The following is a 57,671-nucleotide window of genomic DNA, read 5'->3' as shown; positions in this document are numbered from 1 at the left end:
CGGGTTTGGTGATCAGCTGGGCGTCGTTGCCGAGGACCGAGAAGGTGAAGAGGTTCCTGGCCCGGTCGATGCAGTACGCGGGCGCCCGGGTGACCGGGTACGGCTTCAGCCGCCAGACGTACAGGGCGACACCGGCCGGCGTGCAGCCGCCCTGGCGGCGGTTGGATGCGGCCCGGCGGACGTCGGTGGTGTGCGCCTGTCCGTCGAAGGGCCCGCCGAGCAGGTCCAGCTCGGCGCCGCGCCGCACGTCGACCAGCCGGCCCCGGCCCAGCCTCTGATGGTCGGCCGCCTCCTCGTCGGGGCGCAGCAGCCGTACCGGCTGGGTGCCGCCGAGCAGCCGGGAGAGCTCGACCGCCCGGGCGGGCCAGTCGGCGACCGAGGCGGACAGCTCTTCCAGCAGGGCGAGCGTGCCCTTGCGCCGGCGGTAGGCGACGGTGTTCGCGACGTCGTTCCGCGGCGCCAGCCGGGCGGCGAGCCGGTCACGGGCCGCGGCCCGCTCCGGGGAGGCCCCGCCGTGCAGGCCGGTGGCGAGCACCTCCTCGTAGCCGGGCAGGATCCGGTAGCCGACCAGGTCGCCGAGGTAGGCGACGGCCCAGTCGGCGGCGGTCTCCACGAACCAGTCCTGGTAGCCCTGTTCGATGCCGCTGCGCACGACGTCGACCTGCTCGGCGACGACGGCCAGCAGGGCGCGCAGCGGCTCGCCCGCGTCGGCGTCCGTCAGCCGGTGCCACTGCGGCAGCAGCTCCAGCAGTCCGTCCGGGTCGCGACTCATCGGACGCACCTCTCGACGATTCGCTCTCCCTCGGCCTCCGGCCGGGGGGACCCCCGTCGCTCACTCATGCGCGGATCTCCTTGAGGATCAACGTGTCGGGAAGATTCGGTGACAGCAGGGCGAGTTGGGCCGGACGGATGCCGCGGAACACCGTCACCGCGCGGCCGGCCGGCAGCGGGCGGGTGTCGGTGACGGACGGGTTGAGGCGCAGCAGCTCCGCGACGGAGACGCCGTTGCGGGCGGCGATGTCGGTGAGGGTCTCCCCGTCGGGGTCCCGCACCCGGTAGCGCTGCTCGTCGAAGCGGGCGAGCCGGGCCGGGACGGTCGGCTGGGGCTGGGCGAGCTGCTCGGACAGGTGCTCCAGGCCCTCCGGGGTGAGGCTGCCGGGCACACCGGTGAAGGCGTCGACGTCGACCCGGTCCACGCCGGGGACGGTCTGGGCGACGGCGAGCACCTCGGACAGGTTTGCGCTCTGGCCGAGTTGGCGCCCGGCGAAGCCGAGGCGGTCGAGCAGGGCGCGGCGCAGCACCGGTTCGACCAGGTCCCAGGAGTGGTCCGGGTCGACCTTGACGCTCAGGGCGAGGACCAGCAGGACGAGTTCGCGCAGCGCGACCACGACCGGAAGCTTCGGGTCCCCGTAGGTGGTGAGCGAGGAGTGCAGGGCGCGGATCAGGTCGGAGTCCGGGGTGAGCGGGATGTCGTCCACCCCGGCGACCGTGACGTGGACGAGCTCCCGCCGGCCGTCCGAGAGCCGGGTGGCGCCGGCGCGCCCGATGCCGGCCCGGGAGCGGGTGAAGTCCTCGTAGTCGGGCACCGAGACCAGCCGGTCGAGTGCCGTGACGGCGAGCGGGATGTTGCGCCTGGCCAGATCCGGGCCGTCCGGGCCGGCGCCGCCGGTGGCGGGCAGCGGGTTGACGACGGCGGAGACGCCGAGCGGACGGGTGGTGAGCTGGGTGATCCGGCCGACGCCGACGTTTCCCGACTCGCCGATGCCGATCCGGTAGCGGGCGCGGACGTTCTCCTGGCCGGTGGGCAGGCGCGAACCGTGCACGCCGTCGCCGAAGGTGACGGTGGTGCGGCCGTCGGCGGCGGTCGAGGTGACGTAGACCCGTTCGTCGGCGCCGCGCCCGGCGAGGCTGTCGACCTCGTGCCAGCGCACCCCGTCGACCCGGATCTCCAGGGTGCTGCGCGCGCCCCCGGGGGTGTCGGCGGCCAGCCAGGTGAGCGGTGACTGCCAGAGCGTGAAGCGCTGGCCGGGGACCCCGGCGTCGCCGCTGCCGACGGCCTCGTCGCGGGTGGCCCCCTGGGTGGCGCGGACCACGTTGCCGAGGACCTGGACGGTGTCGCGCCGGTAGCGGTAGGCGAGCGGGGCACTGAGCGTGATCACGGTGCGGACGGTGTCCCCGGGCAGGCGCGGGTCGACGCTCTGCCCGACACCGGCGATCATGGCGAGTTCGGTGCCCCGGACCCCGGTGGTGTTCGGGATGTCGGTCCGCTCGCCGCCGACCGCGATCCACCGGCCGGGGGTCAGCCCGTCGTAGAGCCGGGCGAGTTCGATCCGGTCGCCGCGGACCTCCTCGGTGACGGGCTCGTCGGCGAGCCGCAGCGACTCGCCGCGGGCGTAGACGGTGGTGTCCCGGATGTCCGAGAGCTGGGTGTCCTTCTCGTCCAACCACGGTTGTTGGAGGGACAGTTCGGTCACCTTGCCGGTGATGCCGAAGTCGGCGCGGGAGATCACGCGCACCTCGGTCACCCGGGTGATGACCTCGGCGAGGCCGCGGCTGCCCGGGATGCCGCCGTCGATCCCCTTGCGCGGGCGCTGGATGACCACCCAACTGCCGGGCGCGATCTGGTCGTAGACGGCGTCGAGGGTGAGGACGGTGCCGGAGACCGGCTGCAGCTTGGTGGTGAACACCACCTCGACCGCGGGCGGCGACTCGTCGGTGGCGGTGTAGCGGTGGACCCGGACGTTCAGCTCGCCGGACTCGCCGGTCTTCTCCTGGCCCGGTTCGAGCTGGTAGTCGAGCGCGGAGCCGGGCCCGCCGTCCACCTTCACGTGGATGCGCCCGTCGGCCTGCGGGCGGGACACGAAGACGGTGCGCTCGGGCAGTTCGGCCAGGAACTCGGCGCTGACCCCGGCCTCCTGGTCGGGAGCGGGCACCGCGGCGCGCACGGCGGCGGCGTGCGGGTTCGGCGTCGGTGCGGGCGGCTCGACGGTGACCACCTTGACCTGTCCGGGGCCGAGGGTGAAGGTGTGGTCCCACGGCAGCGAGAAGCCGTCGTGCGTCAGGCTGCCGGCCTCGACGTACGTGAAGTCGGCGGTCCTCGGGACGGTGCCGGCGGTGTCGAAGCCGATCCGGACGCCGATCAGCGTGCTGCCGGCGAGCGGCCAGTCCACGTAGCGGTCGATCCGGCCGTCGTTGCCGTAGACGGGCTTGAGCGGCGCGGTGGCGCCGAACGGGGTGGCGACCACCCGCATCGCCTGGATCTCGTGCACGGCGAGCGGCGCCGTCAGGTCGACCCGCCGCCAGGCGGGGTAGAGGCCGTCGCGCAGCCGGGGGTCGAGCGCGGACAGCAGTTGCACGCCTAGGTCCGAGCCGGGCGCGAACAGGCGCTGCGGGTCGCGGGTGAGGTCCCGGGCGCTCAGCGGGGGCCGGGTGGGGGCGGTGCGCAGCGCAGCCAGCACCGAGCCGAGTCCGCGGACGGCCGGGTCGGCGGTGCCGGTGCCGGGAGGGTTCGGTCCGGGCTTGTCGGGGACCTGCGGCGGCTCCAGCTGGTGGGCGCGGTCGCGCAGGCCGGACAGTTCCTCGCCGAGGCGTCCGAACCAGTCGGCCACCGGCTGCTGGGAGTGCGCCAGTTCGGCGGCCTCCGCCGCCCGGGCGATCACCGGGGTGAGCCGCTCGGCGAAGTCGGCCGGGGTGCTCAGCGGGCCGGACGGCCGGTCGAGGTCGGCGCGCAGCGGGGTCAGCACCTGGTCGTCGAAGTCCCGGATGATCCGGCTGTGCCCGGGCCTGGGGTTCGGGGCGCCCTCGGAGACGGTGATCCAGTCCGCCAGTTCGGCGCGCAGGTCCTTGAGGGTGCGCAGGTCCCGGGGCAGCCCGATCACCGTGACGTCGTTCTCGCGGTCGAGCCGTACCTCGGGCACCAGCCGCATCACCCGGTGGACCGGGTCGGCGGCCTTGTCGGCGCTGAAGACGAACAGCAGCCGGTCGCCGGGCTTGATGTTGTTGGCGGTCCCGGCGGCGAACAGCTCAGCTCGCCCGCCGGGGTTCAGCTGTCCGGGTGTCAGCTGGTACGGGCGGCGGCGCAGCACGGCCAGCTCGTTCCAGGCCGAGCGGGCGGCGAGGTCCTCCGCGGTCTCGAAGGACTGCGGGTCCTCGCCGGGGCCGGGGACGCTCTGGCTGCGGGCGCCGCGCGGGACGACCACGGTCGGGTCCTCGGCGGCCCGCGGGTCGTGGTCGAGCGTGTAGGCGAGGTAGGTGTCGGCGGCCACGCCGGGCCGGGGCCGGTGCCCGACGAGGCGGCCGAGCAGGGTGAGCGACTCCCCCTCGACGGCGGTGCGCAGGTAGCCCTCGTTGGCGATCCGCTCCGAGTAGAAGGTGAGCACGTCGGCGAGCACGGCCCAGGAGTCCAGCAGCGCGATCGCCGGGTCGTCCGGGGTGCGGACGGTCAGGTCGCGCAGCGCCGGGTAGGCGGGGCCGGACAGCCGGGCGAGCAGGCTGTCGAGGAACTCCCCGTAGCGGCCGACCCGGTAGCCGATGGCGTCCAGCCCGGGCGGGTTGAACAGCGGCGCCGGGGTTGCGGTGGCGGTGCCCGAGCAGCCGCAGGTGCACTGGCCGTTCATCGGCCGCCTCCGATCACGATCGAGAGCCGGCCGTTCTCCGGCCGGTCGGGGTCGTTGTCGCAGCCGGCGATCTCCAGCGCGCCGAGCCGCAGCAGCCCGTCGGCCAGCTCTCCGTCGTCCCGCCCGAACTGCCGCCGCAGCCGGGTGACCTGGGCGCTGACCACGCCCGGCACGGCGGCGGCGACGGCCACCAGCCGGGAGACCCGGACCGGCTCGCCGAAGCCCAGCGCGTCCGGGTGGAAGAAGCCGAGCCGGCCGTCCGGCAGGGCGCGGCTGCCCAGTACCCGGCGCAACTCGGCCAGCACGTGGCCGCGTTGGTGGCCGGGGGCGGCGCAGACCCGCAGTTCGAGGTCGAGCGGCACCACCAGGGCGGGGCGGACGACCAGGTCGTGGCCGATCCGGCGGTACGCCTCCAGACCGTCGCCGACCGCCGCCAGCAGGGCGGTGTCCGCGGTGGCCCGCCCGTACGGTTCGACGGCGACGTGGACCTCCTGGACGCTGCCCGTCCAGCGGAGTTCGGCGGCGGCCCGCCGGACGCCCGGCAGGGCTGCGGCCAGCTCCGCGTAGTCGGCGGCGGTGACAGCGCGCAGCCGGGTGCGGCTCAGCGCGAGCGGGGCCGACTGCCGTACCTGGTCGAGCGGTTCGGGATCGGTGCCGCCGCTCGCGGGCATCGGGTTGCGGACCCGGAGTTGCGCGTCCCGCGGCGGTGTGACGGTGCTGCGCCCCCTTGGGTGGGGCGGCTGGTCCGGGCAGACCACCAGGTGGTTGATGGCCTCCGCGCCGACGTTGCCGGCCGTGCCGTTGCCGATCCGGTAGGCGACCCGCAACTCCGTGCCGGGCCGGGGCGGCTGACCGTGCCGCCCGTCGCCGAAGCGCAGTGCGAGGCGGCCGTCGTCCTCCGGCTCGCCGACGAAGTGCCGGTCGCGCCGGCCGTCGGAGAGCAGGTCCCGGCGGGGCGTCCATTCCTGGCCCCCGGCGGTGGCCCGGACGGCCGGCAGTGCGGCACGGGGGTCCTGGGCGGTGATCCCGGACGCCGGGCCGGCCAGCGCGGGGGAGTCGGGGTCGAGCCCGGAGGCGTACCGGCCGCCCCAGCTCTGGGCCACCTCCCAGACGCCGGGCCGCCGGAGCGCCGCGCCGGCGCGGGTCCGGGCGGTGAGCACGTCGAGGCGGCGGAGCTTGGCGGCGAGCAGGCGGGTGCGGCGGGCCAGCAGTTCGCGCAGTCCGGCGGCGGGCCGGTCCGCGAGGTGCAGCTCGTGCACCACCTGGGCCCCGAACAGCAGGGTCAGTTCGGCGAGGTCGGCGCGGGAGAGGGGGTGGCCGCAGTCCGCCCGGTGCCACAGTTCCTCCAGCCGCTGCCGGACCCGTTCGGGGATGCCGGCGAGCAGGACGGCCTGCCGGGCGCAGACGTGTGCCCGGTCCGGGTAGGCGGCCGCCTGGGTGACCGGCGCGTAGCGCAGCACCGGGCGGAAGGGCTGCGGCAGGACGGGGTAGCGGGTCTGGTCGAGCAGCGTCTCAAGCGTCGCCGCCTGGGCGTCGGCGGTGGGTGGCTCGACCACGGCGCCCTGGCCGTCCTCGCCCTCCGCGTTCGCGCCCGGCGCGAGCTGGATGCTCAGCCCGGCCCGCCGGACCGCCGCCTCGCCGAGCAGCGCGTACAGCTCGCGGACCTGTCGCGGGCCGAGCTGGCGGCCGGTCCTGGTCCGGTCGAGCAGTTCGTGGATCGCCTCCGCCGCGGGGCTGCCCCCGGCGCGGTCCGCGCAGCCGGACCCGCCCGGCCCGCAGGGCGCCGTACGGACCGGCTCCGGCGGCACCGTGAAGGTCTCCGGGGCTGCGCCGCAGAAGGTGAGCGAGCGGCCGTGGTCGACCAGGACGACGTTGCCGCGGGCGACGCTCACGTCGGGGATCGGGCCGCAGTCGCTCCCGCCGTGCGAGGACAGGCAGACCGGGAAGGTGAGCGCGTCCTCCGGCGCCCACTCGACCTCGACCACGGGCTGCTCGTACAGCTCGTCGACCAGGTGGGTGACCGAGGTGAGCCGGACGGCCTGGCGGTGCGCGGGGTCGGCGTCGGCGGCGGCGCCGGTGCGTGGGCCGAGCACCTCCTCGACGACCAGCAGGTCGCCGGGGCGCAGCGCCAGGTGCCGGGTGCGGTCCTCGGGCCGGTCGGCCTCGTGCCAGTCGTCGCGCAGCGTGGCGGAGGTCGAGCCCTTCGGCAGGACGCAGTCCTGGTCGCCCCAGGTCCAGAACCGGATGGTGTTGTGCGCGGGGTGCAGCACCAGGTCCGTTCCGCCGAGCGGCTCGAACACCTCGACCGCCGCGGTCCGGGTGAGCGCGTCCAGCTGCTCGTCGGGGATCACCGTGGACAGTTCCGGGCGTTCCTGCGGGCCGAGCCGGCTGACGTCGACGGCGGCGAAGCGGAAGGTGCCGGGGTGGAGGGCGAGCGGGCGGTCCGTCGCCAGGGTGACGAACGCCCGGGCGTTGCAGCCGTCGTGCACGGCGTAGTCGATCAGCCGGACGTGCCGGCGCACCGACACCCGGCGGCGGGCCGTGTCGAGGTACGCCTCGGTGGCCACCGCGTCCTGCTGGTAGGAGAGTTGGTCGGCGGTGTAGGCGAGCAGCTCGACCAGGGTGATGCCGAGGTCGGGCAGGTGCCGCTCGGTCCAGTCGGGGGTGGTCAGGCTCATCCGGTCCAGCACGAGCCGCCGCAGGCTCTCGTAGTCGCGGGCGGTGTAGTCGATGACCGGGGCCGGCCGGACGGCGGGCGGGCAGTCCTCCTCGGTGCGGCAGTCATAGGGGGAGGGGCAGTCGGCACCGAAGGAGAACCCGGTGCTCGCGTACCTGGGGTCGAAGCCCGGGTACGGGCGGGTGCCCGGCCGGCCGTAGGCGTCCGCCTGGACCACGGTCAGCCGGTAGCGGGAGGTGTCGCCGGTGCGGTCGAGGGTGACGTGCATCCGGTCGTCCAGCTCCGGGTCGTCCGCGCGTTCGAGGTCGACCGCGAGGGCGCGCAGGCCGGTGATCCGCCGGCCGCCGTCGACGCGGATGTTCTCCGGGCCCAGCTCCTGCGGCGCCCGGCCGAGGAAGGTCACGCTCAGCGTGCGCCCGTCGTCCTCCAGCTCGGTGCCGTCCAGGCCCAGCAGGTGCGCCGCGCGCACGTCGGCGCGCCGCAGTTCCGCCCCGCACTGTGCCGTCGGACGTTCGGACCACCCGGTCATGCCGCCACCCCGCCCTCGAAGACGTCCTGCCGCTGAGTACCGGTCCGGCGCACGACGTACGCCAGCTCGACCCGCACCACGTTGTCCTCGCTCTCCACGTCGAGTGCGGCGACCTCGATGACGTCGCCGAGCCACCGCTGCAGCGCCGCCTGGACGGACAGTTGCAGGGTGGCCGCCAGCTCCGGGCTGTTCGGTGCGAAGACCAGGTCGAGCAGCCCGCAGCCGAAGTCCGGGTGCATGACCCGCTCACCCGGGCTGGTGAACAGCAACTGCTCGATCAGGTCCCGCACGTGGTCGTCGTACGCCGCCTCGGCGGTGCGCCCGCGGCTGTCGATCCGGAACGGGAACGCGAGGTCCGTCCGGGCCGGACCGGGCAGTGGAGCCGTCGGCTGGGCGCCGGGCCCGTCGAGCTGTGCGGCGTGCGCACCCCTGGTGTTCACACGCCCACCGCCCGCTGCTGGACGACGGTCACCACCGGCGGCCCCTGCGGGGCCTGTTCGGCGCTCTGGCACAGCCCGACGGCGGACTGCGGCAGGGCGGGGGAGCCGTTCACCCGGATCCGGGCGGACGGCACCACCCAGCGGATCGTGACGCAGGGCTGGGGCTTGCCGGCCACGTTGAACGGGCAGCCGGTCACGGTGTACAGGTCGGCCGTGCCGGTGACGGCCTGGCCGGCGACCAGCACCCGGGCCTGGCTGGGCAGGGCCGTCGCCTGGGCGCCGTGCGGGCAGGTCACCGTCGCGTTGACGTGCAGCAGATTTCCGGGCACGAGTCATTCCCCCGTCAGGTCACGCTCAGGGCGTCCTGGTTGATGGAAACGGTGGCGCCGACGAGCGAGATCGAGGCGCCCTGGCCGTTGCTGATCCGGATGCCCGAGTCGTTGATCACGATCGAGGCCCCGCTCGGGGTGCGGAGGGTGATCCCCGTGGTCGGGTCGTCGGACAGTACGATCACCCGCCGCCCGGTGGTCTCCAGCACCTGGTTCGGCACGCCCGGCGGGCCGGTCGTCGCCTCCACCGGCACCTCGGAGGCGGAGCCGTACCAGCAGCCCGTCCAGATCGGATAGCTCTGGTCGCCCTGCTCGAACTCCATCCACACGCCCGCCCCCACCGGCGGGACGGCGTAGTGCCCCATGCCCGGACCGGCCACCGGGAAGCAGGGCATCGCCCAGGTCGACGCGACCTCGCCCAGTACGTCGGGCACCTGGGCCTGGATGCGGCCGATCCCGAGCGGGTCGGCGTTGTTCACCACCGTCCCCCGGAACTTGCCGAGGTAGCGGGTCGGTTCGGCCATGCGGGCAACTCCTGCTGCTGCGTCAGGGGACGACGGTCGGCTGGAGGGCGATCAGGCCCTCGCGGGTCAGTGTGAAGTTCTGGGTGTACGAGCCGCGCTTGAGGTTGTGGGTGACGCTCTTGACGAAGTACAGGCCGTCGTAGGTGAGTCCGGCGCCGCGGACTCCGACCAGCTCGCGCGGCCGCAGGACGTGGCCGTACCGGACGACATCGAGCTGGCCGGAGCCCGAGACGGCGTCCGCCGACTGCATCGCCCTGGCGATGGTCTCGGCGACGGCCTGGGAGCTGTCCTTCTTGGCGGTGTCCGCGATGACCTTCTTCTTCAGCGCCGGCGCGGGCCTGAGCGCGAGCGGTGGACGCAGGATGCTGACCTCCGGCACCGGCAGGACGGCGGACACCTTGGTCGCCGGGAACTGGATGCGGGCCTCCGGCTCCTCGCGGGCGGTCCCGTCGAATGCGAAGGTGAGCTGGTCGACGTTCGACAGCGCGTCCATGTTCACGTTCAGCGCGTGCTGCGGCACACCGAGCCGGATCTCCGGCCCCCAGTAGCCGCGGCTCATCCCGGGGGCCGGGCCGGGGTCGAGGTAGAACACGTAACCGTTGGCCTTCGCCAGCTCGTTGACGTACCCGAGGTCGGTGCCCTTCTGGAAGTCGATCCGCCGGGTCGGCATCGGCGTCTGCGGCACCAGCTCGGGGATGACCAGCGGCACGATGCCGTACTGCCCGTACTTGGCGATGATCGCGGCGACCCGGGCCGCCGGGGACATCGCGGGGAACGGCACGCCGGCCTGCTCCTCCAGGTCCATCAGCACCGTCAGGTCCTCGCCGGTGACGGTGAGCGTGGACTGGCCGGGTTGGTTGCTGATGCCGACCTCCTGGCGGATGATCACACCGTCCATCAGTACGGTCGGGGTGCCCGTGACGGTCACCATCAGGACGACCCTGATCTTCGGGTCGAAGAAGCCGCCCGGCAGCAGCGCGGTGTTGATCAGACCGTGCTTCGACAGGTCGAAGGCCAGCTGGAAACCGCTGCGCTGCCCGGAGGCCACCGTGACCTGCACCGACAGCAGCGCGTCGGTCACCGGCTGCGGCACCGGCACGGGGAGCTGCGGGCCCATCAGCAGGCTCAGGTGGATCGACCCGATCGGCCCGCCCCCCGTGACGGCGCTCGTGACGGCCGAGGCGTCAGCCATTCCCCACCCCCTGCCCCGGCACCGCACCGGGCAGCGCGATGGTGATCCGCCGGCCCGGCGTCGCGGTCAGCTCCCGCGGATCGAGGACCGGATTGGCGTCGGCGATCCGCCACCACTGGTCGGCGCTGCCAAGGTAGCGGTAGGCCAGCAGGTCGGGGCGGTCGCCGGCGCTGACGGTGTGCTCGGCGAGTGGGGTCAGGCCGTCCGCGCTGGGCAGCAACCGCCGTTTGAGGTACGGGACTTGCCGTCCGTCCGGCTCGGTGTGCAGGGCGACCGGGACGCCGTGGTACCGGCTGGTCAGCGGGTACGGCGAGGGCGCGGGCAGCGCGTTCAGCGGGTTGTCGGCGGTCATCAGAACCCCCCTCCGAGGCCGAGCGCGCTCAGCCGGCCACCGGCCGCCGTGCCGACCAGCCGCTCCTTCTGCGCCAGGTGCGCGAGGTACAGCTCCGCCCCGCGGTGTCCGGTCGGCAGATCACTGACGGTCAGGACGCGCAGGCCGATCGCGACGGCGGCCCTGATCGGATTCAGCTCGATGTCGAACGCCTCCTCGGTGATGGTGAGTTCGGTCAGCCGCACCGGCAGGATCCGCTTCCCACCCCAGGTGAAGAGGGTCAGCGGGGCCTCGATCGGGGTGATCTCCAGCGTGCCGAGCGCGGCCAGCGCCTGATTGCTCCGCAGCTGCGCGCTGGCCGGCTGCACCAGCAGCTCCAGGGTGGCCAACTGCGGATGGATCCCGTTCGGCGCCGGCACCTCCAACTGGTCGGTGGCGTCCAGTTCTGCCGTGAACTTCCAGGTTTCGACGGCGGGCCCCTTGAGCCGCAACGCCTCCGTCCGGTCCCCGCTCCCGTCGGCTCCTGCCACCTGCGGGGCGAGCGACCGCTCCAGGCTGTCGGGGTTGAACTGCAGCACGACGATCCGCTGCGGCGTCCCCCGCAACGCGTCGACGATGACCAGCCCGGCCCTGATGGGCTTCGGGGCGTCCATGTACGTCACGTCGCTCCCATCTCCTCGAGCACGGACCGGGCGATGCCGGTCACCTCTTCGTCCTGCTCCTCCTCCAGCAGTTCCTCCAGCAACGGCGCGTAGGCGGGCCACGGCTCGTACGTGATCGCCCACACCGCGTTCTTCCGGACCTCCGGCCGATCGCTCCGCAGAGCCAGGCGGACGCTCCGGAAGAATTCCTCGTCGAATTCCACCGGTGCTCCCAGCCCCAGACGCAGGACCTCCGCGGCGTAGGTTTCCGAATCCGCCTCGGGGTCGGCACTCCGGACGAGCTCGGGGAGCCGCCAGGTGTCCAGCATGTTCTCCGCGAGTTCCACCGTGCTCCGGATGACCTCCTTGTTCGAACCGGTGATCATCACATAGAAGAATCCGGAGAGGAGGTCCTCGCAGTAGGTGAGGGTGATGGCCGGGCCGGCGTACCAGGAGATCTGGCGGGGCGTCCATTCCTCGGGGTCCGCGGGGATGTCGATGCGCCGCGGCCAGCCGATCAGCGCAGCCAGTTCCCCCACGGCGGATTCATCGATATCGTCCCGCAGGACCAGCCGTCGGCTTCGGTCGAAAGTCTCAGTCATCGGTCGATCACCTCAGGGAGCTACTTCAGCCCGTACAAGTGGAAAAGCTTTTCGCGGATCCGGCCCTTGAGTTGTTCGAGCGTGGTGATCTCACTTCCTTTTTCGGTCTTGATGTCAAGGGACTTGATCCACATCTGGATCACCAGGATTTCACGGTTGGCGATCCCCTGGATATTCTTTCCGTTGAAGGCCTTCTCGCTCGTGTCCGCACCCGATTCACGTTCCTTCGCGCGTTGTCGGTCGAGTGTCCTGGCCTGCTCCATGGCACCTCCCCCCTCCATCGGGAGGTACTTCAGCGCCTCGGCGATGGGCATCGTCTCGCCCTGGTGGACCTGGAGGCCGCGGAGGCTGGTCTTCGGGTCGGCGGTCGGGGCGACCCCGGAGACCCGGCTGCCCTCGGCGGCCATCTGAAGCAGCATCCCCGAGTGGATGACCGACCGCTGGTTCCGGTGGACCTCCTTGCCCATGATCAGGCTGCCGAGGAACGCGGCGTCGCGCCCCACCTGGCCGTCGACCCGGCCGCCGGCGGCCATCGTCTGGACTCCCTTGACCACCTCACTGTTGTGGGTCGGGTCGTTGAGGATCCGTTCAGCGATGCCCTCCTTGAACTTGCCGCTGCGGTTCTTGCGGCCCCGGTAGCGCAGATGCTCCTCGGCCTGGCCGTTCTCGTGCTGCCGCTTGATCACGGCCCGCTGGAGGCGCTGGGCGCTCTCGACCGCCCGGAGGCTCTCCTGCTGCTCCTGGTCGGCACCGGCCTCGATCCGCTTCTGCTGGGCGTTCCGCATCTTGTTGGTCTCGCGCAGCACTGTGTGCGTGACGGCGGCCGGGGTCCGGCCGGGCCCGTCCTCGAACTCGAACACGTCGTGTGCGCTGTCGTTCGTGAAGTCGAAGCCCGCCATGTTCGGGCCTTGATGGTTCATGAACCGGGCCATCGAGGCGAAGCCGACTCCCTGCGGGACACCGAACCGCCGTTGGTCCGCTGCGGAATCGTCGTCCTTCCGGTAGATCTGATTCGCACCGCTGACGGTCTGGGAGTGGTTCAGGATCTCGGCGGACAGCTCGTCGAGCATCGCCAGCAGGTCCCGCTCGTCCAGGGTGAGCGCGTCGGTGAGCTTCACCTGAGGATTGAGGGTGGCCGTGATGGTGAAGTTCCTGTCGCCCTCGATGCCCAGGCTCGACAGCCGGTACCACATGCGCATCGCAGCGAGCAGCGCCCGCAGCACCGGGCCCCGGACGCCTCGGTGGAGCAGGCGCTGGATCCGCGGCCGGATGCGGGCGGCGATCAGGTCAAGGCGGTTCTGCTTTGCCTGGGGGGAGTTCTCGTGGGCGCGGCGTTGGGCGCGTTGTTGTTGGCGCTTCTGGTGCCAGGCGCGGAGGCGGTCGCGTTGCTTGCGGTAGGCGTCGCGGATCCTGTGCGCGCCGTTGGTGAGGGCGCGGCCCAGCTTGCTGTTGAGGAGTTTGCGGCCGAGGGTGCGGGCGGCGGTCCGCACGCGGTTGAGGGCGGCCTTGACGGTCTGCCGGCTGGCGTTGAGTGCGCGGCCGACGGGGGAGGTGGGGCGGCGGCGGGGGGTGGTGGGCTTCGGGCGGGGGCGTCCGGAGGGGGCGGCGGAGGGGTGGCGTTCCGGGTGGCTGGCGGTGTGGCGGGCCGGTCCGGTGCGGGTGGGGCGGCCGCGGCCGGGGGAGGGCCGCTTGCGTAGCGCCTGGGTGGCCCGGCGCAGGCTCGCCCGGGCCTTGTTGACGGCGTTCCCGGCCGCCTTGCGGGCGCCCTTGCCGGCCCTGGCCAGCCCCTTGAGGATCTTTTGGGCGATCCCCTTGAGTTTGGTGCCGACCGCCTTCCCGGCGCCCTTGAGCTTGCTGAGCAGGAAGTTGGAGATGAAGTCGAGCAGCGCGACCACGCCCGAGGCGACCGCGTCGGCGAACAGGCAGGCGGCCGATCCGGACTTGACCGCCTTGAGGAAGGTGATGAACTTCCCGATCATGGCGACGATCTTGCTGATGGTGTTCCACGCCGCCACCAGGCCTTGGATGATCGCCATGATCGCACCGGCCGCCGGTACGATCATCGACACCAGCTTCTCGACGACGATCGAGATGATCATTCCGGGCAGCGCCGCCACGATCGCCTGCCAGGCCATCCGGCCGATCTGGGCCATCGAGATACAGCCCTTGACCAGGACGTTGACGATGGTGGAGGTCAGGCCGACCACCGACTCGACCTTCTCGTTGAACCACTGCTTGACCGCGCTCTTGATCGCGCCCCACAGGTAGTACTGGATGCCGTCGATCGCGGCGCTGCCGAGCTTCTTCAGCCAGCCGCCCGGGTCGGGGGCGATGTCGCCGATCAGGGCCGCGAACTCGCCGAAGACCGCGATCGCCTTCTGTACGAAGTCGATCGCGTCCATCACCGCCTTGCGGACCGCCTCGATCGCGGCCTTGAGCCCCGCCTCCAGCGCGTTGAGCAGCGCGTTCAGGCCGGCCGCCAGCAGGTCGAGCAGCTTGTTGACGGCGTTCTTGAGCTTGTCCGCCCACTCGTTGACCTTCGCGATGGCCTTGTCGCGCCACTCCTCGATCTTCTTGCGGAACTTGTCCCGCAGTTCGGGGAAGGCCGCCAGCAGCACGTCGCAGATCTTGATCAGCGCGTCCGCGAGCTTGTTGATCAGGTCGACGGCGAACTTGCGCGCCTGGTCGATCGCCCAGTTCGCGAACTTGCGGAACCCGTCGATGATGTCGTTGATCAGGCCGCGGAAGTAGTCGAAGACCTTGGTGACCGCCTCGACCAGTGCGTCGAAGGCCGCCTTGACCTTGGACTTGACCCAGCCCCACCAGCCCTCGGACTCCTCCTTCTTGCGGTCCTTCTCCTTCTGCGCCTTCTCCTCGGCCTCCTTCCGCTTGTCCTGGATCTTCTGGTTGTCCTGTTGCTGACGGTCCTGGACGTCCTTGTCGGCCTCGGTGCGCTTCTTGTCGATCTGGCCGCTCTTGTCCTGGTGCTCCGCGCCGGCGTCCTGGTCCGCGCCGGTGATCTTCTCGTCCTGTTCGGTGCGCCACTGTTCGCGCTCGGCCGTGACCTTCTCCGCGGCGTCGCCCCGCTCGCCGGCCTGGGCCTGGGCGTTGTCGGCGACCGCCTGGTCGATCTCGGCCTGGTTCTGCCGGCGGGCGTCGGCCGCGCCCTGCTTCTGCTGGGCCTGTTCGGAGCCCAGTTGCCCCTGGCCCTGGCCGACGGCGGCCTGGATCTGCGGGCCGCGCTCCTGCTGGGTGACGATGCCGATGCCCGGCTTGGTGTCGGCCGCGCGGCCGACACCGGCGCCCCCGCGCCTGCGGCCGCCCCCGGGGACGGAGGCGGTGAGGGTCTCCTTCGGCACGTCCGGGTAGATCCGGTCCTCGCCCATCGGCTTGGCGGCGTCCTCCCGGCCGACGCCGAGGATCCTGCCGGAACTCTCCTTGAGCTTCGCCGCCTGCCGGTCGGTGCGCGCCGGGTCGCTCTCCCCGGTCAGTTCGACCTTGGGCGCCGGGCCGACGGTGGTGTTCAGCGCCGGGTCGGTCGAGGGCACGCCGTCGACCGCGACCTGGGCCTGCTGGACCTCCTGCGGCGAGACCTGGTTGCCCGGGTCGTCGGCGACGTGCGGCGAAGCGACCCGGTCGCCGGGGCTGCGGCCCTCGACCTGCTTCTGCTCGGCCTTCTGCTGCTCACCGTCCGCGCCCTGCGGGCCGACCCGCTCCAGCCGCTCCGCCACCGCCGCGGCGGGTGGCGCGGCCTCGGGCGTGCCGGACCGGGTCTGCGGGGCTCCGGACGGGCGCTGGACGGCTGGTGGGGCGGCCTGCAGCGCGGCGTGCTGCTCGCCGACCGTACGGTCCACCGAGCCGTCCACGCCGTCCAGGGTGGTGGCCATCTGATCGGGCGGCAGGCTCGCGGCGGTGGCGAGCGCGCTCTGCGGGTCCTGGCCGGAGACGTCGGGCGGGGCCGGTTTCTCCTCCTGTTGCTCCTGCTTGGCCGGGCCGCCCCCGCCGCCCCCGCCGCCCCCGCCGCCCCCGCCGCCCCCGGCGGCACAGGCACCGCCGGCACTGTCCGGCTCCGCCTCGGTGGTGGGCTGCTGCGGGCCCGCGCAGGCGCCGCCGCCGGACTCCAGGGAGGCGTCCGGGGCGGGCTGGGCGGAGAGTCCGGCGGGTGCATCGGCCTGCTCGGCCGCCGGACCGGCCGCGCCGGCGTCCGGCGTGGTGGCGGGGGCGGCATCGAGCGCCGCGCCGGGCGCGCCGTCCGGGACGTCGGCGGGCCCGCCCGGGCCCTCGCCGCCGACCGGCCCCGCCCCGCCGGGGGCGCCGATGCGCTCCGGGACGCCCGGTTCGGCCGCCGGGTCGTCGGCCTCCCGGGTCTGTTCGGCGGGCGCTTCCGGCTCCTGCCGCAGCTCCGGATCGGGCTCCGGGGCAGCGGGTTCGGTGGGTTCGGCGGCCCGGGCCGGACCCTGGGTCGGATCGGGGCCGACCTCCTGCTCGACCGGCCGTTCCGGCTGGAGGTCGCGGCTGCCGCGGTCCTCGGTCTCCGCGGCGGGGGCCAAAGGGGCGGCGGCCTCAGGCCGGCCCGGATCGGGTGGCGCGGCCGGTTCCTCGTCGGTCCCCGGCCGGCCCGCCCGCTCCTCCTGGACCTGCTCGGCCTTGGTCGCGGGCGGCTCGGGGAACGCCGGTGCCTCGGCGTTCGCGGGGGGCGCGCCGTCCGCCGACAGCGGGATCCGGTCGACGGTCGGGACGGCCGACACGTCGAGGTCCGAGGCGGGCAGGAAGTCTTCGGGCCCCAGAGCCTGCTCGGCGGCGGACGGCTGCGGCGACCGCTCCTGGTCCGTCCCGGGAGCGTCCCGGACCTCGGAGTCCGCGCCGGGCTCCATGCCCAACGGCCCTTCCTCGTCCAGGGTTTCGTCCTGCGGTTGGTCGCCCTCCAGCAGCCCGTGCCGGGCGAGCGGGCTGTCCGGGGCCTGCGCGATCGCGTCCAGGCGCTCGGGCTTGACCGGCGCGGACTGCGGCGGCGGGGCGGCGGCGGGCTGCGGTGGCCTGGTACCGGCCGAGGGCTGGGTGGCGGCGTCCGGCGGCCCGGCTTCGGGCGAGTCCGGTACGACGGCGGCCACGGGCTGGGCGACGGCCTCCTCGGCCGGCGCGGGGGACTGCTCCGGGCCCGCCTCGGGGGCCGCCTCGACGGTCGACGGCTGCGCCTGCCCAGGAGGCTGGGCCTGATCGGCCTGCGGCTGCGCGGCCTCGCCCTGCATGGGCGGTGCCTGCCGTTCGTCCTGCCGTTCGTCCTGCTGCTGTCCCCGCTCCTCCGGGCGTTCCGCGGCACCGTGACCCTTGCGGCGCCTGCGCCGCCCCCTCGGGGCGTCCGACTGCCGCACCTCCTCGTCGAGTTGCCGCTGCCGGTCCCGCTCGCCGCGGTCCTTCCGGTCGATCCGCTCGTGGTCGTCGGTGGTTCGGTCAGCGGCATCGGTGACCGGTTCGGGCGTCTGCGGGCTGTCGAGGTCGGCCGGACGGTGCTCGGCGGCCTCGACCAGCTCCAGCACCCGGGTGTAGTCCGAGGAGGGCAGCCGGATGTCCAGGCGCTCCAGCACGGAGGCCTGCAACTCGGGGGCGAAGCGTGCGAGTTGCCAGCGGACCCGGCCGGCGGAGTCGGTCGGGTCGCCGCGCAGTGAGCGCAGGATGCCGGCCGCCAGCCGGTCGACCAGGGTGGCCGGGTCGAGCCGCTCGGCGCGGAACCGGTCGGCGTCGACGGTCGCGTAGCGCAGCCACCCCGGCGTGGCACCCGGCGTCGCCGCCGTCGGCCGGTCGTCGCGCGCGCCGTGCTCCGCCTCCCGTTCGATCGCGTCCTGCGGCAGGCTGACCGCGCCCAGGTCGCGGCCGGCCCGCAGCGCGCCGAGCGGGTTCGGGGCCTGGACGGTGTGCAGCAGCTCGTGGGTGAGCAGCCGCCGGCCGTCCTCCGCGGCGGGCCGGTACTTGCCCTCACCGAAGAAGAGGTCCGGGCCGACGGCGACGGCGTCCGCGCCGATCAGCTCGGTCAGCGCGGCGGAGTCCCGGTCGGTGTGCACCCGGACCCGGCTGAGGTCGTGCCCGAGCCGTGCCTCCAGCTCCCGCCGCACGCCCGGGTCGAGCGGCTGGCCGGCGCCGGAGACGATCTCCTTCGGCTCGGGCGTACGGGCCTTCGGCGCCCGGGTCCTGCGCCGGGCCGCGCCCTGCTCGGTGTCCGGTGCGGAGGCCTTGGCCGCTACGGCGGGTCGAGTCATGTCCGCCCCCGTCCCGGCGGCCGGCCACCGCCGGACAGCCCGGCGTGCACGGCGCGGGCGAGCGCCTCGCCGAGCCGCTGCGGCGAGGTGCCGGCCGGGAGCGGCGGCAGGCCGGAGAGCAGGTCCAGCGTGCGGTCGCCGCCGACCGCGAGCGGCACGCCGCGCGCCTCGACCAGGCGGGTCAGTTCGCTCCGGAACGCCGCCGTCAGCCGGTCGTGGTCGATGTGTGCGAAGCCGTCGAGGACCAGTTCGCCGATCTCGACCTCGATCCGCCCGGCGCCCCCGTGCCCGGGCTCGATCCGTCCGGCGCCCCCGGGCCCGGCCCCGCTCCGCCCGTCGCCGTCCCTCCCCGTCGCAGCCCCCTCGGTCAGATCCATCCGCCGACCTCCGAGGGTGTCAGCGAGCGCTCCAGCTTCAGGTACTCGGTGCGCGCGGCGGCCAGCAGGTGCCGCATCTGCACCGGGCAGTCCTCGTCGGCGGCCAGAAAGGCGGCGGACAGCGCGATGTTGCGGATGGAGCCGCCGGCCACGGTGAGCTGCGCGAGCCGCTCCGGGTCGAGGCCCTGACTGGGGGCCTCCTTGGGGATGACCCGGCGCCAGATCTCGGCGCGCTCCGGCACCCCGGGGAACGGGAAGTCGACCACGAACCTGATCCGCCGCATGAACGCCGGATCCAGCGCCTTCTTCATATTGGTGGTGAGCACGGCCAGGCCCCGGTAGGCCTCCATCCGCATCAGCAGGTAGCTGACCTCCAGGTTGGCGTAGCGGTCGTGGCTGTCCTTGATCTCGCTGCGCTTGCCGAACAGCGCGTCGGCCTCGTCGAACAGCAGCAGTGCGCCGCCGCGTTCGGCCGCGTCGAAGACCCGTCGGAGGTTCTTCTCGGTCTCGCCGATGTACTTGCTGACGACCTGGGAGAGGTCGATGACGAACAGGTCCACGTCGAGCTGCCCGGCGACGACCTCGGCCGCCAGCGTCTTCCCGGTGCCCGACCCGCCGGCGAAGAGCGCGGTGACGCCGAGGCCACGACGCAGCACCGACTCAAAGCCCCACTCCTGGTAGACCGTGCCGCGCCGGCGGACGTGGGCGACGATCTCGCGCAGGATCGCGCGCTGGCGCTCCTCCAGTACCAGGTCCTCCCAGCCGGCCCGCGGCTCGACCCGCCGGCCCAGCTCCTCCAGGGACATCCGGGCCTCCGTCAGACCGGCGTGCCAGGCCAGCGGGCTGATGTCCCGGCCGTCCTCGGCAGCCCGCCGGGCCGTCGCCGCGGCCGAGCGGATCACATGGCCGGGCAGTGAGAACTGCGCGGCCAGCGCGCGGAGTCCGCTCTCGTTGATCCCTGGCGCACCGTCCAGTTCCGCCGCCCAGATCGCCAGCTGCTCCTCGGGGCCGAGCGGGGGTACGGTCAGCCGGGCCCGGTCCGAGGCCCCCGCCGGCGGAGGCTCGTCGCCGGAGACGACCAGCGGCACTGCCAGGCTCGCGAGGAAGGCCTCCGTGCCGTTCGGGGACCGCGGGTGCTCCCGGCCCGGCCCGCCGCCCTCCACCAGCAGCGCGGCCGGGATCAGGATCGCCTCCCGCTGCCACAGCCGGGCGAGCTGATCGCGCTCGGCGGGCTCGGTGGGCAGGTCCTCGCGGTGCGCGGCGTAGAGGCCGAGCCCGGCGCGGTGGGCCGCCGCCGCCGCGATCTCCCAGCGGGTACGGCGGTCGGCGCCGGTCAGTTCGGTGTGCGGCGGGCCGGTCAGCCCGGCCGCGGTCCACCCCAGGGCCAGCCCGGCCGCGCACCGCTCGTGGGGCTCGGGCAGCTCGCCGGGCGGCCCGACCCGGGTGAGCAGGCCGTGCAGCCGCACGTCCAGGTACGGCACGCCGACCAGGAAGTGCAGCACCCGCTCGTCGATCCGCAGCCGGGAGGCGGTGAGCGCGGTCTCGTCGTCCAGCTCGACCAGCCGGAAGCGGCGCAGCGGGCCGACCGGGGTGAGGGCGCTCCAGTGCGGTTGGTCCAGGGCGGCGAGGGCGAGCGAGAAGGTCGGGTAGGCGCGCCCGGGGTCGCCGCCGGCCGCGGCGCACCGGGCGGCGGCGGTGGGGTCGATCACGGGAGCGGCGGCCAGCACGAGGACGTCGCGCTCGAACGGGGTGAGCCCGAAGGAGGCGCTGAGCGCGTCCAGGGCGGTGGCGGGCTGTCGCCGCCCGCCCCTGCGGCCGGTTGGTTTGTCGGACGAGGTGGGGTTACCCGCGTCGCGGCCGGCCGCGTGCGCGTCGACGCGGTCGAGCACGGCGGCGACCGCGGCCGACAGCGCCTGCCGGTGCGGCTCGTCCGCCGGGCCGTCGCGGCCCTGCCCTCGACGCGTGCTCATCTCGGTCCCCCGTCCTGCGGTCAGTGCGTCAGGTCCACGACGGGACCGCTGAACGTCCCGTCGCTCGACACCGTCAACTCGCTGGGCACGCCGTCCACCTGGACCCGGGCCAGGTACGCGGTCGGGCGCACGCCGACGACCGGCACCTGGACCTCGTACGGGTCGGTGCGCGGCCGCGGCGGCGCGGGCGCGCGGAACCGGTGGCTCGCCCCGCGCCGCCCGGCGGGCGGGTGCAACTCGTCCAGCAGCAGCACGACCTGCTGGTCGTCCCGGAGCGGCAGGTCCAGCCGGACATCCAGCCGGGCCGAGACCCCGGACGGTCCGTCGCCGCGGTCCGCCGTGCCGATCGGCCCGACGATCCGCGGCTGCCGGGCGAAGGTCTGCGCATTGGACTCCAGCGCGAGGTGGTCGGCGGCGGGCCGGCCGTCCAGCGCCAGTCCGTGCAGCACCTGCACCTGGTACACGCCGGGCGGCAGGTCCTCCGGGACAGCGACCACCAGGCGGTCGTCCCGGACGCCGCCCGGATCGACCGGCACCCGCCGCTCGCCCAGCCGGGCCACGATCAGGTCCGCGCGCAGGCCGGTGCCCTCCAGCACCAGCTCCCGGTCCTTGGTCACCGGTCCTTCCTCGGGAGCACCGGGGGACCCGGCGGGCCGGGAGAGCACCCGCTCCACGACCGGCCCGCGGGACGGCACGGCCCGCACCGTACGGCGCAGCACCGGCTTGCCGGCCACCGGATCGACCCTGCCCTCCACGAGGACGGCGGCGGCCTGGTAGGTCACGGACAGCGCGTACGGCGTCTGGAGCAGCGTGCTCCACAGCTTGGACAGCTCCTCGACGTCCATCGTCGTGGGCGTGAAGCGCACCCGCTGCGGCGAGGCGGCCAGGTCCGTCCCCACCAGGTACGGCTGGGCGGCGGCCTCCTCGATCAACTGCCGGGAGAGCACCGGCTGTTCGGTCAGTGCCCGGACCACGCAGCCGAGCAGCCGTTGGCCGACCAGCTGGGACTCCTCGCCGTAGCAGCTGATCAGGTAGTGCAGGTCCAGGGCGGCGGCCGGCCGGGCCAGCACCGTGCCGTCCGTCGCGCGGGTGGGTGCGTCGCGATTGCGCAGCGAGGCGTTGGCCGTGACCTGGTAGAGGAAGACGGTGATGGTCGGGTCGGCGGGCGGCTCGGTCGGCGGCTTGCGGGCGCCGACCTCGACCGCGAACGGGATGTCGGGCGAGAGCGCTCGGGTGATGAGCAGCCGCAGCGCCTCGCTCACGGTGGCGATCGCGAGGTGGTTGCTCACGGGTTCGCCCCCTCGGTCGTGTGCCTCACCCGCGCGCTCATGAGGTCTCCCGGTCGAGGTACTTGTCCAGGTCGAGGGCCGGGCCCGGGCGGGCGGCCGCCGGCTTGGCCGGTCCGGCCGGGGTGCGCTGGGCGGCTTTGACCTCGACCCGCCCGATCTGGACCCGTACCACCCGCTCGACCGGGCGCTGCCGGCGTCGGGTCCCGGTCCCGTGCGCCTGGCCCGGAGCAGCTGCCCCGGCGGCCCGCCGTACGGACGCCGGCGCGGCGGCCGACCGGACCGGTGCGGGCGGTGCCGCGGTCGGCCGCTCGGGGGCGGCCGCCCGGTGCCGTGCGGTGACAGGTGTCGGTACGGCTGCCGGGCGGGCGGTCTCCCTCCGCATCGCCGGCCCGACGGCCGGTGCGGCACTGGGGGTGACCTGCGGCGCGATCAGCAGCGGCGTCCGCGGCAGCGGAAGGACGGGTGCGACAGCCGACCGGTCCTCACCGGCCACCGCCCGCAGCGCCCTCTCGGCCGGCGCCGCGGGCGGTGCCGCCGGCGGCCGGGGGAGCGGCACGGGAACGGGTCGCCCGCCCGAGCGGCCCGGCCCGAACGGCTCCGCGTCCATGACCGGCGGCGCCGGAGCGAGTGCGTCGAGCCGTTCGAACGGCCCCGGCAGGCGCGGGCGCACCCGTACCCCGGCCCGGGCGCCGCCCGGGCCGCGCTTCGCCACCAGGCGGTCGAAGTGGTCAGGCATCTGCACACAGCTCCAGGTAGTAGCGGCGCCGCAGCGGGCCGAGCGCCAGGATCTCCGCCTCGCTCCAGCCGTAGGCGGTGGCCAGGAGGTGGACGTGGAGCAGGGTCGCCCTGGCCCAGTCGTCCAGCTCCTCCCAGAGGTAGGAGGCGATGTCCAGCTCGGCGAGGGCCTGCTCGCCGCACTCGGGGCAGCCGAGGTGCAGCCGGACGTCCGCGCAGGGGTCGGCCGCGGCGGCGGCCTCGGCCACGCGCCGCTGGACCGGTCCGGGGAGCTGCCGCGCGGCGACCGGCTCCCCGCCGTGCTCGGCGTCCAGCACGCACCGCTCCAGCACCACGGCCCTGGCCTGGTCCGCGGGGGCCTGTTCGGCGGCGGCCAGATCGCCGGGGGTGGGCAGCCGGAAGCCGACCTTCCAGCCGTCCAGCTCCACCCGCAGCGGGCCGTCCGCCGGCCGCGCGGCACCGACCACCTGTCCGGAGTCGAAGGTGAACTCCATCTCCTCTGCGCAACTCGGGCATCCGACCCGCACATTGAGCGGTTCACCGAACAACTCGGCTCGCAGGCTGAAGAGTTCGGCGTCCCGCTGGCCGAGCGGCACGGCCAGCAGCTCCTCCGTCCCGGCGCCCGGACGGGCGACGGCGTGCAGCAGTAGGGCCTGCCCGGTGCGGCCGGCCGTCAGCCCGGCCTCCCAGGCGGCCAACAGGGCGGCCTCGCCGGCGAGTTCCATCGGTCGGCCGCTCAGGCCGGCTGCTGGAACGAGGGCTCTTCCGGCTCGGGCGTCTCCTCGTCCCGCTCCCAGCCCTCCACCTCCAGCTTGAGGCTCTGGATCGCCACCGCGTTGGCGTTGGCGTCCAGTTCGCCGAGCACCTGGTACTCACTCGGCCAGGCGCGGTACAGCTTGTGGGCGACCGCCACCTGACCGGCCTCGTTGAGCACCTGGATCACCAGGTCCTTGCGGAAGTCCCGCAACGAGACCTCTGCCCCGCGGCCCGCGCCGACCATCCAGACCTTGTTGGCCCAGCGGTCGAACTCCGGGTCGTGGGTGACCCCGCGCTCCAGGGTGACCGCCTCGAAGTCGGTGCGCCCCGGCGACTTGCGCGGTGCGCTCGGATCGCCCCCGCTGCGGTGCTTCACCACCTCGGTGGTGCGCTTGAGCGGGCTGATCTTGCTGATTCCGGCGACGACCCTACCGTCCCAGACGACCAGGAACTTGAAATTCTTGTACGGATCGAACCGGTGCGGATTGACGGTGAACTCGACCATGGAGATCCTAAACCTCGAACTGTCCGGCGAGCTGCTCGATCTTGACGATCACGAATTCCGCGGGCTTGAGTGGCGCGAATCCGACCACGACGTTCACCACACCACGATTGATGTCGTCCTGCGTGGTGGTGTCCTTGTCGCACTTGACGAAATAGGCCGAGCGCGCCGACGTGCCCTGGAACGCGCCCTGCTGGAACAGCGAGTGCAGGAACGCGCCCACGTTCAGGCGGATCTGCGCCCACAGCCGCTCGTCGTTGGGCTCGAACACGACCCATTTGGTACCGCGGTAGAGGCTCTCCTCCAGCATCAGCGCCAGGCGCCGCACCGGGACGTACTTCCACTGCGAGCTGAGCGCGTCGGCGCCCGCCATGGTCCGCGCGCCCCACGCCACCGGGCCCACCACCGGGAACGTCCGCAGGCAGTTCACCGCGAGCGGGTTCAGCAGGCCGTTCTCCCGGTCCGTCAGCGGGACGGTCAGCGCGCGCACCCCGGGCAGTCCGGCCTCGGTGCCCGCGGGCGCCTTCCACACGCCCCGCTGGCCGTCGGTGCGCGCCATCACGCCGGCGATGGTGCCCGACGGCGGGAAGCTGCGCAGCCGGCCGGTGAGCGGGTCGACCAGCTCCAGGTGCGGGAAGTACAGCGCGGCGTGGTCGCTGCGCACCGAGTCGAAGGCGGACAGGCCCGCCCGGGCGTCGTCCAGCGTCGTCCACGCCTGCGGCGAGTCGACGATCAGGAACATCCGCTGCTCCACGCAGAGCGCCTGGGCGGCGGAGACGACCGTGACGGCGTCGTCCACGCCGGCGTAGCCGGCCAGTTCCGGCAGCACCAGCAGGTTGACGTCCGGCACGTCGCGCAGGGCCTGGATGCCGGTCTTGCCGGCCTCGCTGCCGATCAGGTCGGTCATGCCGGGGGCTGCGCCGTCCTGACCGCCGACGAGGGCGAGGACCGGCGGATTGACCGAGCCCTCCAGTCCGAGGTTGTTGGCGGCCTCACCGAGGAAGCGCACCACGTCGGCCGGGTCCGTGGAGCCGGCGACGACCTGGAGCTGCCGCCCGAACACGTTCACCCGGGTGCCCGCGAAGGCCCGCCTGCCCGGGGCGTCGGGCAGGGCCCGCAGCTTGCGCTCCAGCAGCAGGGCGAGTTCGGGGACGGTGGTCGGCGCGGTGCCGTCCGCGGCCGGGTCGTAGATCGTGACGGTCCGCGAGACGTCGGCGATCTTCACCTGGATCTCGTGGGTGAGGTCCGGCAGCGTGGCGGCGAAGGGCTTGGAGACGGTGCCCACCGGATCCGGTCGGCTCTCCGCCAGGACCTTCACCCGGACGACGCCCGAGCCGCTGTTCACCATCGTCTCGGCGAACCGGGGGCTGGCGGCCCGGACCGACAGGTCCGCGAAGGACTCCCGGACGGCGCCGGAGATGTCGAAGACCTGGAGGTTGAAGGTCTCGGCCGGGGTCGGCGTCCGGTAGTCCACGGCGACCCGCAGCCCCCCGCCCCAGAGCCCCGGCTCGACGGCCGTGACCTCCAGGGCCGGGGTGGCGGTGGAGGACTGCGTCGAGTTGAGCGTGACGCCCGCGGCGGCGCCGGTGCCGGCCGCCGCGACCCGGACCACCACCCCGACCGATCCCCCGTTGAGGAAGAACTGCTGGACGGCGTAGCTGACCGGGCTCTGACTCGCGAGTCCGCCGAAACGGCGTTCGAAGTCCGCGAAACTGGTGATGGTGACCGGCTGGTTGAGCGGGCCGCGTCGGGTGGCCCCGACGAAGGCGGTCACCGAGGTGCTCACCGCGGTGATGGTACGGACGCCGCTGGGAAGCTCTTCGATGTAGACGCCCGGGTAGGTCGGTGTCGTCGGCAAATTCCCCCTCCGTTCACTTCGTGCATCAAGAAACCGCTCAATGGGATCAGGATGCATCGGTGGCAGGCTCAGTCTCGGATTCAGGTGACAATTCGTCAAGGCCTGAACGTGAAAGGCTAATTGTATTACTGGGCCTGTTTTCGGGGTTTCGGAATGTGCTGTTCCGCAACCCCTGTGCTGGTGCCCGTCAGCCGCCTTCGGGCAGGTTCCGGTAGTCGGGGCGGGCCGGCGCGGGGTCCGGCGGCGTCGCTGCGGGTGTCGGAGCCGGAGCCGGAGCCGGAGCCGGTGCGGGTGTGGGCATGGGCGTAGGTGCGGGTGCGGCGGGCGTCGGCTCAGGTGCGGCCGGGGTCGGCGCGGGTGTGGGCGCGGGGACCGGCGGCTGGTAGGACGGCGGCCGGGCCGCCCCCAGGAACCAGCCCCAGTTCGCGCCGAACCGGTGCTCCAGGAACCGGAACGCGGCGTAGTAGACCGTGCCGAAGCCGGTGACCAGGGCGGAGGTGACGGAGGCGTTGTCCAGGTGGATGCCGAGCCGCGCGGCCTGCACCACGAGGAACGCGACGATGTAGGGCACGCACGTGCGCCACAGGGACAGGGCGAGTTGGTACATCTGTCCTCCTCGGCCGGTGTCAGCCGGCGACGGTGAAGCCGTGCGCCTGGCCGAGCCGGGTCAGCGAGTTGATGCCGGGTATGCCGTCCGCCTGCTGCCCGCTGTACCCGTACCGGCGCTGCAACTCGGCGTAGGCGTCGACGGTCCTCGTGCCGAACGAGCCGTCGGCCCACTGCCGGTCGAGCAGCCCATCGGCGACGAGCGCAAGCTCCACCGTGTACACGTCGTCCGGGTACGTGGTGGCGCCCTGGGCCGCGTCCGGGTCCTGGCGGGCCGCCGCGACCACCCTCGACTTCGACACCTCGGCCAGCGGGACGGCCCCGCCGAGCAGCCGGCGCAGCGAGGCCTCGCCGGGCACGCCGTCCGCTTCCCCGCCGGAGTAGCCCAGACTGCGCTGGAAGTCGGCGTAGTTGAGGGTGTCGGCGTCGGTCCAGTCCGGGCCGGGGCCCTGGTTGTAGTGCGAGCCGAAGTCCGCCGCCACCAGCGCCTCGCCGACGAGGGTGACCTGCGGACCGTGCGCGCCGTAGCCGTACGGCAGGCCGCCGACGCTGTTCTGGTACCGGGCCGGGGTCGGGTCCGGCTGGGGCGCGGGCTGCTGGGGCGGGGTGACCACCGTGCCGGAGGGGCGCGGCGCACCCGACGTCACCCAGGCGTACAGCGCCGGGCCGGGGCAGTCGGTCGAGTAGCCGTCCTGGTGCCCCTTGATCTCCGGGCCCGCCGGGCCCTGCTGCTCGCAGTACTCGATCGCGTCCCGCAGCCCGTTGAGCTGTTCCGGGGTGGGCACGGTCGAGCCGGAGGAGCCGACCAGCCCGCACACCGCGTAGTGCGCCTCGTTGAGCGGGACGTCGCCGTTGGCGCTGTTGCGCCGGTTCAGCCCGCGGCCCTCGAACACGTGGCCGTGCTCGCAGACCACGAAGCTGTAGCCGATGTCCGACCAGCCGTCGTCGTCCATGTGCGAGGCCTGGAGGCGCCGTACGTAGGCCGGGCAGGTGTCATGGCTGTCGAAGGTGTACGCCGTGCCGAGATAGTGCACCTTCACTCCGGCGCGCGGACCGGCGTACGGGATCGAACCGTTGGGCTCGCGCCAGGGCCGCGCGCCCCACTGGTCCCGGGGCACCAGCTGGAGCCCCGGCCAGTCGGGCGACTGCGGTCCTGGGGTCGGCGTGGGTGGCTCGGGGTCCGGGGCCCGGCCCGCGCCGGCCCACGCGCGCAACTCGTCCAGCGAGCCGTTGAACACGTCCGCGTCGAGCGGGTCGTCGCTGTACTGGTGGAAGCGCCAGGACGCCTGGATGCGCGGCGAACCCGCGGACACGTAGTCCGCTATCCACAGGAAGTCACCGGCGTTGTCGTCCGTCCGGAACCAGTAGTCCCGGTTGGTGTAGAGCCCGACCAGGCGGTCCGGGTAACGCTGCTTGACCGCCGCCAGCCACCGGTTCTTCGCCTCGGTCGCGTCGCCGTCGCCGACCGACTGTCCGTACGGCTCGAAGTCCAGCACCAGCAGCTCGCCCGCGGGCACCTGCCCCACGATCCGGCAGAAGTGCTCCACCTCACCGTCGACCGGGTTCTCCGCGTGCAGGAAGTGGTAGTGCCCGACCACCAGTCCGCGCCCCCGGGCGTCCGCGAGCTTGTCGGTGTACCCCGACTGGCCGGTGTGGCCGCCTTCGGTGGCCTTGATGAAGACGAACTCCGCGTCCCCCGGGATGCCCGACTGGAAGTCGGAGACGTCATAACCCTTCGCGTATGCCATCAGGATGCTCCCCCTTTGCGCCGATGGCAGCCACGGCCGACCGGCCCCGTACCCCAGGGCGCGCGACACCGGCCAGGGCGTCATGTTCACTCCACATGAGAACTGACTGAGCGTCAACTCGCTTTATTCGAAAGTGTTCTGTGGGTTCTGCGGGCTTTCTGCGGTGGTCTCGTTCGGCAGGCCCGTGCCGCTGGCACATCCGCCGGACGGCGCGCCGTGGCGAGCGTGTTCGGGGGTCCTGTCCCGTGGTCGGGGGGCATGGTCGGGCCCGCCGGGGCGGCGCCCCGGCCGAGGGCGGCCGAGTGGATGTGCGCTCCAGCGCCCGGGCGCGGCCGGGGCGCGGCGGGCGGCCCGCCGCGTACCTCCTGGCGGGTACTCCAGCCGGACTTCTCCGTTCCCGCTGGTCAACGGCCCGGGAGTGGGGAGTGCGGCCGGGTGGGAGCGGATTGCGGGGCGGTCTTGGCCGCCCCGTGCCGCCAGCGGATGGCCCCTGCGCATGTCGTGGCAGCGGCGCGGGCGGTCGGCACCCGCGAACGATGCGGCAGGGTCCGCGACGGCCGGCGAGCCCATCGCGCTCCCGGCCGGACTGCGAGCCGGGCCGGGAGCCGGTGGAGCGGGCGATGGGCGGTACGGAAGCCGGGAAATGCGCCGGCGTCAGGAGTCGGCGCAGGCCTTCCCTATGTCGCCGGCGGCGTCGGTGATCGGCTTGAAGTCGGGCTGTTTGCCCTTGGAGACCTGGTCGATCGCGTTGTTGACGGCCTTGGCCAGCCGGTCGGCCGCGGGGTCGATCTTGTCCCCGCCGTCCTGGCGGATCTTCTTGGCGTCGTCGGCGACCTTCCGCAAGGCCTCCACGGTGTGGTTGCGGCGGTTCTCGTCGGTGATTTGCCCCACGTTGATCGCCGAATCGGCGAGGTCCTGGACGTCGCCGGTGAGGCTGATCGCCCGCTTTCCGCAGTCCAGGGCCTTGTCGGCGTCGCACGCGGTGAACAGTGGGGCTGCGAGGAGCAGCGCGAGCGTGGTGGCGGCCAATCGGTACGGCTTCCTTGTCATGTCTCTATCCCTCCCGCCGTATCAACGCCGTTCCGCCGCGCGGAGGTTCCGGAAGACCAGGTGAACCGTTGGGAAAGTCTTTGCCCTGCCGTAAAAGCTGATGTTCCGCCATGTGAGGGAAGACCTGCGAGCGTTCACCCCACGGACGCCGTGCGGGGGGTGAACGCCTCTCCCGGCCCTACCGGTTGGCGGACCCGGACAGCTCGCGCACCAGGCGGGCGATGGTCGGGGCGGCCACGGCGTGGGCGTCGGCCGCCCGCAGCACGGCGCCGCCGATGGCGTCCAGCTCGGTCGCCCGGCCGGCCTCCACGTCGCGCTGCATCGAGGACTTCATCGCCGCGGGGAGGCGGTCGAAGGAGGTGAGCAGTGCCTGCGCGTCCGCCGGCGCGCCGACCGCCCGGGTGACGGCGGTGATCTCGTCCAGCACCGCGAGGAGTTCGGCCCGGTGCTCGGTGCGCACGGCGCCGATCCCGCTCGCGTGGCGGGTGGTGAGCAGGGCGAACGGGGCGAGGAAGGAGAGCTTGCCCCACAGCATCGCCGTCTCGTCCTCGCGCAGCGTGACGTCCAGCCCGGTGTGGCGCAGCCGTTCGGCGAACCCGGCCACGGGGGAGTCCGGTTCGGCGGTCGCGCCGAGCTCGACGGCGGCGAACGGACTGGTGTGCTCGATCCTCCCGGGTGCCGTCCGGGTGGTCTCGACCCGGATCGTGCCGGCCACCACGCGCCCGGCCGGGTAGCGTTCGCGCAGCAGCGCCATGTGGTCCAGGCCGTTCAGCAGCGGCACCACGATCCCGGTGCCGAGCACCCCTGGGGGCATCCGGTCGAGGGCGGCGGCCAGCGCCGTCTCCTTGACCGTCACGAAGGCCGCGTCGACCGGCTCGCGCAGCTCGGTCGCGGCCTCGACCCGGGCGGTGAACTCGCCGAACCGGCCGCTGCGGACGTGCAGTCCGTCCCGCCGGACGGCGGCCGCGGTCTCCTCGCCGGCGAGGCAGACGACCCGGTGGCCGTCGCGGGCGAGCAGCCCGCCGATCAGTCCGCCGACACCGCCCGGCCCGAGGACGGCGACGGTCAGAGGGGTGGTGGTCATGGTGACTCCCGTGGGTGGGGGTGGGGGTGGGTGGGGGAGGGAGGGGGAGGCGGAGGGGCGGGCCCGGCTACGACGCCTCCCAGAAGAACCGGCCCTCCAGGCCGTCCGGGCTGAGGAAGCCGAAGCCGTTGCCGTAACCGAAGTTGAGGAAGTACGGATCGCCCTCGTCCGGGGCGTCAGCGAGGGCGAAGAGGTACTGCCAGGGCGCCGGGACCCGGGCCCGGCCGTTCGCGTAGGACGGGTCTCCGCCGAGGTGGTCGTGCACGTGGTCGCCGTCCGGGAAGGGCACCTCGGGGCCTTCGTCGCGCCGGAACCGCTGGAAGGCGGCCCGCTGGTCCATCGCCCGGTCGACGTCGTCCGACAGCGGCACCACGTCCAGGTGGTACTCGACCGGGGTCCGCTCGCCGTCGGCTTCGCAGCGCCAGAGCGTGCGGCCCCGGGTGCCGGGCGGGCCGATCACGGCGAACGGCGGGATGCGCCCGCCCGGCTGGACGAGCAACAGGCCGTCGCCCCGCTCCGGGTCGAGGCCGCCCATGATCTCGTCCTCCTCCTCCAGGAAGAGGTACGCCAGCCGGGCGGGCTCGCCCGGGACGGGGAACTGCCCGATGAACACCAGCGGTTCGCCGGTGGTGGGGGCGAGCGGCCAGGTGGGCTCGGCCAGCCAGCACGGCTCGCCGCCGAGCTTGGGGACCGGTGCGGTGATCGGCCGCTCGGCCGGGCGCGGGGACAGCCGGCGGCGGGGCAGGTAGGCGGCGTCGTGCGGACCGGTGGCGGTGCCGGTCGGGAAGGGGATCATGCGGCGGCCTCGATGGGTGCGTCGTGCCCGGTGGGTGCGGCTTGTTCGGTCGGTGCGTCGTGCTCGGAGGGGGCGGAGCGGGGGCGGGAGCCGGAGGAGAACGGCTCCTTTGGTGCGGCTCGCTGCCCGGGGCGGGCAGCCGGAGGCCGCGGCCGGGCAGCAGGTCGATGGTCACCGGATCATGATTCCCCGTCGGGCGGATTCGACGGGAGGCGGGGTGGGGACGGGTGGACGAGGGGAGGGCGCGCCGGACCGTGGCGGGGCCCGCCGGGGCGTCCGTCCCCGCCCTGCGGGACGGCTCGAAGGACCGCCTGCGGGCGGCGGTCGCGGTCGAACCGTTCGGGCCGCCGACCGCGCCGCAGCACGGGACGGCCACCGGGCGGGAGCGCTCCGGAGCCGGCCCCGGCAGTGCCGCGACCGGCCCGAGGGGGCGTAGCACCACCTGCGGGGTTCGGTTTTCCGAACCCCGGATTCGGGTGCCAGCACAATCGATCTCCCGGCCCCGGACGCCCACGATGGAGGGCATGAACGGGATGACGACAGCCGCCACCACGGCGGCGAACGACGGGACGACGGGCGCGGCCCTGAGCGCGGTCGGGCTGCACCGGGAGTACGGGCGCGGCGCGGCGGCCGTGCGGGCGCTGCGCGGGGTGTCGGTGGGCTTCGCGCCGGGGACGTTCACGGCGGTGATGGGGCCGTCGGGATCCGGCAAGACCACCCTGCTGCACTGCCTGGCCGGGATGGACCGCCCTACCAGGGGCACCGTGCGGTGGGGCGACACCGAGGTGTCCGGGCTGCCCGAACGGCGGCTGGCGGAGCTGCGCCGCACCCGGGTGGGGTTCGTGTTCCAGGCCTTCAACCTGATGCCCGCGATGACGGTCGCGCAGAACGTCGAGCTGCCCGGGCGGCTGGCCGGGCGGCCGCCGGAGCGGGGCGGGGTGCGGGAGGCGCTGGCCCGGGTCGGGCTGGCCGGGCGCGAGCGGCACCGGCCCGGGCAGCTGTCGGGCGGTCAGCAGCAGCGGGTGGCGATAGCCCGGGCCCTGGTCTCCCGGCCGGAGGTGCTGTTCGCCGACGAGCCGACCGGCGCACTGGACCGCGCCACCGGGCAGGAGGTCCTCGGCCTGCTGCGCGCGGGCGTCGACGTCGACGGACAGACCTGTGTGATGGTCACCCACGACCCGGTCGCCGCCGGGTACGCGGACCGGGTGCTGCTGCTCGCCGACGGCCTGCTGGTGGACGAGCTGATCAGGCCGACGGCCGCGCAGGTCGGCGAGCGGCTGAGCCGGTTGGGCGGGTGAGCGCCGTGAGCAGTCCCGTGCTGAGCCTCTCGGCGGGGCAGATCCGCCGCCGTCCGGCCTCCTTCGCCGGGCTGGGAACGGCGCTGTTCCTGGCGGTGGCGGCGGTGACGCTGTTCGGGTCGCTGGTCGCCGCGCAGGTCACGGCACCGGCCGCGGTGTCGCGGACGACGGTGTCCGGGCCGGGCCTGGTGCTGATCGCCGGTGCGTTCGGCGAGATCGCCGTCCTGGTCGCGCTGTTCGTCGTGGTCAACGCGCTCGGCTTCACGCTGCGCCAGCAGCACCGGGAGCTGGCGCTGCTGCGCACCGTCGCGGCGACGCCCCGTCAGGCCCGCCGGGTGGTGCGCGCGCAGGTGGTGGCGACGGCCCTGCTGGTGGCCGTGCCGGGCGGCCTGGCGGGTTTCCTCGCGGCCCGGGCGTTCCTCGCCGCGCTCCAGCGGCGCGGCATGGCGGCACCCGGGCTCCGCATACCCGGGGCGCCGGTGCCGGCGCTGGTCGGGTTCGGGGTGGCCCTGCTGGTCGGCCTGGCGGCCACCGCGGTCGCGGCCCGCCGGATCACCCGGCCCGCCCCGGCCGTCGCGCTGACCGAGGGCGCGGGCGGGCCGCGGCGGACGGGCGCGCTGCGGGTGCTCGCCGGGGTGGCGGTGCTCGCCGGCGGCGGGTTGCTGCTGCGACTGGCCGCGAGTCGGCCGGCCGGAGAGCTGGACAAGGCGGGGCAGGCCGCGCTGCTCGGCTCGCTGGTGCTGCTGATCGCGGTCGGACTGCTGGGGCCGGTGGCGGCGAAGGGCCTGGCGGTCGTGCTCGGCGCCCCGGTGCGGGCGCTCGTGCCCAGGGCGGGCTGGCTGGCGGACGCCAACCTCCGCGGCTACGCGGCCCGGCTCTCCTCGGCCGTGGTGCCGGTCGCGCTGCTGGTCGGGCTCTGTGGCACCATGCTGACCCTGACCAGCACCGCGGAGCACGTGGCCCGGGCGACGGGTGCAGCGACCAGCGTCACCAAGGAGAGCGACATCTGGCTGCGCGAGATGGAGCTCGGACTGCTGGTCTGCTTCGCGGCGGTCTCCACGGTCAACACCCTGGTGGCGCTGACCGCCGAGCGGCGCCGGGAGTTCGCGCTGCTGCGCCTGGTCGGGGCGACGCGGCGGCAGCTGTTGCGGATGCTCTCCGTGGAGGCGGCCCTGACCACGGCGATCGGGGTGCTTCTCGGTGCGGCGGTGGCGGCTGCGGCCTCGGGGGCGTTCAGCCTGGCGGTGACGGGCTCGGTGGTCCCGGTGGTGCCGGGCGCGGCCTGCGCCCGGGTGATGCTGGGAGCGGCGGTGCTCACGGTACCGGGGATCGTGGGCACGGGGCTGTGGGCGGTCGGCGGCTCGGCGGTGGCGTCGACGGGCGGGGAACGGCGATGAGACGGGGGAGGTCGAGGCGGGCGTCGACGGTGGGCGGGCTGCCGGGTCGGTGCCGTGGTGGTCCGCGGGGCCGTCCGGACGGAGGGACAGGTGGGTGCGATGGCTCCGGAGGTGGCTGGTGGATGCCGGAGGCCGGTCGGAGGTGAACGGTGAGGTGGACGGTGGCTGAGCGGCGGCGGTACCGGTCGGTGAGCGGCGGCGAACTGGCCTTCTCGGTGCTCGGGTTGCCGCTCGGGGTGCTCGGCGGGGCGTACGCCGTCGCGGTCCTCTACGCCGGGGCGCTGCTCTCGCTCACCGTGTTGGGCCTGCCGTTCGTGGTCGCCGCGCTGCTCGGGGCGAGGCGGCTCGGCGGGCTGCACCGGTGGCTGGTCGGGCGGCTGCTCCGGGAGGAGGTGCCCGCGCCGCCGCCGTTGCCGCGCCCGTCCGGGGTGTTCGCCCGGGGCCGGGCGGTGCTGACCGACCCGGTGGCCTGGCGCACGCTGCTCTACCTCCTGCTGCGGCTGCCGCTGGGCGTGCTCGGGTTCCTCGCCGTGGTCGTGCTGCCGCTCGGCAGCGTCTGGCTGGTGGGCTTCCCGCTCTGGGTGCGGATGATGGAGCCGGGCCCGCGGTCGATCGGCCTGCTGGACCTGGGAGCGGTCCCGGTCGGCCTCGCGGTGCTGGTCGTCCTCCCCGCCGCGGTGCGCGCCCTCGGCGGAGCGGACCGCGCGCTCGCCCGCGCCCTGCTCGGGCCGGCGCGCTCGCAGCAGCGGGTGCGTCAGCTGGAGAATGCCCGCGCCACCCTGCTGGCCGAGAACACCGACCGGCTGCGGCGCCTGGAACGCGACCTGCACGACGGCACCCAGGCACAGCTGGTCGCGCTCGCCATCACCCTGTCACTCGCCGACGACGTCCTGGCGGAGGGCGTTCCCTCCGCGGGCGGACCGGCCGGGGGTGTTCCCTCCGCGGACGGACCGGCCGGGGGTGTTCCCTCCGCGGACGGACCGGCCGGCTCGTGCGGGCCCGACCTCGGGCGGCTGCGCACCCTGGTCGACCGGGCCCGTGGGCAGACCGACGACACCATCGCCGGCCTGCGCCGGCTGACCCAGGGCATCCACCCGGTGGCACTGGACGGCGGGTTGGCCCAGGCCCTGCCGGGGCTGACCGCCACCTCTCCGGTGCCGGTCGACGTCCGGCTGGACCTGCGGGAGCGTCCGGAGGAGGTGGTCGAGCGGGCCGTCTACTTCTGCGCGGCCGAGCTGTTGACCAACGTGGCCAAGCACAGCGACGCGCGGTCGGCGGAGCTGACCGTGACCGCGGCCGACGGGAGGGTCCGGCTGACCGTCCGCGACGACGGGCGCGGCGGCGCCGCGATCGGCGCGGGCACCGGCCTGGCCGGCCTGGCCGAGCGGCTCGCGGCGGTGGACGGGACGCTGCGGGTGGACAGCCCGCCCGGCGGGCCGACGGTGGTCGGCGCCGAGCTGCCCGGCCGGCTCTGACGGGGGCACGGTCATTGCCTTCAGGGCCGTTGCCTTCAGGGCCATCGCGTTCGGGGCCGCCGGTCTCGGGGTTGCCGACCTTGGGGTGTCGCCGTTCCGGGTCCGTCGACTCAGGAGGCGCCGCTCTCCGCGAGGTAGGCGAGCACGGCCTTGACCCGCCGGTTGTCGGCGTCGGTCGCGGGCAGGTCGAACTTGCCGAACACGGCGGCCACGTGCTTCTCCACCGCTCGCTCCGAGACCGTCAGCAGCGTGGCGATCGAGCGGTTGGAGTGCCCCTGCGCCATCAGCTCCAGCACCTCCCGCTCGCGCGGGGTGAGCGCGTCCACCCGGCTGCGCCGCCCGCCGTGCATCAGGCCGTTGACGATCTCCGGGTCGAGGGCCGTGCCGCCCGCGGCGACCCGGTGCAGGGCGTCCACGAACTCGGAGGTCCGGGCCACCCGCTCCTTGAGCAGGTAGCCGATGCCCGCTGCGCCGGCCGCCAGCAGCCGGGCCGCCCAGACGGTCTCGACGTGCTGGGAGAAGACCAGGATGCCGACCTCGGGCAGGGCGGCCCGGATCTCCACCGCGGCCCGGATGCCCTCGTCGGTGTGGGTGGGCGGCATCCGGATGTCCACCACGGCCACGTCGGGCCGGTGCTCGGTGACGGCGGCCACCAGCTCGGGCGCCGTACCGGCGGTGGCGACCACCGCGCACCCACGGGCGATGAGGAGTTCGACCATGCCGTCCCGGAGGATCACCGAATCCTCGGCGAGGACGACGCGGAGCTGATTGTCGATCATGCCGTCATTATCCGGCCCGCCGTTCCCGGGAAATCCTTCAGTCCAGACTGGACAGTCCAGACTGATGAAATTACCGTGGAGCCATGACCGAGAAGCGAACCGGCCCCCAGGCCGCCGCGGCCCGAAAAGTCCCCGCCGAGGCCGTGGCGCCCGACACCGCGGCACTGGCCGCCCGCGAGCTGCGCGCCGTCTTCAGCCGGCTGCGCCGCACCCTGCGGGAGGCGAGCGGGACCAGCGACCTGACCCCCTCCCAGACCGCCGTGCTCAGTCGGCTGATCAACGACGGTCCGGCCTCCGCGAGCGCGCTGGCCGCCGCCGAGCGGGTCCGTCCCCAGTCGATGGCCGCCACTCTCGCCGTGCTCGAACAGCACGGACTGGTCGGTCGCCGCCCGGACCCCGAGGATGGTCGCCGCCAAGTGGTCAGCCTCACCGAGGCGGGCCTGGCCCACGTCGCGGACAGCCGCCAGGCCCGTCAGGAGTGGCTGACCCGGGCCATGGCGGAGCACTACACCGAGGCCGAGCGCGCCACCGTACTGGAGGCACTGGCCCTGATGGACCGGCTGAACCGGTGATGGCCGGTCCGTCCGCCCTGCTGGCCCGGCTCCGGTCCCGCCGCCAACTGCCCGCTCCGGAGGGCGGGTTCAACCGCCGGCTGATCGCACCGATGGTGCTCGGATCGATGCTCAACCCGATCAACTCGTCGATGATCGCGGTGGCCCTGGTGCCCGTGGGCGCCGCCTTCGGCGCGCCGCCCGCCGAGACGGCCTGGCTGGTCACCGCGCTCTACCTGGCCACCGCCGTCGGCCAGCCGGTGATCGGGAGACTCGTGGACACCCACGGGCCGCGCCGGCTCTACCTCGCCGGGACGGCCCTGGTCGGCCTCGCCGGACTGCTCGGCGCTTTCGCCCCGACGCTTGGACTGCTGATCGCCGCCCGGGTGCTGCTCGGCCTGGGCACCTCCGCGGCCTATCCGGCCGCGATGCACCTGACCCGTACCGAGGCCGAGCGGACCGGGCAGTCCAGCCCCACCGGGGTGCTGACGCTGCTGGCCGTCGCCAACCAGACCGTCGCGGTGGTCGGCCCCACCCTGGGCGGTCTGCTGATCGGCGCGAGCGGCTGGCGGACGGTCTTCGCCGTCAACGTCCCGCTGTCACTGGCCTGTCTGGCGCTCGGCGTGGCCCGGCTGCCCGTCGCCGACCGCCGCTCCGGCCGTCCGGACCGAGGTGACGGGTCCGACGGCAGAGACGCGTCCGGCCACTGCGACCACCGCGACCGCGCCGACCACCGCGACCGCGGCGACCACCGCGACCGTCCGGAGCGCCTCGACCACGCCGGGATCGCGCTGTTCGCGGTCCTGCTGCTCGCCCTGATGCTGTTCCTGATGCGGCCCGACCCGGCGCGCTGGTACCTGCCGGTGCTCGCCGTCCTGGCGGCCGTCGCCTTCGCCGTCCGCGAGCGGCGGGCCCGTGCCCCCTTCATCGACCTGCGGTCGCTCGCCGGCAACCGCCCGCTGATCGCCACCTACCTGCGCCAGGTCCTCGGCTGCACCTCCGTCTACGCCTTCCTCTACGGCTACACCCAGTGGCTGGAGGAGGGGCGCGGCCTGTCGGCGGCCTCCGCCGGACTGGTGCTGCTGCCGCTGTCGCTGACCGCGCTCACGGCCGCCGGGGTCACCGGCCGCAGTCCGGGTGTGCGCGGCAAGCTGCTGGTCGGCTCCGTCTGCCAGATCGCGGCCTGTGCCGCCCTGCTGTCGGTGCACGCGAGCAGTCCGGGTGCTCTGCTGATCGCGGTCGGTGTGCTGGCGGGCGTCTCGCAGGGGCTGATCGGGCTCGGCACCCAGACCGCCCTCTACCATCAGGCGGACCCGGCCGCCATCGCCTCGGCGGCCGGGCTGCTGCGCACCTTCATGTACCTCGGCGCGATGGCGGCCTCGGCCGCGAACGCCGCCTTCTTCCCGCACGGTGCCACCACGGGCGGGCTGCACCGCCTCGCGCTGTTCATGCTCGGCGGCGCGGCCCTGCTCTTCCTCCTCACCGTGTCCGACCGTTCGCTCGGCCGGCTGGGACGTGCTGTGCGGACCAGGGGATGACGGATGATCAGCTCTCCTCCACCGGGGTTCCGCGCCAGGCGTGGAGGCCCGGGGCGAGCTCGACCACCTCGGCCGGATAGGCCTCCCGGACGAGCTTGAGCAGCGCGCGCTGCTCGTCCAGCCAGTTCGGTGCGGGGGAGAGGACGACCCGGAGCGTGACGCCCGATTCCTCCGCGTCCGAGACGGTCACCCAGAGCCCGCCCGGCCGCGCGGGCTCGATCCGCAGTTCCGGGCCGTGCTCCTCGTCCAGCCAGCGGACCGCGGCGCCGCGCCCGAGCCGCTCCAAAGCGGTTTCCCACTGGGTGAGATGGCGGTCGGTCACCAGCGTGACGAACTGCCCGCGCACCGAGTCGGCGGTGACGGTGATCTCGCAGTCCAGCCAGTCGTGTCCGAGCAGGGAGCCCGGTGCGTGCCGTCCGAGCACCCGTACCCGGACGTTCCGGCCGCCGGTCCGCCCGTCGCGGCCGGGGGCGTCGTCGGTTCCGGGGCGGTCGGTCAGTCTTATCAACTCGTTCTGCTGCGAAGCGACTTCGCTCACGGCTTGCTCCTGTTGGCAGCGGATCAGGGGCTGACATCCTTGCGCAGGTGTTCGCCCCGGTGCCAGCCCGGAATCGGGATGTTCCGGTCGTCGCCGGCGGGCGGGAAACGCCCTGTGCCAGGGGGCGCCGCCCCGGCAAGCGTCGTCGGCACGCGGACGGCCCGCCGGACCGGGAGGGTCGGGCGGGCCGTCCGCTTGGCGGGGTGGAGGGTGCGTCCGGTGGTGCGGCGGGTGTGGACCGCTGCTCGGGCCGTACCGGCTGCCCGGTCGGTGCGGCGGCGGCCGTCGGGTCAGCGGTGGTCCGGGTGGCCGGTAAGCACGGTGGTGAAGATCGGCTCGCCGTGCTGGTGGCCGGTCACGGTGGTGGTGAGGCTGTCCGGTTCCTCGCCGGGGGTGTGCCGGGCGGTGATCGTGGTGGGCGCGTCGTGCTCGGCGTACCGGTGGAAGGTGGTGGCCGCGGCGGCCGGGGTGACGGTGACCGGGCTGCTCAGGGCGTTGGCCGCCTGCCGGGCCGCCTCCAGCAGCACCATGCCGGGGATGTGATCGTTGGCGTGGTCGAAGAGGATCGGGTGCCGGAAGTCGGGAGTGAGGTGCCAGCTGTTGGGGGCGTCGGCCGGGGTCAGGACGACGTCGCTCGGGCGGAGTCGGCCGACCCGGGCCGGCGGGAGCGGCTCGGCGGTCACGGTCGGCGCCGCGGGGTGTTCGGCGTCCTGGCGCCCCCGGCGCAGCCGCTGGTAGGTGGAGTCCGGGACGGTGGTGAACCGGGCGTACCCGGTGGCGGCGAGCTGAGCGCCCCGTCGGACGACGGTTTCCAGCGTGAAGTCGACCGTGGTGCCGGAGCGGCGCGGCTGGGCGAGGAGCTGGATCTCCAGGGTGAGGTCGGTCGGTGCCGCTCCGATCGGCAACTGCCGCGGCTGAGTGGTGTAGTCGAGGTTCCACATCATGAACTTGTGGTCGAGCGGTACGCCGAACCGGGTGTGGGCGAGGTAGAGGCCGGCCTGGCGGATCGTTTCAGCTGCTTGCATCGGGTCGTGCCGGGTGCCGTCCGGCGTGCAGAAGAAGGTGTGCGCCCGCGGCCACTGCGCGGTGACGGCGAAGGCGGTGTCGGTCAGCTGGTCGCTGCCGGTGATGAAGACCTCGGCGTGGCAGGCCCGGTGCACGTACTCCTTGGCGACGGTGCTGGTCAGGCGAGGCGCCGGGGCCGCTGCTGCGGCCGGGCCGGGGATCGTCCGGGAGGCCGGGCCGGTGGCGAGGGCGGAGGCGGGCGTGCGGAAGGCGAGCAGAGTCATGGGGAGCGCTCCGAAAGGCCGTGATGGGCGGGGTGGGCTGCTCAGGGCTCGTAAGATACGTACCTACCGGTTTGGTTTTCAAGGAGCCAGAACAAAGGTTCGTCGGCGGCCGAGCGTGTTCGGTCGGGCACGGTGGGTGTGTGTCGGTCACCGCCCCGAGATCAGGTTCACCGGGCGGACCTGCTTGACCTGTGGGAATGTCGATGGCCAAAGTTGTCAGGTCCATTGCCATGACTGGATCGTTCGTCGTCCCCCCGGGCACAAGTGGGAGCTGTTGCTCCGGATATGGGGGCTCGCGGCGAGATATCGGCCATCTGTTCGCCCCATACCGTCCACGCGGTTTTAGTCCGCTCGAGGACGGCCCTATGTGACCTGGGATGCAGCGACCCCCGTCGACCGCGGCGGGTAAGATACGGGGTGTTTGGTTTTGTTTGCCGAGCGTTTCGGGTGGGGTGGTTGCGGTGGTGCGACAGGAGCGGGCGGTCCGGACGCGTCGGCTGATCCTGGAGGCGGCGGCGTCGGTCTTCGACGAGTACGGGTACGAGGGGGCGACGATCGGCGAGGTCGTGGCCCGCGCCGGGGTGACCCGCGGCGCGGTGTACTTCCACTTCGCCTCCAAGCGGGAGCTCGCCCAGGGGGTCGTGGAGGAGCAGTTCGGCCGGGACGAGATCCCCGAACGGCAGTGCAAGCTCCAGGAGTTCGTGGACCTCGGGATGGTGGTCGCCCACCTCATGCCGCGCGACCCGGTCCTGAGCGCGGGCGCGCGGCTCTCCCTCGGCCAGGACGTGTTCGGAGACTTCAGTGGCGGCGCGGCGCCCGGCTGGATCCAGCGGGCCGAGAGCGTGCTGGAAACGGCGGGCCGGCGCGGTGAGCTGCTGCCCCAGGTGGTGCCCGCCGAGACGGCCTGGCTGGTCACCGGGGCCTGGACGGGGGTGCAGATCCAGTCGCAGAAGATGTCCGGCCGGGCGGATCTGGAGCGCCGCATCTCCGCGCTGTACCAGCATGTGATGCCCAGTATCGCGGTGCCCGGGGTGCTGGCCACGCTCGACCTCGCGGTGGACCGGGGCGCCCGGGTGGTCGCGGAGCTCGCGGCGGCCCGGGTGGCGGAGTCCGGCCCGGCCGGGGCGGAAGGGGCGGGTGCGGCCGGCGTCGGACCGGCCTGATTCGGGCGCTCGGGGTGGCCCGGGTGGTCCGTGCGGGCCTCGTTCGAAGCGGTTCGAGGCCGGACGGGCGGTCCGGCGTCCGGTTCCAGTGGGGATTGCTCCGCCCAAAAACAAACAGCGCGTTCGGTTTTGTATTGACAAACCGTCTGTCCTGTTTTTGGATGGGCGTCGGGTGCTCGACCGACCTTCCAGCGGACCTGCGTGGACGGTGAGCAGCGGAGCACCCGCCCGGCCGGCGGCCGTCGGGGCCGCCGATCCGTCTGGATATGGGGTGGTCGTCGTGGAGATCCGGGTGCTGGGGTCCTTGGGGGTCCGACTGTGCGGGGCGTCGGTGGTGCCGTCGGCGCCGAAGCCGCGGCAGGTGCTCGCCCTGCTGGCGTTACGGGCCGACCAGGTCGTACCGGCGGGAGTCCTCGCCGAGGAGCTGTGGTCCGGCCGCCCGCCACGCAGTGCCCGCACCACCGTGCAGACCTACGTGCTCCAACTGCGCGACCTCATCGACCGGGCGCTCGCCCAGGGCGACGGCGGCCCGGGGGCCTCCTGCGCGAAGGACGTCCTGGTCACCTCGGCCGGCGGCTACATGCTGAACAGTGGCGGCGGACTGGTCGACCTCCAGGAGTTCGACCGCCTCGCCGGGCACGGCTACCGCGCCATGGACGGGGGCGACTTCCCGCTCGCCGCCCGCCAGTTGGCCGATGCGCTCGCGCTGTGGCGCGGCCCGGCCTTCGCCGACGTCCCGGTCGGCGGCCAACTCGCCGTCGAGACCAGACGGTTGGAGGAGATCAGGCTCTGCGCACTGGACCAGCGGATCGAGGCCGACCTGCGACTCGGCCGGCACCGGGTGCTGCTCGCCGAACTCACCGTCCTGATCGACCGCTACCGCACCCACGAGAGCCTGCACGGCCAGTACATGATCGCGTTGCACCGCTCCGGCCGGCGGGGCGAGGCGCTCGAGGCCTACCAGCGCCTGCGGAACACCCTGGTGAGGGAGTTGGGCATGGAGCCGTCCGCGGCGCTGCGGCGGCTCCAGCGCTCCATCCTGCTCGCCGGCCCCGAGCGCGCGGACCAGGAGCAGCCGGGCGCGCTCGCGGACGGCGCCGGCGCCCGCACCGCCCGGCTCACCCGGGTCGGCTGAGCCGGGCCGGTCGGGCCGGGTCGGCCGACCGGGGCGCGGCGCCGGCGTCCGGTGGGGGCGGGCAGGGGCGGACGGCGACGGGCCCGGGGGCTATTCGGCGAGCACGCCGGTGTTCTGGCAGGCGTGCAGCAGCCACCGACCGTCGTCCTGCCTGGTCATGACGTACAGCGGTGCGCCCTCCGAGTCCCCCTCCGGCGACCGGTAGACCTGGCGGACCTTGACGGCGGCCACATCGGGGCGAAGGAACTGGATGTGCACCGGCTCGTACGTGACGTCGCCGTCCCAGGTCGCGGCGGGCAGCACAGCACGGGTGAACTCGGCGATCGTGTCCAGGCCGAGGAGGACCTTGCCGTGCGCGGTGGTCCAGATCGCCTCGGGGTGGAACAGCGCGAGGAATGCGTCCGGGTCTTTGGCGCGCTGGGCGCGTTCGACGGCGGCCACGACCCGTTCGATGGCCTGGATGTCCGCCTCGTGGGCGGCCTGTGCGTTGGCTGCTGCTTCGGTGTTCATGTGGATCACTCTGGTACCTCAAGTGGCCTTGAGGTCAAGCCGGTCGGGGCGTTCCGGTGCGCAGCCCCAGGTAGTCGTCGAGGCGGGCGGAGGCGGTGAGCATCGCCAGGCCCCGGGTGGTGAGGCGCTGCTGCCAGCCGTCCAGGGCGGCGGCGAGCTCGCCGGTGCCGCCCGCGGTACGGATCTGCCGCAGCACGGTGGCGATGTGGTCCAGCAGGTAGCCGCCCCGGCGGAGCAGGTGAGCGAGTTCGGCGTCCCGGACGTCGGCGGGGAGATAGCGGCGGTGGCCGGTGGCGCGGTCCCGGGCCGGGGTGAGGATGCCGGCGGCCTCCCAGGCCCGCAGGGTCGCGGGGGTGACGCCGAGCCGGTGTGCGACCTCGCCGACGGAGCGGGGGCCGGGTGGTGCGGGGAGCCCGGTTCCGGCGGCGGCGCCGGTCAAGTGGCCGACGGCCTCGCGGACGGCGGCGAGGGTCTCCCGGTCGCGCAGCAACTGGGCGTGGCCCCGGTCGAGTTCGGTGAGGGCGTCGCCGATCCGGTCGGCGTGGACGGCGGTCATGACCGAGCCCGCCGTCGCGTACCCGTACGCCGGGACGAGGGCGAGGTAGGTGCGAAGGGCGGCGGCGTGCAGCTCGGTGTAGATCCGGTATCCGGTGGGCGTGCGTTCGGCGGGCGGGAGGCAGCCGTCGCGCTCGTAGTTGCGGATCGCCTGGGTCGAGATGCCGTGCTCGCGCGCGAGATCGGAGGGTCGCATGGTCGTCCGGTCGTCTCCCGTTCCGGGCTGGTGGGGTGAGGTGGGGCCGGGTGGGGCGGGGGTGTTCGAAGTCGATCGATGGTTGGGGAATGTTTGAGGCTTTCGGCGGCGGCCGGGCGGCGGAAGCGGGAAAAGTCTCAACCGTTCCTTCAAGGATACGCTTGAGGTCCATGAACCAGGACGTGTATGACTTCATCACCCCCGCGTGCGAGCTTCTGGGGCTGGGCGAGCCGACGCACCAGGAGCCGGCGTTCGGGCTGGTCCGCAACGAGCTGTTCGCCGGGCTGGTCGACCGGGGCTTCCGTTCGATCGCCCTGGAGACCGACCGGGTGGCCGCCCTCGCCGTGGACGCCTACGTCCGGGAGGGTGTCGGCACTCTCGAATCCGCGATGCGGAAGGGCTTCACGCACGGCTTCGGGGAACTCGCCCCCAACCGCCGACTCGTCGCCTGGATGCGGGAGTTCAACCGGCAGCGGCCGTCCGGGGAGCGGCTGGCCTTCCACGGCTTCGACATCCCGACCGAGAACACCAGCGCCCCCAGCCCGCGCCGCTACCTCGAACACGCCCGCGACTACCTGGGGCTCGACCTCGACGTCGCCGGCGTGGCGGGCGAGGACGAGCGCTGGAGCCGTACGGAGGCGGTGACGGACCCGGCCCAGTCGCCGGGCGACACCGCCGACGCCGCCCGGCTGCGCTGCCTCGCCGACGACCTTCTCGTCCAACTCCACATGCGGGCGCCGGAATTGATCGAATCGACCTCGCCGGCCGAGTGGTACGACGCCCGTGCCCGGCTGGCCGCCGGGATCGGACTGCTGCGCTACCACGCCCAGTCGGCGGTCCGGGGCCGCACCCCGAGCGCCCGGATCAGCGCCCTGCTCGGCGTGCGGGACGCGCTGATGGCGCAGAACCTCCTCGACATCCGCGAGATCGAGGCCCGGCGCGGACCGACCCTGCTCTTCGCCCACAACCGGCACGTGCAGCGGAACCCGAGCGCCTGGGCGCTGGGCGAGCTGGACTGCCGGTGGACCGGCGCGGGCCACACCGTCGGCGCGCTGCTGGGCGAGCGCTACGCCTTCGTCGCCGGGAGCCTGGGGCGCAGCGAGGCGCTCGGACTGGCCGAGCCGGCGCCGGGGACGTACGAGGCCCACCTGCGGGGACGCGGTGCGGCCTGGGAGTTGACGGACACCGCGCTGCCGGCCGACGCCCGCACCCGCACCGACACCGTCCCGCGGCAGGGCTACTTCCCGCTCGACCGGGAGGTGCTCGACGGCGCGGCCGCGCTGCTGCACATCGCCGACGGCGCGGCGGTGACGGCCGGAGCCTGAGCGGCCGCCGGCCCGGGGTAGGCCTGCCGCAGGTGGGCCACCAGGGCGGCGGTCGGCGGCGAGGAGGGCTGTCCGGTCGGCCAGGCGAGCGCGATCCGGACCCGGGGGACGGGGTCGGTCAGTGGACGCACCCGCAGACCGGGCAGTGGGCCCGGGTCCGGCAGCACGGCCACGCCCAGGCCGTGCGCGGCGAGCTCGGCCAACTGCGGTGGCGCGGCCGCCTCGACGCCGACCGTCGCCGCGACGCCGGCCTCGGCCAGGGCGCGCTCCAGTGCCGTGCGCAGGCCGGTGCCGCGCGGGGTGCTCACCAGGGCGTGTCCGGCGAGCGCCGCGACCGAGAGCGTGTCCCGGCCGGGGGCGGTAACACCGGCCCCGCTTCCCGAGTCCCCGGCGGAGCCCGCGCCCGGGACCGTGCCCGTACCCGTGCCCGTGCCCGTACCCGTACCCGTACCCGTGCTCGTGCCCGTACCCGTACCCGTGCTCGTGCTCGCGCCCGTACCCGTACCCGTGCTCGCGCCCGTACCCGTGCCCGAGCCGTGGACGGGCCCCGCGCCCGATCCCACGCCCGAGGCGGGCCCCGGCCCCGAGGCCTCCGCGAGTGGATGGTCCACCGGGCAGGCCGCGACCAGCGGGACCTCCAGCACCGTGTGCAGCGCCAGCCCGCTCAGCGACGGCCCGCCGCCGTCGCCCTCCCGCCCGCTCCCGGGGGTGGGCAGGCCGACGACGGCGAGGTCCAGCCGGCCGTCGCGCAGCGCGGAGAGCAGCCGCGCGGTGGTGTCCTCGGTGAGCGAGAAGTCGATGCCGGGGTGTTCCTGGCGGAACGCCGCGAGCGTGGTGGCGAGCCCCGGGAAGGTCCCCAGCTCGGACGGCGGGGTCATGGCCGCCCCGGCGACCATGCCCAGACGCACGTGTCCGCGCCGCAGCCCTCCGAACTCCTGGGCCGCGCGCCGGGCCGCGGCCGCGGAGGCGAGCGCGGCCCGGGCGTGCGGCAGCACCGCCTCGCCGATCGGGGTGAGCCGTACGGTGCGGCCCGAACGGTCGAGCAGCCGGTGGCCCAGTTCCCGTTCCAGCTGCCGGATCTGGGAGCTCACCCCGGGCTGGGTGAGGTGCAGCAGCTGCGCGGCCCGGGTGAAGCTGCCGTGCTGGGCGACGGTGACGAAGTACTGGAGCTGCCGCAGTTCCATAACTCCCGATCATAGGTGCCAGAACTTCCCGGTCTTGGACGGGTGTACGGTTCCGGCCGCAGGCTGGGCGCATGGAAACCGTGCCGCAGGACAAGGACACCGGGGTGCCGCAGTACCAGGACACCGGGCAGATCCACTGGATCCGCGAGCAGATCGCGGCCGAGCGCCGCGAGCTCGCCCGGGTGTTCGCCGACCTGGCCCCGGAGCAGTGGAGCTCGCCCTCGTTGTGCGATGGGTGGCGGATCCGCGAGGTGGCCGCGCACATGAGCACTGGCTTCCGGCACTCGACGGCGCGCACGCTCCTCGAACTCGCCCGCTCCGGCGGCAACGTCCACCGGATGGCCGACCGGATCGCCCGCCGCGACGCGGCCGCCATGACCGAGCGCGAACTCGCCGCCGCCATGGCCGACCACGCCGACCACCCCTGGCGCCCGCCGGTCGGCGGCCCGCTCGCGGCCCTCGCCCACGACGTCGTCCACGGCCTCGACATCACGGTGGCGCTCGGCCTGCCCGCCCGGCTGCCGGTGGCGCGGACGAAGGCCCTGCTGGCCGGTGTCTCACCCCGCGCGCTGCGGTTCTTCGGGGCCCGGCTGGACGGCGTCCGGCTGGTGGCGACGGACACCGCCTGGGCGTACGGCGACGGGTCGCTCACCGTGACGGGGCGGGCGGAGCACCTGCTGCTGCTCGCGTACGGGCGCCGGGTGCCGGAGGGCCTGCTGGCGGGGCCCGGCGCGGAACGCTTCACGGCGGACGCCGCGTAGCGGCGGGTTGGCGTACAGGCCCAGCCGGGGGTACCCCACCGGGAGAGGCCAACCGCCCTCAGGTTCGGGAGCGTCGCCGAACCGGACTTCCCCGGGCGGCCGTCGTGCGCGTTCCGGGGGCCCGTGACTACGATCGGAAGAAGTCCTTCCGGATGGTGGTGAGACGGAAGCCAGGTCGCCGATGGCCCCGAGGTCCGTGCAGTGGCCCCCGTACGTGCGGGTCGCGCCGTGGTTGCTGACCGCCGGCGGGCTGGTGTGGAACGCGCTGGACCCGACCGACTACTGGGGCGATCCGTTGCTGGCGGCGGCCGCCGTGCTGGCGGGCGCGCTGCTGGCGCTGCGGGACACCGTCGCGGTGGGGGTGGCCAACGTTCTCGGCATCCTGCTGCTGTCCACCCAGGACGGGTCGATCGGGACCGGGGCCGGCTTCCTGGAGCTGGCGAACACGGCGTTCGCGGCGCTGCTCGGGGTCGGGGTGAACCGGGTGGTGGCCCGGCACGGGCGGCGGCTGGCACGGGTGCGGTCGGTGGCCGAGGCGGCGCAGCGGGCGGTGCTGCCGGAGCCCCCCGCGGAGGTGGGGCGGCTGTCGGTCGCGGCCTGCTACCGGGCCGCCCAGGACGAGGCACTGATCGGGGGCGACGCGTACGCGCTGCAGGTCACCCCGTACGGCGTGCGCGGGCTGATCGCCGACGTGCGGGGCAAGGGGCTGCACGCGGTCGGGGCGGTCTCGGTGCTGCTGGGCGCCTTCCGCGAGGACTCCCACCGGCTGCCGGACCTGTCCGCGCTCGCGGACGCGCTGGAGGACTCGCTGCTGCGGGAGAGCGAGCGGATGAGCGAGGAACTGCGGCTGGAGGGGTTCATCACCGCGCTGCTGGTGGAGTTCCCGCCGGGGGAGGAGAGCGTGCGCACGCTCGACTGCGGGCACCCTGGCCCGTACCTGCTGAACCCGTACCCGCGGGGCGGGGGCGGGCCCCCGGTGCGCCGGTTGGACGCGGCGGATCCGGGGTTGCCGCTGGGGATGGGCGGACTGGGTGTGGCGCGCCCGGCGCCGGAGAGCCGGCCGTTCCCGGCCGGGTGGACGCTGCTGCTGGTGACCGACGGGGTCACCGAGGCCCGGGACACGGCGGGGGAGTTCTACGACCCGGTGCTCGGGCTGGCCCCGCTGGGGCCGTTCGCCGGGCCCGGCGAGGTGCTGGACGCGCTGGTGGCGGACGTCGAGCGGTGGACCGGTGGGCCCAGGGACGACGACATGGCGGTGCTGGCGATCACCCGCCGGGCGGAGGCGGAGTCGGCCGGCTGACGGGCGGCCGGCGGGCGGCCGGCGGTCGGTGGAACGGGCGGCGGAACAGGGGCGGCGAACCGGTGGGCGGAACAGGGGCGGGACGGGTGATGGGCCGGGTCGGGCGCGGATGGTCCGTGACCGTCCGGTCACCCTGTCTACGGCTCGCTACGGTCACGCCAGTATCACGATGAGATGACGGCCGGACTGCACTCCATGGAATCCGGCCAAGTTGAGCGTCTCCGTCCGGTGGCTGGAAAGACAGCGTCCGAATACCGGACAAGGAAATGGACGGACGGGCCCGGAGGCGGTCGGAGTGCCCGTCGGCCGGTGCCGCCTAGGCCGACGGACGCCGCGGGCGGCGTGACGGCGGGAGAAGCGGTCATAAGGAGCGCGCAAAGGCGGGCCGGGGGAGTGGCGGGATTCGGCCGACGTGCGTTCCGTCCGGAAACGGACCTGGTGCTTGCCCCGTGTCGAAGGGGTGACCGAGAGTCGCACCGATGAACGAGAAGCCCAGCCCCCGCCAGGCCCGTCTGCTCGGCCACCGTGACTTCCGGCTCCTGCTGACCGGAGCCGCGGCGGCCCAGACGGGCAGTCAGGTCACCCTGGTCGCCCTTCCCTTGGTGGCCGTGATCGTGCTCGACGCCACGCCGTTCGAGGTCGGTCTGCTGACCGCCGCCGAGACCGCCGCCTTCCTGCTCGTCGGCCTCCCCGCGGGCGCCTGGCTGGACCGGATGCGCAAGCTTCCGGTGCTGATCCGGGCCGACGTGGTGCGCTGCCTGGCCGTCGGGTCGATCCCGCCGGCCGCCGCCTTCGGGGTGCTGACCATGCCGCAGCTCTACCTGGTGGCGCTGGTCACCGGGGTGGCGACAGTCTTCTTCGACGTCGCCCACCAGTCCTTCCTGCCCGCCGTCCTGCCGCGCGAGCAGCTGGTCGGCGGCAACGGCGCCCTGGAGACGGTCCGTTCCTCGGCGCAGATCGCCGGGCCGGGCCTCGGCGGCGGGCTGGTCCAGCTGCTCGGGGCGCCGCTCGCCATCGTGGCCGACGCCTGCGGCTACCTCGTCTCCGCCCTGCTGCTCGTCCGGATCAAGGTCGACGAGCCGCGGCCGGAGCCCGAGCCGGGGCGCTCGCTGCGCGCCGAGGTCGGGGAGGGCGTGCGGTTCGTGCTCGGCCACCCGCTGCTGCGGGCGATCGCGACCGCCACCGCCACGTCCAACCTGTTCTCCGCCGTGCTGACCGCCGTGCAGACGGTGTTCTGGGTGCGGGTGCTCGACCTGTCGCCGGGAGCCATCGGCGTGCTGCTGTCGGTCTCCGCCGTCGGCGGACTGGCCGGCGCGCTGTGCGCCGGGCAGCTCGCCCGGTGGATCGGACAGGCCCGGCTGATCTGGCTGTCCACGGTGGTGACGGCGCCGTTCGCGATGCTGTGGCCGCTGTCCGGAGGCGGTGCGGGCGTGGTGCTGTTCGGCCTGGCCTCCGGGGTGGTGCTGTTCGGCGCGGTGGCCTACAACGTCGCCCAGGTGAGCTTCCGGCAGAGCATCTGCCCGCCGGAGCTGCTCGGCCGGATGAACGCCACCATGCGGTTCCTGGTGTGGGGCACCCTGCCGATCGGCGCCCTGATCGGCGGCGTGGTCGCCGAGGCGGCCGGGCCGCGCACCGCGCTCTGGCTCTGCGCCGCCGGCTTCCTGCTGGTGCCGCTGCCGCTGCTGCTCTCCCCGCTGCGGCGGATGCGCGAGCTGCCGGGCCCCGACCGTACGGCCGGGCAGGACGCGGACGCAGAGGCGGACGCCGCCGACCAGGAGAGCGCGGTGAGCCCCGGCACGTCCTGACCGGCCGCCCACCCGCGCCTTCCGCACCTGAACCCTCCTGCCGACCGAACCCGACCCCCGACCGATCCCCGACCGATCCCCGAGCCGCGACCGGAAACCGGAGACCGTTCCCGTGCACGCCAGCATCACCGCCGCCTACCTCGCCCGGTACCGCTCCGCCGCCGCCGAATCCCCGGTGGAGCTGCTCCCGCTGACCGGCGCCCAGCGGCGCTTCCTGATCACCCGCCGACTCGCTCCGCAGAGCCGCACCGACGTCGTCCCGCTGTTCTTCGCCTACCCGCGCGGCACCCTCGACCTGGGCCGACTGGCCCGCGTCGCGGCCGCCGTGGCCGCCCACCACCCGGCGCTGTGCGGCGGATTCGCGACCGTGCGCGGCACACCCGTGCTGCGCACCGGCGGCCCCTCCGCCGAGGCCGCCAGGATCGCCGTCGCCCCCGGCGGCACCGCCCGTGCGGCGCTGCGGGAGGCCCTGTCGAACTGGCCCGCCGACGGACCCGCGCTGCGCCTGCTGGTGGCCGCGGACCCGGACGGGGACGAGGAACTGCTCGCCCTCGCACTGGACCACGCCGCCTGCGACGAGCAGTCGCTCGGCCTGCTCACCGCCGAACTCGGCGCCGCGTACGAGCGGGACGAACCGCCGGCGGACGGGCCCGACCCCCGGGCGCTGGCCGACTACCGGCAGGCCGTCGAACTGCAGCTCGCCGCCGAGGACGCCGCCGGCGGCCCCGCCGCCCAGGCCCACTGGGGGCGCCGGCTGGGCGGCCTGACCGGGGCGGGCGGCGGCGCGGCGACGTCCACCGGCATGCTCACCGAGCGGCTGCCCACCGCCGGGGGCGCCGCCCGCGGCGCCGTCTTCCCGGCCCTGCTGGACGCGGTCGGCTCGGCCCTGCACCGGCTGCACGGGGCGGACGGGGCGGCCCGGCCGGAGACCGGGGGAGGGCCGCTCGCGCTCGGCTATCCGTGGGGCGGACGACCGGCGGGCGCACCTGCCGCGCTCGGCTGCTTCCTCAACACTCTGGTGCACCCGGCGACTTCGGGCCCGGTCGCGGACCTGGACGCCCTCGCGGACGCCTGGTGGGACGACCTCGACCAGGCCGGCACCCCCTTCGACGAGGTGGTCCGCGCGGCCCGCACCGCCGGGGCCCCGTGGTCGGGCGCCCTGGACGGCCTGCTCACCATGGAGGACCTGCACCGCCGGCCACCGCTGGTGCTCGGCGGCACCCCAGGCCGGGAGACCCACCTGGACGGGCGCCCGCTCGCCGCACCGCTGGCCGTCTCCGCCTCGCACGGCGACGACCTGCTGATCCGGCTGGCCTGGGACCGCGACCGCTTCCCCGAGGCCGACGCCCGGGCCGCCTTCGGCGAACTGCTCGCCGTGCTGCGGCACCACCTGCACGCCCGACCGGTCCCGGTCCCGCAGGCCTGAGGCGCCCGGCCGGCCGCGTCGCCCACCCGCCCGCACGAGCCTGACCGCAGGCGCCCGACCGCACGCCCCACCCCGCGGGCCCCGCACTCCCACGACGGATCCGCCACGGAGCCACGACGGACCTGCCACGGAGTCACGACGGATCCGCCACGAACCCACCACGCCCGTCCGCGCGCGTCCGACACGCCGCCGGACGGGACCCGGGCCCAGGGCCGCACCTCACCCCGGTGCGCCCCCGGGCCGCCGGCCGGCACGGGAACACCCCACGTCCGCGTCCGGCCACCGCAGTGCCGACAAGCCCACCACACAAGGGAATCGACCATGTTCGCACTCTCTCCCTCGCAGGAGATCGTCTGGCTGCACGAGCAGATGCTGCCGGGCAGCCGCGCCTACAACTTCACCGCCGTCCTCGACCTGTGGGGCACCCTCGACCGGGACGCGCTGCACACCGGCCTGGCCGCCGTGCTGGCACACCACCCCGGTCTGCGGCTGGAGTTGGTGCCCAGGTCGGAGGGGCTGCCCGGCCAGCGGGTCGCCGAGGTCTGCGAACCGGAGCTGCGCCAGAGCGACTTCGCCGCCGAGCAGGACCCGGAGGCCACCTTCCGCCGGCTGCTCGCCGCCGAGGCCGAGGAGCCGCTGGACACCGAGCGGGCGCCGGTGCTGCGCTGGCACCTGGTCCGGCTCGGCGACGACCACCACCGGCTGATCCACGTCGAGCACCACCTCGTCCACGACGGCCACTCCTTCGCGATCCTGCTGCGCGACCTGTTCACCGTCTACCGCGCCACCGTCCTCGGCGAGCCCTACGAGCTGCCCACCGCCCCCTCCTACGAGGACCACGCCCGCGCCGCCGCCGACCTTCCCCGGGACCGCGGACTCGACTTCTGGACCAAGGAGCTGACCGGCGCGCCGCGCGAGGTCACCCTCCCCGGGCTGGCCCGGCCGGGCGTCGAACGGCGCCACCGCGGCGGCCAGCTGCGCCAGTCGATCGGCGCCGACCTGGCCGAGCGGCTGCGCGAGCGCAGCAAGGCCGACGGCCACACCCCGTTCAGCACCCTGCTCACCCTGTTCGCCGAGCTGCTGCGCCGGCACAGCGGCCACCGCGAGGTGGTGATCGGCACCGCCGTCGGCAACCGCCCGGAGGGCTTCGAGGGCACCGTCGGCATGTTCGTCAACACTGTCCCGCTGCGCCTGCGGCTCGACCCGGCGGCCCTCGGCACCGACGCCGTGGACGAGGTGACCGATGTCCTCCTGCGCGCCCTGCCGTACCAGGACCTGCCGGTCCAGGAGCTGACCCGCCGGCTCGGGCTGCACACCACCGGCGCCGACAACCCGCTGTTCAACGTGATGTTCAGCGCGCACGACGCGGCGCTGCCCGACGTCCAGGCGCCCGGGCTGGAGGTCTCGCTGTACGAGGGCTTCAACACCGGCACCACCCGCTTCGACCTCGACCTGGTGCTGCTGCCCGACGACCGCCGGGTGGTCGGCGAGAAGCACGGCGCCGCCGGGATGACCCTGGTCTGGGACTACGACGCCGACCTGTTCCGCGAGTCCGAGGCGGTGCTGCTGTCGGAGCGGCTGCTGGAGCTGCTGCGCTGCTACCTGGACCGCCCGCAGGCGCCGATCGCCGGGCTGGCCCCCGCGCCCGAGGCCGAACCGGCCGCCCCGGTCACCCCGGCCGCACTCGACCCGGCCGCCGCCCACGACCCGACCTCGCTCGCCCTGCTGGCCGGTACCGAGCGGATCAGCTACGGCGAACTCGACCGAAGGGTCAGCGAGTTGGTCGAGCGACTGCGCGCCGCCGGAGTCACCCCCGGCCAGCCGGTGGCCACCGTGCTGCCGCGCGGCGCCGACAGCGTGGTCGCCCTGCTCGCCTGCCTGCGGTACGGCGCCGTGTACGCGCCGCTGTCCACCGAGGACCCGGCCGCCCGGCTCGGGCTGCTGCTGGAGCGGCTCTGCCCGGCGCTCGTCCTCGCCACCCGGCAGAGCGCGCTGGCACTGCCCGCCGAGGGCGTCACCCCGGCGCTGCTGGACGGCCCCGCCTTCCCGAAGGCCGAGCCCGCCGCCGCGCTGGACGGCGCCGCCTACGTGATCCACACCTCCGGCTCCACCGGAGTGCCCAAGCCCGTCCTGGTCGGCCGCGAGGCCCTCGCCGGGTACGTCGCCGCGATCGCCGACCGCTACCGGCTCACCTCCGCCGACCGGGTGCTGCTGTTCGCCCGGCCGTCCTTCGACGTGGCCCTGGAGGAGGTGCTGCCCGCCCTCACGGCCGGCGCCGCCCTCGTCGTGCCGCAGCGCGAGGTGCCCACCGGGCCCGAGCTGGTGGCCGTGCTGGCCGCCCGCGGCGTCACCGTCGCCAACCTGCCCACCAGCTACCTGCTCGCCGTCCGCGAGGACCTGCGCGAGGCGCTGCGCGACGGCCGCTGGGCGCCCCGCCTGCTGGTGCTCGGCGGCGAGCGGCTGCCCGCCCGGGCGCTGGCCGGCCTGACCGGGGCCACCACCGTGCTGAACGCCTACGGCGTCACCGAGGCCACCGTCACCTCCACCGTGTACGAGGTCACCGAAGCCGACGTCGCCGAGGACGGCGAGATCCCGCTCGGCGCCGAACTCGACGGTGCGCGCATCCACGTCCTGGACGACACGCTGCGCCCGCTCGCCCCCGGCTGCGTCGGCGAACTCGCCGTCGGCGGAACCCTGCTGGCCGAGGGCTACCTGGGACTGCCGGAGCCCACCGCGGCCCGCTTCACGACCGTCCCCGCGCTCGACGACGCCCGCGTCTACCGCACCGGCGACCGCGGCTACCGCGACCTGGACGGGCGGCTGCGCTTCCTCGGCCGCGCCGACAACCAGGTCAAGCTGCGCGGACACCGGATCGAACTGGAGGAGATCGAGGCCGCGGCCTCCGCCGAACTCGGCGGCCGCTCCTGCGCGGTGCTGCTGCACACCGACCCGCAGACCGGCCCCCGCCTGGTCGGCTTCCTGGAGGGCGCCGACCGCCCCGACCAGGCCGCCCTGCACGAGGCGCTCGCCCGCCGGCTGCCCGGCGGACTCGTCCCGGCGAGCTGGACGGCCGTCGCCGCGATGCCGACCCTGCCCGGCGGCAAGCCCGACCGTGCCGCCCTCGCCCGCCTGGCGGACGAGGCCCCGGAGGCGGAGGAGAGCGAGCCGAGCGAGTTCACCGACCCCGGCCAGCAGCTGATCGCCGCCGCCTGGCGCGAGGTGCTCGGCCACGACCGCTTCGCCGCGGACTCGCACTTCTTCGAGGTCGGCGGCCACTCGCTGCTCGCCGCCCAGCTCGCCGCGTACCTGGAGCCGCACCTCGGCAGCCGGCCGCCGCTGCGCACCCTGTTCCGACACGCCGTCCTGGCCGACCAGGCCAAGGCTCTCACCACCGGTGGTGCCAAGTGACTTCGCCCTCCGCCGTCCTGGAAGCCGGCCACCGCGAGCTCGTAGAGGCCTTCGAGAGCTTCGTGCGCCGCGAACTCGTGCCGCTGGCAGCCGAGTTGCCCGAGACCGCCGACCAGGTCCCGGCCGACCTGCGGACCTACGTCCGCAAGCGCTCCGCCGCCCTCGGCTTCTACGCGGGCGACTACCCCGAGGAGCTCGGCGGCGCCGACATGCCGTTCACCGCCGTCGTCCTGCTGCACCACGCCGCCGGACGCAGCGGCTGCGTGCTCGCCCCGTACGCGCTGGCCGGCTCTGACGGGCCCAGCCCGCTGCTGCGGCACGGCACCCCCGAGCAGGTCGAGCGCCACCTGGTCCCGCTGGTGCGCGGCGAGCAGACCCGCTGCCTCGCCCTCACCGAGCCGCACGCCGGCTCCGACGCGTTCCACCTCACCACCACCGCCGTGCGCACCGGCGAGGGCTGGGTGCTGAACGGCCGCAAGACCTTCGTCAGCAACGCCGAGCACGCCGGGATCGCGCTGGTCGTCGCCGCCACCGACCTCGGCGACGGGGCCGGCCCCACGGCCGGTGCCACCGCCTTCGTGCTGCCGATGGACCAGCCCGGGCTGCGGATCGGCCAGCGCTACGAGGGCATGTCCGGCGAGCCGCTGTTCGAGCTGCTGCTGGACGGCGTCACCGCCGGCCCGGAGGCCGTGATCGGCGGGGAGGAGGGCGTCGGCGCGGCCACCGCCCTCGCCATCGACAGCCTCTCGCGCGGCCGCCTGGTGGTCGCCGCGATGTGCAACGGCATCGCCGAGCACGCGCTGCGGATCGGGGTCGAGTACGCCAAGGACCGGCGGGCCTTCGGCCGGGTGATCGGCGAGTACCAGCACATTCAGGAGCACCTGGTCGCCACCCGGGCCGAGGTCGAGGCCTCCAAGCTGCTCACCCTCGCCTGCGCCCGGCTGGTCGACGAGGGCACCGAGTCCCCCGAGAACGCGGCGCTCGCCAAGCTCACCGCCTCCGAGACCGCCGTGCGCGCGGTGGACCGCTCGCTCCAGGTGCACGGGGCCACCGGCTGGGTGCGCGGGCACCCGCTGGAGTTCCTGTACCGCTACGTCCGGATGACCACGATCATCGAGGGGACCTCGGAGGTTCAGAAGGTGATCATCGCCCGTTCCATGGGCCTGAACTGACGAAGTGTCACCTTCGTACGCGACTTCCTGGAGACGATGATGGAACACCTTGACACGAAGGCCCCGAACGCGGACGCCCCGAGCGTCGACGCCGCGAACACCGGGGCTCCGAACACCGGGACGCCGAACGCCGACGCCCCGAGCATCGGTTACGGCCGTCCGCACCAGGACGGCGCGGTGCTCGACCTCTTCACCACCTGGGCGCACCGCACCCCCGACGCCGCCGCCCTGATCGACGGCGAGCAGGTCTACAGCTACGCCGAACTCGACCGCCTCGCCGACACCGTGGCCGAGGCCCTGCGCGGCAAGGTCGGCCCGGGTGACCTGCTCGGCGTCTGCCTCGCCCACTCGGTCTCGCTGGTCGCCGTCACCCTGGCCGCCGCCAAGCTCGGCGCCGTCCACCTGCCGCTCGGCCCGCGCCCCGGCGAGCACCGGCTGCGCGCCGTCGCCGAGCAACTGCGCCCGGCCTGCCTGGTCGGCGAGCCGGACCTGCTGCCGCCCGGCGGCGAGCGGCTGCCGCTGGACCTGCCCACCGCCGGCGTGGTGGCCGCCCTGAACCCGGGCGAGCAGGTGCGCGTCCCGGCCGGCACCCACTACGCGGTGCTCACCTCCGGCTCCACCGGCACGCCGAAGGCCGTCGCCGTCACCGAGCCCGCGCTCGGCGCACTGCTGCAGTGGTACCGCGGACTGACCGGCCTCGGCCCCGGGGAGCGGCACAGCCTGCTGATCGGCGTCTCCTTCGACCCGCACATGCAGGAGCTGTGGGCCGGCCTCACCTCCGGCGCGGCCCTGGTGGTCGCCCCCGAGGCGGTCCGCTGGGACACCGGTGCGCTCACCGACTGGTGGCGCGAGGCCGGCGTCACCGTGTCCATTCTGCCCACCCCGCTGGCCGAGCCCCTCCTGGGCCGGCCCTGGCCCGCCGAGTCGCCGCTGCGCCACCTGGTGATCGGCGGCGACCGGCTGCGCCGCGCCCCCGGGCCCGACGTCACCGCGACCGTCCACAACGCGTACGGCCCCGCCGAGGCCACCGTCACCACCACCGTGCACACCATGGCCCCCGGCGGCGACCACGGTGCCGGCGCCCCGCCGATCGGCCTGCCGATCGACGGCGCCGTCCTCCTGGTCACCGACGAGGACGGCCGCCCGGTGCCGCGCGGCACGGCCGGTGAGCTGCGGATCGGCGGCCGCGGCCTGGCCGCCGGGTACCTCGACCCCGAGCTGACCGCCCGCCGCTTCGTCGGCGCGCCCGCCGGCGTGGTCGGCACCGACCGGGTCTACCGCACCGGCGACCGGGTGGTCATGCGCCCGGACGGCGTGCTGGAGTTCCACGGCCGCCTCGACGACCAGGTCAAGGTCAGCGGCGTGCGGATCGAACCCGCCGAGGTCGAGGCCGCCTTCGAACGCGACCCGAAGGTGCGCCGGGCGGTGGTCGCCGCCGAGCAGGCGCCGACCGGCGTCCGGCTGCTCGCCTTCGTCCAGGCCGAGGACGGCGCCGACCCCGCGGCGCTGCTCGACGCCGTCCGCCCGTGGCTGCCCGAGCAGGCCGTGCCCTCCGCCGTCCGGCTGGTGGAGCGCTTCCCGCTGGACGCCAACGGCAAGGTGGACCGCCCGGCCCTGCTGGCCGACGCGCCGGCCCCGGACGAGGAGTCCCCGGCGGACGAGGCCGGCACGTCGGTCGAGCGCGCCGTGCTGAAGCTCTGCCGCGGGCTGATCGGCCGTGCCGACCTCGGGCCCGAGGACAACTTTCTCGCGTCGGGCGGCAATTCGCTCGCCGCGGCAAGACTGCTGGAGGCCCTGGAGAGCGAGTACGGCGTACGGCTGCGCGCCCCCCTGGTGCTGCGCCAGCCCGACCTGCGGGCCGTCGCCCGGCTGGTCGAGGAGCGGGTGGCCGATCTGGCCGCGACCGCCTGACCCCGCCCGAACCTCCTCAGCGGGGCGCCCCGGCCCACTCGGCCCGGGC

General features: G+C 74.4%; 44 protein-coding genes (1 of these 44 running past the window's edge). 15 read left to right on the top strand and 29 right to left on the bottom strand.

Going from position 1 to position 57,671, the window contains the following annotated elements; genetic code table 11:
* The 23 genes from ACWGJO_RS05815 to ACWGJO_RS05705 form a co-directional block, all read right to left on the bottom strand.
* On the bottom strand, window positions 1-772 hold the beginning of the coding sequence (locus ACWGJO_RS05815; RefSeq protein ID WP_452182326.1) for a hypothetical protein. It extends 1,448 nt beyond the left edge of the window; the window shows 772 of its 2,220 coding nt (coding positions 1-772); its start codon is at window positions 770-772; the stop codon falls past the left edge of the window.
* Between the two features lie 64 nt (window positions 773-836).
* On the bottom strand, window positions 837-4,616 hold the full coding sequence (locus tag ACWGJO_RS05810) for a putative baseplate assembly protein (protein ID WP_452182325.1): 3,780 nt from the start codon (window positions 4,614-4,616) through the stop codon (window positions 837-839).
* Complete coding sequence (locus ACWGJO_RS05805) at window positions 4,613-7,822, bottom strand: putative baseplate assembly protein (RefSeq protein WP_452182324.1); 3,210 nt, start codon at window positions 7,820-7,822, stop codon at window positions 4,613-4,615. Before ACWGJO_RS05805 ends, ACWGJO_RS05810 begins: the two co-directional genes overlap by 4 nt.
* The gene (locus tag ACWGJO_RS05800; RefSeq protein ID WP_452182364.1) at window positions 7,819-8,199 is read right to left on the bottom strand and encodes a GPW/gp25 family protein; all 381 of its coding nucleotides are present in this window, start codon (window positions 8,197-8,199) and stop codon (window positions 7,819-7,821) included. Before ACWGJO_RS05800 ends, ACWGJO_RS05805 begins: the two co-directional genes overlap by 4 nt.
* Before the next feature lie 59 nt (window positions 8,200-8,258).
* Entirely contained in the window at window positions 8,259-8,591 is a 333-nt protein-coding gene (locus tag ACWGJO_RS05795; protein ID WP_452182323.1) for a hypothetical protein, read from the bottom strand.
* A gap of 14 nt (window positions 8,592-8,605) precedes the next feature.
* A complete protein-coding gene (locus tag ACWGJO_RS05790; RefSeq protein WP_360341224.1) occupies window positions 8,606-9,115 on the bottom strand; it encodes a phage baseplate assembly protein V in 510 nt (169 codons plus the stop codon).
* Between the two features lie 22 nt (window positions 9,116-9,137).
* A complete protein-coding gene (locus ACWGJO_RS05785) occupies window positions 9,138-10,307 on the bottom strand; it encodes a hypothetical protein (RefSeq protein WP_452182322.1) in 1,170 nt (389 codons plus the stop codon).
* Window positions 10,300-10,659 carry a hypothetical protein gene (locus tag ACWGJO_RS05780; protein WP_452182321.1) on the bottom strand — a complete coding sequence of 120 codons (360 nt, stop codon included), beginning with the start codon at window positions 10,657-10,659 and terminating at the stop codon, window positions 10,300-10,302. The genes ACWGJO_RS05785 and ACWGJO_RS05780 overlap by 8 nt, the downstream gene beginning before the upstream one ends.
* Complete coding sequence (locus tag ACWGJO_RS05775; protein ID WP_452182363.1) at window positions 10,659-11,291, bottom strand: hypothetical protein; 633 nt, start codon at window positions 11,289-11,291, stop codon at window positions 10,659-10,661. The genes ACWGJO_RS05780 and ACWGJO_RS05775 overlap by 1 nt, the downstream gene beginning before the upstream one ends.
* A gap of 5 nt (window positions 11,292-11,296) precedes the next feature.
* Window positions 11,297-11,881 (bottom strand): hypothetical protein, encoded by a 585-nt coding sequence (locus tag ACWGJO_RS05770; protein WP_452182320.1) that lies wholly within the window; start codon window positions 11,879-11,881, stop codon window positions 11,297-11,299.
* 20 nt (window positions 11,882-11,901) lie between these two features.
* On the bottom strand, window positions 11,902-18,135 hold the full coding sequence (locus ACWGJO_RS05765) for an eCIS core domain-containing protein (RefSeq protein WP_452182319.1): 6,234 nt from the start codon (window positions 18,133-18,135) through the stop codon (window positions 11,902-11,904).
* Window positions 18,132-18,512 (bottom strand): hypothetical protein, encoded by a 381-nt coding sequence (locus ACWGJO_RS05760; protein WP_452182318.1) that lies wholly within the window; start codon window positions 18,510-18,512, stop codon window positions 18,132-18,134. The genes ACWGJO_RS05765 and ACWGJO_RS05760 overlap by 4 nt, the downstream gene beginning before the upstream one ends.
* Window positions 18,503-20,482, bottom strand: coding sequence for an ATP-binding protein (locus ACWGJO_RS05755; RefSeq protein ID WP_452182317.1), 1,980 nt, complete (start codon window positions 20,480-20,482; stop codon window positions 18,503-18,505). The genes ACWGJO_RS05760 and ACWGJO_RS05755 overlap by 10 nt, the downstream gene beginning before the upstream one ends.
* Before the next feature lie 20 nt (window positions 20,483-20,502).
* Window positions 20,503-21,771, bottom strand: a complete 1,269-nt coding sequence (locus ACWGJO_RS05750) for a DUF4255 domain-containing protein (protein ID WP_452182316.1) — start codon at window positions 21,769-21,771, stop codon at window positions 20,503-20,505.
* Window positions 21,772-21,808: 37 nt separating this feature from the next.
* Entirely contained in the window at window positions 21,809-22,507 is a 699-nt protein-coding gene (locus ACWGJO_RS05745) for a hypothetical protein (protein WP_452182315.1), read from the bottom strand.
* Window positions 22,500-23,231 carry a hypothetical protein gene (locus tag ACWGJO_RS05740; protein WP_452182314.1) on the bottom strand — a complete coding sequence of 244 codons (732 nt, stop codon included), beginning with the start codon at window positions 23,229-23,231 and terminating at the stop codon, window positions 22,500-22,502. Before ACWGJO_RS05740 ends, ACWGJO_RS05745 begins: the two co-directional genes overlap by 8 nt.
* Before the next feature lie 11 nt (window positions 23,232-23,242).
* The gene (locus ACWGJO_RS05735; protein WP_049649365.1) at window positions 23,243-23,767 is read right to left on the bottom strand and encodes a phage tail protein; all 525 of its coding nucleotides are present in this window, start codon (window positions 23,765-23,767) and stop codon (window positions 23,243-23,245) included.
* A gap of 7 nt (window positions 23,768-23,774) precedes the next feature.
* Window positions 23,775-25,622, bottom strand: coding sequence for a phage tail sheath family protein (locus ACWGJO_RS05730; RefSeq protein WP_452182313.1), 1,848 nt, complete (start codon window positions 25,620-25,622; stop codon window positions 23,775-23,777).
* Window positions 25,623-25,809: 187 nt separating this feature from the next.
* A complete protein-coding gene (locus tag ACWGJO_RS05725; protein ID WP_452182312.1) occupies window positions 25,810-26,229 on the bottom strand; it encodes a hypothetical protein in 420 nt (139 codons plus the stop codon).
* Between the two features lie 19 nt (window positions 26,230-26,248).
* The gene (locus tag ACWGJO_RS05720) at window positions 26,249-27,976 is read right to left on the bottom strand and encodes a peptidoglycan-binding protein (RefSeq protein ID WP_452182311.1); all 1,728 of its coding nucleotides are present in this window, start codon (window positions 27,974-27,976) and stop codon (window positions 26,249-26,251) included.
* Between the two features lie 654 nt (window positions 27,977-28,630).
* Window positions 28,631-29,026, bottom strand: a complete 396-nt coding sequence (locus ACWGJO_RS05715) for a hypothetical protein (protein ID WP_452182310.1) — start codon at window positions 29,024-29,026, stop codon at window positions 28,631-28,633.
* 178 nt (window positions 29,027-29,204) lie between these two features.
* Entirely contained in the window at window positions 29,205-30,110 is a 906-nt protein-coding gene (locus ACWGJO_RS05710) for a ketopantoate reductase family protein (protein ID WP_452182309.1), read from the bottom strand.
* Between the two features lie 67 nt (window positions 30,111-30,177).
* Window positions 30,178-30,906 carry a hypothetical protein gene (locus ACWGJO_RS05705; RefSeq protein ID WP_452182308.1) on the bottom strand — a complete coding sequence of 243 codons (729 nt, stop codon included), beginning with the start codon at window positions 30,904-30,906 and terminating at the stop codon, window positions 30,178-30,180.
* Window positions 30,907-31,439: 533 nt separating this feature from the next.
* Here ACWGJO_RS05705 and ACWGJO_RS05700 point away from each other — a divergent pair.
* From ACWGJO_RS05700 to ACWGJO_RS05690, 3 genes are all read left to right on the top strand, one after another.
* A complete protein-coding gene (locus ACWGJO_RS05700; protein WP_452182362.1) occupies window positions 31,440-32,204 on the top strand; it encodes an ABC transporter ATP-binding protein in 765 nt (254 codons plus the stop codon).
* 5 nt (window positions 32,205-32,209) lie between these two features.
* Entirely contained in the window at window positions 32,210-33,601 is a 1,392-nt protein-coding gene (locus ACWGJO_RS05695; protein WP_452182307.1) for an FtsX-like permease family protein, read from the top strand.
* Between the two features lie 161 nt (window positions 33,602-33,762).
* Window positions 33,763-35,076, top strand: coding sequence for a sensor histidine kinase (locus ACWGJO_RS05690; protein ID WP_452182306.1), 1,314 nt, complete (start codon window positions 33,763-33,765; stop codon window positions 35,074-35,076).
* Window positions 35,077-35,186: 110 nt separating this feature from the next.
* Here ACWGJO_RS05690 and ACWGJO_RS05685 read toward each other — a convergent pair whose 3' ends face one another.
* The gene (locus ACWGJO_RS05685; protein WP_452182305.1) at window positions 35,187-35,855 is read right to left on the bottom strand and encodes a response regulator transcription factor; all 669 of its coding nucleotides are present in this window, start codon (window positions 35,853-35,855) and stop codon (window positions 35,187-35,189) included.
* 83 nt (window positions 35,856-35,938) lie between these two features.
* On the opposite strand from ACWGJO_RS05685, the gene ACWGJO_RS05680 reads away from it, so the two are divergent.
* Window positions 35,939-36,427 carry a MarR family winged helix-turn-helix transcriptional regulator gene (locus tag ACWGJO_RS05680; RefSeq protein WP_452182304.1) on the top strand — a complete coding sequence of 163 codons (489 nt, stop codon included), beginning with the start codon at window positions 35,939-35,941 and terminating at the stop codon, window positions 36,425-36,427.
* Window positions 36,427-37,944 carry an MFS transporter gene (locus ACWGJO_RS05675; RefSeq protein WP_452182303.1) on the top strand — a complete coding sequence of 506 codons (1,518 nt, stop codon included), beginning with the start codon at window positions 36,427-36,429 and terminating at the stop codon, window positions 37,942-37,944. The genes ACWGJO_RS05680 and ACWGJO_RS05675 overlap by 1 nt, the downstream gene beginning before the upstream one ends.
* A 7-nt stretch (window positions 37,945-37,951) precedes the next feature.
* Here ACWGJO_RS05675 and ACWGJO_RS05670 read toward each other — a convergent pair whose 3' ends face one another.
* Both ACWGJO_RS05670 and ACWGJO_RS05665 read right to left on the bottom strand, forming a co-directional pair.
* The gene (locus tag ACWGJO_RS05670; RefSeq protein WP_452182302.1) at window positions 37,952-38,482 is read right to left on the bottom strand and encodes a DUF5959 family protein; all 531 of its coding nucleotides are present in this window, start codon (window positions 38,480-38,482) and stop codon (window positions 37,952-37,954) included.
* 290 nt (window positions 38,483-38,772) lie between these two features.
* Window positions 38,773-39,771, bottom strand: a complete 999-nt coding sequence (locus ACWGJO_RS05665; protein ID WP_452182301.1) for a ScbA/BarX family gamma-butyrolactone biosynthesis protein — start codon at window positions 39,769-39,771, stop codon at window positions 38,773-38,775.
* Window positions 39,772-40,232: 461 nt separating this feature from the next.
* Here ACWGJO_RS05665 and ACWGJO_RS05660 point away from each other — a divergent pair, with 461 nt between their 5' ends.
* Window positions 40,233-40,934 (top strand): ScbR family autoregulator-binding transcription factor, encoded by a 702-nt coding sequence (locus ACWGJO_RS05660; protein WP_452182300.1) that lies wholly within the window; start codon window positions 40,233-40,235, stop codon window positions 40,932-40,934.
* 280 nt (window positions 40,935-41,214) lie between these two features.
* Window positions 41,215-42,069, top strand: coding sequence for an AfsR/SARP family transcriptional regulator (locus ACWGJO_RS05655; protein ID WP_380541222.1), 855 nt, complete (start codon window positions 41,215-41,217; stop codon window positions 42,067-42,069).
* A 90-nt stretch (window positions 42,070-42,159) separates the two neighbouring features.
* Here ACWGJO_RS05655 and ACWGJO_RS05650 read toward each other — a convergent pair whose 3' ends face one another.
* Together ACWGJO_RS05650 and ACWGJO_RS05645 are read right to left on the bottom strand one after the other, a co-directional pair.
* Entirely contained in the window at window positions 42,160-42,579 is a 420-nt protein-coding gene (locus ACWGJO_RS05650; RefSeq protein ID WP_452182299.1) for an SgcJ/EcaC family oxidoreductase, read from the bottom strand.
* Window positions 42,580-42,613: 34 nt separating this feature from the next.
* Entirely contained in the window at window positions 42,614-43,330 is a 717-nt protein-coding gene (locus tag ACWGJO_RS05645) for a TioE family transcriptional regulator (protein ID WP_452182298.1), read from the bottom strand.
* 170 nt (window positions 43,331-43,500) lie between these two features.
* Here ACWGJO_RS05645 and ACWGJO_RS05640 point away from each other — a divergent pair, with 170 nt between their 5' ends.
* Window positions 43,501-44,655 carry an erythromycin esterase family protein gene (locus ACWGJO_RS05640; RefSeq protein ID WP_452182297.1) on the top strand — a complete coding sequence of 385 codons (1,155 nt, stop codon included), beginning with the start codon at window positions 43,501-43,503 and terminating at the stop codon, window positions 44,653-44,655.
* Here the strand turns inward: ACWGJO_RS05640 and ACWGJO_RS05635 are convergent.
* Window positions 44,568-45,839 carry a LysR family transcriptional regulator gene (locus ACWGJO_RS05635; RefSeq protein WP_452182296.1) on the bottom strand — a complete coding sequence of 424 codons (1,272 nt, stop codon included), beginning with the start codon at window positions 45,837-45,839 and terminating at the stop codon, window positions 44,568-44,570. The two genes, ACWGJO_RS05640 and ACWGJO_RS05635, sit on opposite strands and share 88 nt — an antisense overlap.
* Window positions 45,840-45,910: 71 nt before the next feature.
* Here ACWGJO_RS05635 and ACWGJO_RS05630 point away from each other — a divergent pair, with 71 nt between their 5' ends.
* The 7 genes from ACWGJO_RS05630 (at window position 45,911) to ACWGJO_RS05600 (ending at window position 57,622) form a co-directional block, all read left to right on the top strand.
* A complete protein-coding gene (locus tag ACWGJO_RS05630) occupies window positions 45,911-46,600 on the top strand; it encodes a maleylpyruvate isomerase family mycothiol-dependent enzyme (RefSeq protein WP_452182295.1) in 690 nt (229 codons plus the stop codon).
* A 181-nt stretch (window positions 46,601-46,781) separates the two neighbouring features.
* Window positions 46,782-47,900 (top strand): PP2C family protein-serine/threonine phosphatase, encoded by a 1,119-nt coding sequence (locus ACWGJO_RS05625; protein ID WP_452182294.1) that lies wholly within the window; start codon window positions 46,782-46,784, stop codon window positions 47,898-47,900.
* Window positions 47,901-48,379: 479 nt separating this feature from the next.
* Window positions 48,380-49,705: an MFS transporter gene (locus ACWGJO_RS05620; protein WP_452182293.1), complete on the top strand. Its 1,326-nt coding sequence runs from the start codon at window positions 48,380-48,382 to the stop codon at window positions 49,703-49,705.
* A 112-nt stretch (window positions 49,706-49,817) separates the two neighbouring features.
* Window positions 49,818-51,131: a non-ribosomal peptide synthetase gene (locus tag ACWGJO_RS05615; protein ID WP_452182292.1), complete on the top strand. Its 1,314-nt coding sequence runs from the start codon at window positions 49,818-49,820 to the stop codon at window positions 51,129-51,131.
* Window positions 51,132-51,452: 321 nt separating this feature from the next.
* Complete coding sequence (locus ACWGJO_RS05610; protein WP_452182291.1) at window positions 51,453-54,539, top strand: non-ribosomal peptide synthetase; 3,087 nt, start codon at window positions 51,453-51,455, stop codon at window positions 54,537-54,539.
* Complete coding sequence (locus ACWGJO_RS05605) at window positions 54,536-55,711, top strand: acyl-CoA dehydrogenase family protein (protein ID WP_359900872.1); 1,176 nt, start codon at window positions 54,536-54,538, stop codon at window positions 55,709-55,711. The genes ACWGJO_RS05610 and ACWGJO_RS05605 overlap by 4 nt, the downstream gene beginning before the upstream one ends.
* A gap of 39 nt (window positions 55,712-55,750) precedes the next feature.
* Window positions 55,751-57,622, top strand: a complete 1,872-nt coding sequence (locus ACWGJO_RS05600) for an amino acid adenylation domain-containing protein (protein WP_452182290.1) — start codon at window positions 55,751-55,753, stop codon at window positions 57,620-57,622.
* The last annotated feature ends 49 nt before the right edge of the window (window positions 57,623-57,671 follow it).

The organism is Kitasatospora sp. NPDC054795 (genome assembly GCF_053611565.1).
Note: the sequence above shows the minus strand (reverse complement) of the source record. Positions and strands in the feature narration are given on the sequence as shown.

Excerpts from the sequence above, each read along its gene's own strand:
- ACWGJO_RS05810 (WP_452182325.1), bottom strand. The coding sequence starts at position 4,616 with ATGAACGGCCAGTGCACCTGCGGCTGCTCGGGCACCGCCACCGCAACC.
- ACWGJO_RS05805 (WP_452182324.1), bottom strand. The coding sequence starts at position 7,822 with ATGACCGGGTGGTCCGAACGTCCGACGGCACAGTGCGGGGCGGAACTG.
- ACWGJO_RS05790 (WP_360341224.1), bottom strand. The coding sequence starts at position 9,115 with ATGGCCGAACCGACCCGCTACCTCGGCAAGTTCCGGGGGACGGTGGTG.
- ACWGJO_RS05785 (WP_452182322.1), bottom strand. The coding sequence starts at position 10,307 with ATGGCTGACGCCTCGGCCGTCACGAGCGCCGTCACGGGGGGCGGGCCG.
- ACWGJO_RS05780 (WP_452182321.1), bottom strand. The coding sequence starts at position 10,659 with ATGACCGCCGACAACCCGCTGAACGCGCTGCCCGCGCCCTCGCCGTAC.
- ACWGJO_RS05775 (WP_452182363.1), bottom strand. The coding sequence starts at position 11,291 with ATGGACGCCCCGAAGCCCATCAGGGCCGGGCTGGTCATCGTCGACGCG.
- ACWGJO_RS05770 (WP_452182320.1), bottom strand. The coding sequence starts at position 11,881 with ATGACTGAGACTTTCGACCGAAGCCGACGGCTGGTCCTGCGGGACGAT.
- ACWGJO_RS05765 (WP_452182319.1), bottom strand. The coding sequence starts at position 18,135 with ATGACTCGACCCGCCGTAGCGGCCAAGGCCTCCGCACCGGACACCGAG.
- ACWGJO_RS05760 (WP_452182318.1), bottom strand. The coding sequence starts at position 18,512 with ATGGATCTGACCGAGGGGGCTGCGACGGGGAGGGACGGCGACGGGCGG.
- ACWGJO_RS05755 (WP_452182317.1), bottom strand. The coding sequence starts at position 20,482 with ATGAGCACGCGTCGAGGGCAGGGCCGCGACGGCCCGGCGGACGAGCCG.
- ACWGJO_RS05745 (WP_452182315.1), bottom strand. The coding sequence starts at position 22,507 with ATGCCTGACCACTTCGACCGCCTGGTGGCGAAGCGCGGCCCGGGCGGC.
- ACWGJO_RS05740 (WP_452182314.1), bottom strand. The coding sequence starts at position 23,231 with ATGGAACTCGCCGGCGAGGCCGCCCTGTTGGCCGCCTGGGAGGCCGGG.
- ACWGJO_RS05735 (WP_049649365.1), bottom strand. The coding sequence starts at position 23,767 with ATGGTCGAGTTCACCGTCAATCCGCACCGGTTCGATCCGTACAAGAAT.
- ACWGJO_RS05725 (WP_452182312.1), bottom strand. The coding sequence starts at position 26,229 with ATGTACCAACTCGCCCTGTCCCTGTGGCGCACGTGCGTGCCCTACATC.
- ACWGJO_RS05720 (WP_452182311.1), bottom strand. The coding sequence starts at position 27,976 with ATGGCATACGCGAAGGGTTATGACGTCTCCGACTTCCAGTCGGGCATC.
- ACWGJO_RS05715 (WP_452182310.1), bottom strand. The coding sequence starts at position 29,026 with ATGACAAGGAAGCCGTACCGATTGGCCGCCACCACGCTCGCGCTGCTC.
- ACWGJO_RS05710 (WP_452182309.1), bottom strand. The coding sequence starts at position 30,110 with ATGACCACCACCCCTCTGACCGTCGCCGTCCTCGGGCCGGGCGGTGTC.
- ACWGJO_RS05705 (WP_452182308.1), bottom strand. The coding sequence starts at position 30,906 with ATGATCCCCTTCCCGACCGGCACCGCCACCGGTCCGCACGACGCCGCC.
- ACWGJO_RS05700 (WP_452182362.1), top strand. The coding sequence starts at position 31,440 with ATGACGACAGCCGCCACCACGGCGGCGAACGACGGGACGACGGGCGCG.
- ACWGJO_RS05685 (WP_452182305.1), bottom strand. The coding sequence starts at position 35,855 with ATGATCGACAATCAGCTCCGCGTCGTCCTCGCCGAGGATTCGGTGATC.
- ACWGJO_RS05680 (WP_452182304.1), top strand. The coding sequence starts at position 35,939 with ATGACCGAGAAGCGAACCGGCCCCCAGGCCGCCGCGGCCCGAAAAGTC.
- ACWGJO_RS05675 (WP_452182303.1), top strand. The coding sequence starts at position 36,427 with ATGGCCGGTCCGTCCGCCCTGCTGGCCCGGCTCCGGTCCCGCCGCCAA.
- ACWGJO_RS05665 (WP_452182301.1), bottom strand. The coding sequence starts at position 39,771 with ATGACTCTGCTCGCCTTCCGCACGCCCGCCTCCGCCCTCGCCACCGGC.
- ACWGJO_RS05650 (WP_452182299.1), bottom strand. The coding sequence starts at position 42,579 with ATGAACACCGAAGCAGCAGCCAACGCACAGGCCGCCCACGAGGCGGAC.
- ACWGJO_RS05645 (WP_452182298.1), bottom strand. The coding sequence starts at position 43,330 with ATGCGACCCTCCGATCTCGCGCGCGAGCACGGCATCTCGACCCAGGCG.
- ACWGJO_RS05640 (WP_452182297.1), top strand. The coding sequence starts at position 43,501 with ATGAACCAGGACGTGTATGACTTCATCACCCCCGCGTGCGAGCTTCTG.
- ACWGJO_RS05635 (WP_452182296.1), bottom strand. The coding sequence starts at position 45,839 with ATGGAACTGCGGCAGCTCCAGTACTTCGTCACCGTCGCCCAGCACGGC.
- ACWGJO_RS05630 (WP_452182295.1), top strand. The coding sequence starts at position 45,911 with ATGGAAACCGTGCCGCAGGACAAGGACACCGGGGTGCCGCAGTACCAG.
- ACWGJO_RS05625 (WP_452182294.1), top strand. The coding sequence starts at position 46,782 with ATGGCCCCGAGGTCCGTGCAGTGGCCCCCGTACGTGCGGGTCGCGCCG.
- ACWGJO_RS05620 (WP_452182293.1), top strand. The coding sequence starts at position 48,380 with ATGAACGAGAAGCCCAGCCCCCGCCAGGCCCGTCTGCTCGGCCACCGT.
- ACWGJO_RS05610 (WP_452182291.1), top strand. The coding sequence starts at position 51,453 with ATGTTCGCACTCTCTCCCTCGCAGGAGATCGTCTGGCTGCACGAGCAG.
- ACWGJO_RS05600 (WP_452182290.1), top strand. The coding sequence starts at position 55,751 with ATGGAACACCTTGACACGAAGGCCCCGAACGCGGACGCCCCGAGCGTC.